Origin of the sequence: Weissella minor, assembly GCF_001437425.1 — a bacterium.
In the GTDB taxonomy this organism is placed as follows: Bacteria; Bacillota; Bacilli; order Lactobacillales; family Lactobacillaceae; genus Weissella; species Weissella minor.
Map to the genome: position 1 here is coordinate 1 of NZ_JQCD01000009.1, position 57428 is coordinate 57428.

A 57428-nucleotide genomic window follows, 5' to 3' on the forward strand; every position below is an offset into this window, starting at 1 on the left:
ATTGTGAAGGACGCGACTGATTTGAATAACCAGAAGCAACCAAACAATAATCAAGCATTGGAAGATGCCAAGCAATCAGCGAAGGACGCAATCGATAAGTTGCCGAACTTGAGCGATGCTGAAAAGAATGACTTCAAGCAACGCATTGATTCAGCGACATCAACGGATGCGATTAATCAAATTGTGAAGGACGCAACTGATTTGAATAATCAGAAGCAATCAAACAATAATCAAGCATTAGAAGATGCCAAGCGTTCAGCGAAGGAAACAATCGATAAGTTGCCAAACTTGAGCGATTTCCAAAAGAATAATCTCAAGAAGCAAATTGATGCAGCTTCATCAATTGATGAAGTTAATCATATTTTGTCACTTGCTGATCGTCTAAATAATGAAGCAGAGAAGAGTAATGTCCGTCAGCAAACTAATTCACAAGAGACTAAAACAACAAATGTGAATAGTAATGCAACAAAACATGAACAAGCCAAACTTCCAAATACTGGTTCAGATGCACAACAAAATGTTGGTGCAATTGGAACGGCAATGTTAGGAACGTTAGCATTATTTGGATTAGGTAAGCGTCAAAATAAGCGCGATAAGCATTAAAATATTTACTTTGTAAATGAAGATAAAGCTTGCGTAAAGTTAACCCCATTAGATGGAATATTTTCCAAACTAATAGGGTTTTTTGTGTTCAAAATAGTAAAAAGGTAGTAAGTCTTTTAAAAGTAAGTTATGATAAATTTATAAGGAAATTCTTAATTAAAACGCCTTTTGCCAAACAACAGAGGAGCTTGGGAATATGAGTAGGAGCAATTTGAATCAACAGTTAGAAGATGGGTACAGTAATACAAAAGTTCGGTATCGAATGGTTAAATCAGGTAAACAATGGTTGGTACTGGGAACGGCAACAATGAGTGCCATTACTGGTGGATTGGCTTTAGGAGAGATACATGCATTTGCCGATGAAGCTCATGCAGAAACTGTCGCAGTAAGCGCTAAATCAAATCAGGCACAAGCCGAATCAACAGTCGTTTTAAGTAAAAATGATACTGTTGAGTCAGACGATGTATCAGGTGTTAACGCCACAGAAAATGAGAAGGCTACATCAAGTAAACCAGCTGTAACGAATACAAATGAACAAGCGGGTAGTGTGGAGGCAACAGCCAACACGACTGATGAAGATTTTCTAAATCAAGCTAAGGTTGATGTTAAACTGGATATTGATGGCTTGACCTATTTAAGTGATTCAGAAAAGGAATATTTTAAGAGTCAAGTTGATGCAGCTAATTCGACAGATGATGTGTATAATATTCGGACACAAACAATTAAATTGGAAACACAACGTGAGAATGATGTGTGGGAAAGAAGAGTGCAAACTCGCGGTGAAATTGAAGCATTAGACTATCTTTCGGTAGGCGACATTCCGGATATAAATAGGGCGATTGATGCTGCAACGTCAGTAGAAGAAATTAATAAAATCATTGAACATGCAGTTGCTTTAGATAGTCAAAATAGAATTAGAGAAGCCGAACAACTGAAGGTGGCGCAACAAGAAGGAAAAGAAGCGGTCGATGCTTTCGTGAACTTAAGTGATGTTGACAAGCAGAATTTAAAACAAGCGATTGATTCAGCTGAATTTGCAGGTGATGTCTATAAGCTTCTTCGTGAAGCTGAAGAGAATGACAAACGAGCATTTGAATCTGCACAAGACATTGGTGAAGTATCACTTGGTGAACTGAAAAAACTAAGTGATACTGAAATAGATGGTTTTTTGACACGAATATGGAATACTAAGACAAAAGCGGAAGTTAGTTTAATTGTGCAAGAAGCCATTGAATTAAATAATCAGAGACTAGAAAATGATGGTCAAGCGCCAAGTGATGAAGCACCAAGTGACGAAGCACCAAGTGATCAAACACTAGATGCAATTAAGCAGGCGGCTAAGCAAACACTTGATAAGTTATCACCGCTAAGCAAGTCCGAATTAACTGGGTTTAAGCAAAGAGTTGATTCAGCAACCTCGCCAAAGGCTGTTTACCAAGTGGTTGAGGAGGCAACTGAATTAAGTGCTCAAAAGCTGACAAATAATAATCAGGATCTTGAAGATATGAAGGATTTCGGAAAGCAAACGACTGATACTTTACCAAATTTGACCGATCTTCAAAAGAACAATCTGAAGAAGCAGTTTGAGGCAGCTTCTTCAAACGATGAAATTCAACATGTTTTAATGCTTGCTGAACAGCTTAATGCAGGTGATCAACAAAAAATAAATCGTGTTGTAAATAAGCAAGTGAGTCCGACAAACAGCGGGCAAGCAGAGTTGCCAAATACTGGTTCAGATGCGCAACAAAATGTAGGTGCCGCGATTGGAACAGCAATGCTAGGAACATTAGCGTTATTTGGATTAGGTAAGCGTCAAAATAAGCGCGAAGTGAATTAAACATATTTATTTTATATAAATGTAAAAACACCCTTTACTAGCAAGGGTGTTTTTTTATTACAGGATTATTTCACAAAGATAACAGGAATATTTGAAATTGAGAAATGCGACTAAAATAACTGTGCTATAATGAATGTGTAAATTGTAAGCGGTATCATTAGCGCGTTGAGAACATTATCTTGTTGACTATTTCACAAGTGACCTAGTATAATGAATTTTGGTTATTAAAGATGTTTATTTTAATGTAGACACATGGAGGAATTATTATCATGAAGATTTTTGCTTACGGAATTCGTAAAGACGAAGAACCTGCTTTGCAACAATGGGTAGAAAAGCACCCAGAAGTTGAAGTAGATTTCACTGACAAGCTTTTGTCACCTGAAACTGCATCTCTTGCAGAAGGTGCTGATGCAGTTAACGTGTACCAACAATTGGACTACACACGTGAAACTTTGACAGCATTGCAAGAATTTGGCATCACTAAGATGTCATTGCGTAACGTTGGAATTGACAACATTGATTTAGATGCTGCTCGTGAATTTAGCTTTGACATTTCAAATGTGCCAGTTTACTCACCAAATGCAATTGCTGAACACTCAATGATTCAATTGTCACGTTTGCTACGTCGTACAAAGGAATTGGATCGTAAGATTGCTAACCATGACTTGCGTTGGGCACCAACAATTGGTCGTGAAATGCGTATGCAAACTGTTGGAATCATTGGAACTGGTCATATCGGCCGTGTTGCCATCAAGATTTTGCAAGGATTTGGTGCAAAGGTTATTGCTTATGATAAGTTCCAAAACGACGAAATCAAGGCTGAAGGTTTGTACGTTGATTCATTAGATGAACTTTACGCACAAGCAGATGCCATTTCATTGTATGTTCCTGGTGTTCCTGAAAACCACCATTTGATTGATGCTGATGCGATTTCAAAGATGAAGGATGGCGTGGTATTGGTTAACGTTGCCCGTGGTAACTTGATGGATATCGATGCTGTTATTGCTGGTTTGGATTCAGGTAAGATTTCAGACTTCGCAATGGACGTTTACGAAGAAGAAGTTGGATTGTTCAATGCTGACTGGTCAGATAAGGAATTCCCAGACGCAAAGATTGCTGACTTGATTGATCGCGAAAACGTTTTGGTAACACCTCACACAGCTTTCTATACAACTAAGGCTGTTTACGAGATGGTTACACAATCAATGGATGCTTCATTAGCTTTCATTAATGGCGAAACACCTGCAATCGCAGTTGAATACTAATTAGCTGAGCGGGAGTAGGTAAAAAGATAATGAATAACGCAGTTTTTGATGGAAATTACAAATTTACAGCAAAAGATTTTTTCTTTAAGATTTTAAGCGGTTCAGCACAAGGTATTTTAATTGGGGTGCTACCATCAGCCGTTTTGAAATATGTTTTGCTACCTTTCATTAAGGGTGGACAAGCTTGGGCGATGGACTTAAATGCCATTTTGGTATTGTTTAGTTCATTTATTCCAATTTTGATTGGTGTTGCGATTGCTTTGCAATTCAAAATGAAGTCACTTGATGTTGGTGTTATGGCGATTGCAACTGGAGCTGCTTCTGGTTCAATTAAGTGGGCGACAGCCCCTGCTGGATTTGTTAATCCAGTTTCTGGTGTGAAGGCACCAGCACCAACAACTGTCTACATGGCTCAAGGAGCCGGAGACGTGATTAACGCCATGGTTGTTGCAGCAATTGGTGTTCTTGTTATTTGGTTGGTAGCTAAGTACTTGAACGGATTTGGTGCCATTGCGGTTGTTTTGAGCCCACTAGTAATTGGTGGTGGTGTGGCCATGCTTGGTCACGCGATTGCACCATACGTTGGCGCAATTACAACAGCTATCGGTGATGCAGTTGCAACATTTACAAACTTGCAACCTGTTCCAATGGCAATCTTTATTGCGATGGCCTTTGCCTTTATCATCGTTACACCAGTTTCTACAGTTGGAATTGCTTTGGCCATTTCATTGGCTGGGGTTGGTTCTGGTGCGGCCGGTGTTGGAGTTGTTGCAACGACCGTTGTGTTGTTGATCAACTCAATCAAGGTTAACAAAACTGGAACAACAGTTGCGATTTTCTTGGGTGCAATGAAGGGTATGATGCCTTCAGTGTTCAAAAAGCCAATCATGATTGTTTCATTCTTGGCAACAGCTGCCATTAGTGCATTGCCAGTTGCCTTGTTTAATGTTCAAGGAACACCAACTTCAGCCGGATTCGGTTGGATTGGAATGGTTTCACCTATTCAATCAATGTTGGTTGATACCGCTGATAAGACATTTATCAGTAGTGCAGTTGGTATTATGCCTGGTTTGATTACTTGGTTCGTTGTACCGATTGTTGCTGGTTTTGCAATGGATTTCCTTTTCTCAAAGGTTTTGCACTTGTACTCACCAGAAGATTTCAAGCAAGATATGTAATTTAAAAAGCTATGACCTTAGTGGTCATAGCTTTTTTTGTATGTAAGTTAGGAAAGTCTCAAAATTACGGTCCTTTGAGCGGATTTATTGCGAAGGAAGCTAATTCATCATAAGTTGAAATTAGCGTCGCTACAGCGTGTTTCATGGCTCTAAATTGCGTGTGTTTAGCGAATCATAGGCAAAGAAAAAAGACTATTTGGAAATTAATCCAAATAGTCTTTGATAAGGAAGTAAGAATTACTTTGAAGTAACTTGCTTACCCTTGTATGAACCATCTGATGCTACGTGATGGTTACGAACATAAACACCGTTTTCGTTCAAGTGGATTGCAGGGGTCTTAAGACCACCTTGTCCACCGCGGCGCATGCGCTTCTTCATTTTTGATGTCTTACGTGCAGGAACTGCCATAGTTAAATCCTCCTTACACCGCCGTGCTTGAAAAGAAGGCAGTGTTATTTAATAATCGATTATTTTTTTCAACTGTTCTAAATTACCTGATTTTCAGACTTTTGTCAAGTTTAAGGCCAGAATAATTTAAACTAGTTCGGAATTAATGCAATCAATCAATTTTTTTGCGCATTTGATTTTTAGATTTACGTATTTACAATAGAAGCAAATAACGGCATAATTTAGTTGTAACAAAAATATTATTTAAATGGAGGATATTATAGTGGTTGAGGCAAAGCGTTTTAAGAATGTTTTAGTTGCAGTGGATGATTCAGATTTAGGACAACTTGCTCTGGTTAATGCAATTCATCAAGCTCAAGAGGATGAGGCGCAATTGTCAATTGTGTCATTCCTTGAACCTGACCAATTGAATACCTTCGAAGCATTAGACAAAGATAAAGTTGAAAGTGCGCAAAATAAAGTAAAAAATGATTTGAAACAATTTCAAGCACAAGCTGAACAAGCTGGTTTGAGTGCTGTTCAGCCAATCTATGCTGAAGGTGAGCCTGGTGAAATGCTCGTTAAGCATATCATTAGTGACAGTGGAGCTGATTTAGTTGTGATGGGGGCCCATTCAAAACAAGGTGTTCGTAAGTATTTCGGATCACAATCAAAGTACGTCGCAAATAATGCGGATGTAACGGTCATGATTGTTCGTTAGTTCAAATTGAATCGATAGGCGTTGAAAAACGCCTTTTTTTTATCATTTAAAAAGTGAGGCAGTAATGGAATTATTAAATGAATATATCGACGCATATCTTTCGACCTTGAAATATCTAGATGAAGTGATTTCGGAACCTGCAGATGAATATGGCTTGTCCTTTGAACAGTATTTAATTATGCACAATATTGCGCAAAAGGACGGATTAACATTGAGCGATATTGTCGATGATCGGAAGGTAACGAGAGCAGCGGTTTCGCGTCAAATTAAAACGTTATTGAAACGAGACTATGTTTATCAGGAACCGGATGAAGATGATCGACGCCGGATGTTATTGCATTTAACGGAAACTGGGACTGAAATTGAAAAAATCGTGACTGGTCGGGTAGAAAATCGCTTCGAAGGTTGGGTGGAAGTGTTTGGATCTGTTAAAGCACGTGAAATTTTAGACTTCATAAAAATGTTCGATGATAAGGTTGTCTCAAAAACAAAGGCTAGGGCCCGCGGGCGTGAATAGCTTGTCAACTTCTTATGCTTGTTGTATAATAAGAAAGTTGATTTTTGGGCATTAGCCAAGCGGTAAGGCAATGGTTTCTGGTACCATCATTCGCTGGTTCGAATCCAGCATGCCCAGTCAATAAATAGCGCTTCCATAATTTTGTGGAAGCGCTATTTTTTTTACCACTAATGCTTTAAAAAATGGTATAATTGAGTCATTGAAAAAGAAATGTTTCTAGGGAATATGGAGGAGTTTTATCATGGCACAACATCATCAAAAAGTCGTCTTGATCGGTGACGGAGCAGTTGGTTCATCATACGCATTCGCGCTTATGCACCAAGGTTTAGCTGAAGAATTGGTTATCGTTGACGTTGACAAGGAACGTACAGTTGGGGATGCATTAGATTTGGAAGATGCATCAGCTTGGACTTATAATAAGTTGGTTAAGTCAGGTGACTATTCTGACGCCAAGGATGCTGATCTTGTTGTGATTACTGCTGGAGCGCCTCAAAAGCCTGGTGAAACACGTCTTGACTTGGTTGATAAAAACTTGAAGATTATGCAATCAATCATCACACCATTGATGGAATCTGGTTTTGATGGCATTATCGTGGTTGCTGCTAACCCAGTTGACATTTTGACAACTGCTGCACAACGCTTCTCTGGTTTGCCAAAGAACCGCGTATTTGGTTCAGGTACATCATTGGACACAGCTCGTTTGCGTGTTAAGTTGGGACAAAAGTTTGGTGTTTCTCCTGAAAGTGTTAATGCCTATATTTTGGGTGAACATGGTGATTCAGAATTCGCTAACTTTGACGAAGCAACAATCGGTGGTCGTCCATTGAAGGATTGGGCTGCAGATCAAAATATCTCTGATGATGATTTGGAAGATATTTTGTATGGAACAGCTCACAAAGCATACGAAATCATTAACCGTAAGGGTGCAACATTCTACGGAATTGGAACATCATTGGCTCGTATCACACGTGCTATTTTCCGTGATGAAAAAGTTGTTTTGCCTGTTGGGGCCCACTTGGACGGACAATATGGTTTGAACGATATTTATATCGGAACACCTGCTGTTATCGGTGCTGACGGTGTTGAAAGTGTTATCGAAACAACACTTTCTGAAGCTGAATTAGAGCGTTTCCATGCATCTGCAAAGACTTTGAAGGAAGTCTCAGATGGTGGATTTGCTAAGCTTGAAGGTTAATTAAATTAAAAAAGAGGTTGAACCATATTTATTGGTTCAACCTCTTTTTTTAATGTCCACCTTCAGCGGATTGAATTTTTTGTTTCAAGTTCTCTAGAACTGGCGTGTGGTCACGGAAGTCTTCGTCGTCGATTGGCAAATGAATTTGGAAATCACTGAATGATTCTAATGTTCCTGAAAGGTCATCCGTTTGTGTTTCTAGTAAATGACCACCGAATTGATGGTCATCGCTAAGGAAGTGTAAATGCCAACCAGCAGCAACGGTTCCTTGATACAATTTCGGTGAAAAGTAGCCGACAATCGTACCGCTAATATTTTCTGCGGTGAAGGTTGGCTGTTTTTGTGCGACTTGTAAAAGACTTGGGTAAGGTGCTTCTGACTTAGGTGCAGCACGAACATATACATACTTAAAATCACCGTGTAAACGTAGACTTGCAAAGTTGTTCTTGAATGCATACTGATCTTGCAAATCTGAGAGACCGGCAAAGTCCGTGGGGGCTAGTGCTAGTTCATTTGCGGCATCTGAAGCGAAATGAACTGTCGCAAAAGGCGTTTTGGTTTCCATATCAGTAATATGGTTGATGTTACCAAATTCGTCGGCATGATAAACTTCTCCGTCAAGGATGATTAATTCACCGTCAACACCCTCTAGTGTACCGATTCCGGTATCACCATGCTCTAAAAGTTCGCCAATTGTTGTTGTTCCTTGCATTTGTTTGGCCATTAAAGCGGCCAAGGTACTGTGTTGATAAATTTTTGACATGTCGTATTCCTCCAAAAAAAGACTGCCAAAGGCAGTCTGATGTGTTTAGCCTTCTGATTCAACGAGTTCAGCTAGTTCAAAATTGTGTGAGTAATCAACTGGGATGTCGATAACAACAGGGCCTTCAGTTGCAAAAGCTTCATCGAGGACGGCATCTAATTGGTCAGGTGTTTCTACGCGTAGACCTTTAGCACCCATTGACTCTGCAAATTTGACAATATCAATATTAGCAAATTTGACTCCGGCTGATTGACCAGCGTATTTCTTTTCTTCTTGGAACTTAACCATGTCGTAGTTGGCATTATCGTTCCAAACCAAGCTAACAGTATTGAGTCCAAGTTGGACTGCGGTTGATAGTTCTTGGCCTGAGAAGAAGAACCCACCGTCACCTGATACTGAAACAGCTTTTGCATTTGGACGAATCATTGCTGCGGTCATGGCCCAAGGAAGACCGACACCAAGTGTTTGCATACCATTTGAAATCAAGAAATGACGTGGTACGAATGACTTGAAGTGACGAGCCATCCAGATGTAATGAGAACCAATATCTGTTGAAACGGTCATATCATCAGTTACATGTGCTTGTAATGCTTTAATGATGTTCAAAGGATGGTTCAAGTTGGCGGCAGCTGGTGTGTATTCAGGTTCGTCGGCTTCACGTAATTCTTGCTTATACGTTGCAAGTGTTTCTAATGAAGCATTTGGTAATTCATAACCATTAATACGTGATTGTAATTCATTTAACGTATCGGCTAGGACCCCAATCAATTGACGCTCTGGAGCAAAATTATTATCAATTTGTGCTGCAGCAGTATCAAGTGAAACGATACGTAAGTTCTTTTCAGCGTTCCAGTTACGTGGTTCATATTCGATCGCATCATAACCAACGGTAATGACAAGGTCTGAATCGGCTAAGAGACGGTCACCGACTTGGTTACGGAACAAGCCAATGCGTCCAAAGAAAGTTGAAGCTTCCAATTCTCGTGAAATGACACCGGCACCTTGGAATGTTTCAACAACAGGGATAGTTGTTTGTGTTAACAATTCGTGTAAGGCGGCAGTTGTTGCATCATCAGAACCGCGTTGACCAACAAGAATAACTGGTAATTTAGCATCCTTAATTTGTTCAGCTAACCAGCTAATATCCTCAGTTGAGGCAGCTCCCATTCGAGGTGCTTGAACCTTAGGGATGGCTTGTGTTTCAACGACAGCATCGTCAACGTCTTGTGGCAATGAAACGAAAGCGGCACCTGGCTTTGGACCGTTGGCTGCAACAATCGCGTTTGAGACAATTTCAGAAATATTTGCAGGATCCTGAATTTCAGCTGAATAGTTTGTGATTGGTTTGAAAATTTCAGTTGATGGGGTGCTCTGGTGGGTAAGACGATAAAGGTCTTTACGAGGAACTTGCCCCCCGATGGCAAGAATTGGATCTCCTTCCGCGCTGGCAGTCATTAAACCAGTTGCAAGGTTTCCAACTCCAGGACCAGAAGTTGCAATCACAACGCCGGGCTTTCCCGTGATACGTGCGAATGCTTGGGCCATGAAAATGGCATTTTGCTCATGACGAACAACAAGTAACTTAGGAGAAACCTCGTTATCCTTAGGGTGATCCAAACGTTCGAACAAACGATCGATTTTTGCACCTGGGATTCCGAAGACAAGATCAACGTCATTGTTATTTAATGTGTTAACAAGTAAGTCAGCACCGTATTCTTTATTTTCCGTCATTATATAAAATGCTCCTCTTTTCAAATGATAGCTTAGGAATAAATTTATGCTTTTATTGTACACCAAAAATTGCGTTCCGCGACGTATTATTTTAAAAGATTCAAAAACAACCCTTATATTGAAAAGATTTAAATTAAAATCCTTGAAAAATGGGTTTCTTTTAGCCGAGTTTTTAAAATAATTAAAAAGTATTCGATTTATTTACTGATGCAAGAAAGGGCGAATGTTACGTAAAGAATGGACGAAATGTGTACTAAATAGGCATTTTGAATTGAGTTAGGCTTCCAAATATGACAAATGTAACAAAAAGATTAAAAAACTTCTCAAAATAACTTGCACTCTCTAGTGGAGAGTGCTAAAATAAGATTTGTAAGTTAGAGATGGGTAAAAAATAACGGAACGGTTACCGAGTCTAACTTGTACAAAACACTAAATTTAAAACAAACAAATATAAAGGAGGCCGCATTTATGGCACAAGATATTTTTGGAGATTTTGACGATATTTTCCGTATGATGAACAATGATTCATCAAGAATGAACCGTGCACAAATGTCACGGTCACAACAAGAACAATTACAACAAATGCGTGAGCAACAAATGCGCGAACAACAACAGCAACAACGTCGTGGCCAACGTGCTGGACAACAAAATGAAGAAAAGAGTTTGCTGGATCAGTATGGTATCAATATGACTGAGCTTGCGCGTCGTGGAAAGTTTGACCCCGTAATTGGTCGTGATGATGAAATTGATCGTGTGATTGAGATTTTGAACCGACGTTCAAAGAATAATCCAGTTTTGATTGGAGAACCTGGAGTTGGTAAGACTGCAGTTGTAGAAGGTTTAGCACAAGCGATTGTAAACGCAAAAGTTCCTGCTAAGCTACAAGAAAAGGAAGTTATTCGACTTGATGTTGTATCACTTGTTCAAGGAACAGGTGTCCGTGGAGAGTTTGAAGAGCGGATGCAAAAGTTGATGGATGAGGTATCAAAGCGACAAGATGTGATCTTGTTCATTGATGAAATTCATGAAATTATGGGTGCCGGTGGAACTGGTGAGGGTTCAATGGATGCTGGTAATATTTTGAAGCCTGCACTAGCTCGTGGTGATTTCCAACTTGTTGGGGCAACCACATTAAACGAATACCGTGATATTGAAAAAGACGGTGCGATTGCTCGTCGTTTGCAAACAGTAATGGTCGATGAGCCATCTAATGATGAAGCAGTTCAGATTTTGAAAGGGATTCAACCAAGTTACGAAGACTACCACAAGGTGAAGTATTCAGATGGGGCAATCGATGCCGCGGTTGATCTTTCAAATCGCTATATTCAAGATCGCTACTTACCAGATAAGGCCATTGACCTAATGGATGAAGCTGGTTCAAAGAAGAATCTTTCATTGAAGATTGGTGATCCAAAGGAAATCCAAAAGAAGATTGATGCAGCTGAAGCAAACAAGAAGCAAGCTGCTGACGATGAAGATTTTGAAAAAGCAGGTTATTGGCGTGATCAGGTCAACCAATTAAGTCTTCAACTTGAAGCGGTTGAAAATCAAAAGCCACAAAATGAAGCAACAAAGACAGTGACTAAGCGTGATATTGAAAAGATTGTGGAAGAAAAGACGGGTATTCCTGTTGGTGAGCTAGCTGATTCAGAGCAAACACAATTGAAGAATTTGGATAAGAATTTGGCTGAACATGTGATTGGTCAAGATGATGCAACGCAAAAGGTTGCTAAGGCCATTCGTCGTAACCGTGTTGGCTTTAACAAGTCAGGACGTCCAATTGGAAGTTTCCTATTTGTAGGGCCAACTGGTGTTGGTAAAACCGAAACAGCTAAGCAATTAGCTAAGGAACTCTTCGGAACTGATGACAGTATGATTCGCTTCGACATGTCAGAGTACATGGAAAAGCAATCAGTTTCAAAGTTGATTGGTGCACCTGCGGGATATGTAGGCTACGAAGAGTCAGGTCAATTGACGGAAGCTGTACGTCGTCATCCATACTCAATTGTATTGTTGGATGAGGTTGAAAAAGCCCATCCTGATGTGATGAATATGTTCTTACAAATCTTGGATGATGGACGTTTGACGGATGCACAAGGTCATGTTGTCTCATTTAAAGACACCATTGTCATTATGACTTCTAATGCAGGGCAACAAGCAGATAGTGATACGCCATTAATGGACCGTTTGGCGCCATACTTTAAGCCTGAATTCTTGAATCGTTTTGACGCCATCGTTGAATTCGATGCACTAGGTAAGGATAATCTACACGAAATTGTTGATTTGATGTTGGATGATATGAACAAGACCATCTCAGCTAAGGGGCTTCATGTTCACGTAACTGATGCCGCTAAGGATCTATTAGTTGATTTGGGTTATGACCCAACAATGGGTGCACGTCCACTTCGTCGAGTTATTCAAAATCAGCTTGAAGATAAGATTGCTGACTTCTACTTGGATAATCCAACTGTTAAAGATTTGCGCGCAGAAGTTCATCATGATGAACTTGCGGTTGTGGCGGAATCTGATCCAGAACAAGAGATTGTTGATGAAAAAGAAGAAAAAGTTAATGAACAAGCAAACGCTGTGGATGAGGCAGAACAAAAAGCTGCTGATGAACAAAATGACTTAGAAGTATAAGTTGAACTAAAAAGGGCTATTGTGAATAGCTCTTTTTTTGTGTAGAAAAATGATGGCATAATAGGAAGGGATTTTTACGACAGAGAAATGTTATCTTGATGGTTATGGTTTTGACTGGGAAATGTTACACATTCGTAATTTAAGAATTTCTAAAGGTATGCTACAATAATGAATGTGAATTTGGTAACGTGACATGAGCAAATGAACCTTTAATGAAATTTAAATGTAATCTAAGAGTAATTAAATAGACATTGGATACTTATTCATTTGAAAAAATGACGGCGTATACTCAGGCATTGTTAGTTAATAATTCAAAATAAAATTTAAAAATTAAAACAGATTGATCTTGGAGGATGGAGACTATGAACACGACAGTTAAGAATACTTTGTTAGCAACAGCGGGAGCAGCCGCTGCATTTGGAGGGGCAACTGCTGTTGCATCAGCCGATTCAGTTACAATCAAGGCCGGAGATACATTGTACTCAATTGCCGTTGAAAATGGTGTTTCAGTTAACGATTTGGCAGAAATCAATAACGTTACAGATCCTAACTTGATCTTCGTTGGTGAAACTTTGGAACTTTCAGGCGCAGCTGCAGCATCAACTGATGCTTCAGAACCTGCTGCTCAAGCAGAAGTTGCAGAAACTTCAAACGAATCTACTGAAGCTGCTGCACCTGCACAAGTAGAAACTGTTGCAACTTCTACTGAAGCTGCCGCACCTGCACAAGGTTCACGCCAAGTTTCAGATGCTTCAAACTCATACCCTGCTGGACAATGCACATGGTTCGTAAAGAACGCTGCTCCTTGGGTTGGTAACAACTGGGGAAATGCTTCAGGTTGGGGTGCTAGCGCAGCCGCTGCTGGACGTTCTGTTAACGGAACACCAGCTGCTGGATCTGTTGTTGTATTCGCACCTGGTCAAGGTGGAGCTAGTGGATTTGGACACGTTGGTGTTGTTGATGCAGTTAACGCTGATGGTTCAATCTCTATCTCAGAAGGTAACTACGGTGGAATGGCATACCACACACGTACAATCTCAGCTGCTGGTCTTACATTCATTCACTAAGATTTGTAAAAATATAAGAAAACGGACTCGTCTTACGGGTCCGTTTTTTGTACAATCAAATAAAAAAGGAGGGATGAGTTATGCCATATAATTATGAACCGGGAAAAGTAACGCATGTGAACGATGCTGGTGTAGTGGATAGTGAAATTCAATTTCTACCGCCACAAGGAGAACGTGCTTTTCAGATTATTTCTGCATACTTCACTCCTGGAACGAATACACAAAAAATACAGAATACGATGATGCAAATGGTGATGGACAGCATGCGTGCGAGTTTGTGGAATGTTATTGACCAGGTGGATGGCAAACCATATCTTATGCAAGGCAACACGCCAGAGACTGGCTTTGATGTAGGTGGGTTAATTCAATACATCTATAATCACATTTACGGGGTCAGTTTTCCTATTAATGTTCAGAAACAATGGCAAACGGTGGATGCTGTTACGGTGGATACTGCTATGCCTGGCGATTTAGTTTTTTGGGGCACTGAGCTTTTAATTACCAATGCGGGTGTCTATCTTGGCGGTGGCCGTTATATTACCGTTGATTTACTAGGCGGTGGGGTCGTCATTCAACCGATTTCATCAACTTGGTTACCAGATTTTGTTGGTAGCCTACGCTAATAGTGAGGAGTGACTGTTATGCAAAATCAATTTGTACATGAACCAGGGCGTCTTTTTTTAGAAAATGATGCACATCAGGTTGTTGGTGAAATTCTTTACACCGAGCATGTGGATACAAAAGTGTGGGATGTTACGCATACTTTTGTTGATCCGGATTTCCGAGGACAAGGGATTGCGGCACAACTATTAGATGCTTTGGCTGAGCTTGCTCGGCAAGAAAATGTGAAATTGAAACCGTTGTGTGTGTATGTAAAAACAGCATTTATGCGGGAATCAAAATATGACGATGTGAAGACGCATTAAGAAACGAGCGGACATGATAATGTTCGCTTTTTTAATGCTTTCAAGTTAGGTATAATGGATTGTATGACTTTATAAGAAAAGAGAGCGCGAAATGGCACGAAAATTTGCAATTGTTACTAAATATCAAGATGAAAACCTAGCATTACCTAAGCGTGCAACGCAACAAGCTGCTGGCTATGATTTGCAAGCTGCAACTGATTTTACATTGCCTTCAATCTGGCGTTTACCTTTTTTACGTGTATTGAAGAAAATGCGCATTGGGGAAGCATTGACAACTGAAGAAATGTTAGCTGCTAAGGCTGATATAAAGCCATTATTAGTTCCAACTGGAACTAAAGTGTATATGGAGGAACAAGAGTATTTGATGATTGCTAATCGTTCTTCTAACCCACTGAAACGTGGTTTGGTATTACCGAATGGTGTGGGGATTATTGATGCAGATTATGTTGATAATGATCAAAATGAAGGTGAAATCTTTGTGCAAATGATCAATTGGGGCCTTACTGATCGTACGATTAAAAAGGGAGAACGCATTGCACAAGGGATTTTTATGCCGTTTTTGGTAACAGATGATGATGCATTGGACCAAAAAGCTGACCGAACAGGAGGCTTTGGAAGTTCTGGAGTTAAATAAGGAGATGTAATGGCGAAAGCAAAAACACAATTTGTTTGTTCAAATTGTGGCGCTGTATCACAACGCTATATGGGACGCTGTCCAACATGCGGAGCATGGGGGACTTTGGTTGAAGAAGTTCAACAAACAGAAAAGGTAGACCGTAAATCACGAGTTAATTTGGCGGGACAAATTGCAAAGGTTGAGCGGCTTAATGAAGTTGATATAGAAGAAACACCACGTATTTTAACGGAATCAAATGAATTTAATCGTGTTTTAGGCGGTGGGATTGTACCTGGTTCACTCGTTTTAATTGGTGGTGATCCCGGGATTGGTAAGTCGACATTACTTTTGCAAATTTCTGGTGATTTATCGAGTCATGGGCAACGCGTTTTGTATGTATCTGGGGAAGAAAGTGCTTCACAGATTAAATTACGGGCAGAACGTTTAGGCGTACAAGGGGATGCGGAATTTTATTTGTATCCAGAAACTGATATGTCGCACATTCGTAAGGCGATTGATGAAGCAAAGCCAGATTTTGTGGTTATTGATTCGATTCAAACCATGCAACAGCCTGATGTGCAATCTGCGATTGGGTCTGTTTCACAGATTCGAGAGACGACGGCTGAATTATTGCAAATTGCAAAAACAAATGGCATTACCATCTTTATTGTTGGACACGTTACTAAAGAAGGTGCGATTGCGGGTCCGAAAATTTTGGAACACATGGTTGATACGGTGCTGTATTTTGAAGGTGATAATCAACGAAGTTATCGTTTGTTACGTGCGGCCAAAAATCGTTTTGGCTCAACAAATGAGTTAGGCGTATTTGAAATGGTTCATGAGGGCTTAAGTGAAGTGACGAATCCTTCAGAAATGTTCTTAGAAGAACGCCTTGATCATGCCAGTGGTTCGGCTGTGGTTGTTGCATTAGAAGGTACACGTCCAGTGCTTGTCGAAGTTCAAGCATTGGTGACACCAACTGTATTTGGGAACGCCCAACGTACGGCATCTGGGATTGATCGTAATCGTGTATCAGTGTTGATGGCTGTGCTTGAAAAACGTGCTAACTTATTGATGCAAAATGAAGATGCTTATGTACGAGCAGCTGGTGGTGTTAAATTAGATGAGCCTGGGATTGACTTAGCATTAGCAATTGCGATTGCCTCGAGTTATCGTGACAAAGAGACACATGTGGGTGATGCTTTTGTTGGGGAAATTGGACTAACAGGTGAAATTCGTCGTGTACCGCGAATGCTTGATCGTGTCTTAGAAGCACAAAAACTTGGCTTTAAGCGTATTTTTGTCCCTAAGAAAGCGCTAGAAGATAAGAAAAACGATATTACAGATATTGAAGTGATTGGTGTTAAAACATTATCGGATGCTTTAGCCCAAGCATTGGATTAATGGAGGTGATTGAATATGCGTAAAAGAGTCATTCAAATCGCTTACATCATGATTGGTGGGGCCTTAGCAATAAACGTTCTGCCTATTTTATGGCACGTGATGGGCGTGCAAGATAATTTATGGTTAAATAATTATGTTGTGAGTTTTGTGTTAGGTGGATTGTTATTTTATTTGTTGAGTTTACCGACTTGGCAATATGTCGACGGTAGTATTCATGATCTGGAAAATTATTTGAATCAACAATCAACCTTGCTTTTGTTGGTTGGTTCGTTGGGAACTTTGATTGGTCTTGCAATTGCCGTTGTCTTAACGACGCCATTGCAACGAATGAATAATGGTGCGTTGTTAAGTACGGTTATCCCGGTTTTTATTATGGTATTATTCGGTTATTTGGGATTCCGTCTTGGTACAACACGCTTAGATGAATGGCGTAATATGATTCCTTATTTGAATAATAAGGCCCGTATTACGAAAATTAAGGGTAAGAAGAAGGTTGACGAGGAAGTTAGTACAGAAGCTAATTTCCATCATTATAAGATTCTAGATACGAATATCTTGATTGATGGGCGTATTTTAGATATCGTCAAAACTGGATTCATTGAAGGGACCCTGCTGGTTCCTAATTTTGTTTTATACGAATTGCAATATTTAGCTGATAAAGGCGAAGAAATTAAGCGCGTTCGTGGCCGTCGTGGTCTAGATGTGCTGAATGAATTGCGTGAGTTAGATATGATTTCCCTTGAAATGTGGGAAGGCGATTACGAAGATATTAAAGAAGTTGACGAAAAATTGATTCGTTTAGCTAAAGAATTAGATGCTGCCTTGGTAACAAATGATTTTAATTTAAATAAGGTAACCCAGTTCCAGAATGTTCAAGTTTTGAATTTGAATGCCTTAGTTGGGGCACTGCGTCCAAGTATTAAAGTGGGCGATGAACTATCAGTGTTACTCGTTAAGAATGGAACTGAACGGCAACAAGCGGTTGGTTATTTAGATGATGGAACGATGGTTGTGGTCGAAGATGGACGGGACCAATTGCAAAATAAGGTGCGTGCTGAAGTGACATCTGCTCTGCAAACAGATGCAGGACGCATGATTTTTGCGAAAATCGTTTAGGATGAAACGTTGAATCTATTGTGATTCGGCGGTATATTAGAAGATGACAAAACACATAAAAGGAGTCAGGTTTATTATGACTGAAACGACTGAAAAGAAGATTCGCGTGCGTTATGCGCCATCACCAACTGGCCATTTGCACATTGGAAATGCCCGAACAGCACTATTTAATTGGCTATTTGCCCGCCACTATAATGGTGAATTTATCGTTCGTATTGAAGATACTGACCAAACACGTAATATTGAAGATGGTGAACACTCACAATTAGACAATCTTGCATGGCTTGGTTTAGATTGGGATGAATCACCAGCTAATCCAGGTGAGTATGGACCATATCGTCAATCAGAACGTTTGGAAATTTATAAGCCATTGATTCAAGACTTATTGGATCGTGGTTTGGCTTATAAGTCATACAAAACATCAGAAAAATTACAAGCAGAACGTGAAGCGCAACAAGCAGCTAAGCAAGCACCACACTATGTGTATGAATATGCCGGAATGAACGATGAAGAAATTGTTCAAGCACAAGCTGATGCTGAAGCAAAGGGCTTGCCATACGTTGTGCGTTTGCATGTGCCAGAAGATAAGGTATATGCTTGGGATGACATGGTTAAGGGCCACGTTGAAATCAACTCAAATACAGTTGGTGGTGACTGGGTCATTCAAAAAGCTGATGGCATGCCAACTTACAACTTTGCGGTAGTTGTAGATGATCACATGATGGAGATTTCACACGTCCTTCGTGGGGATGATCATGTTTCAAATACACCTAAGCAATTGATGATTTATGAAGCATTTGACTGGGAAGCACCACTTTTCGGACACATGTCATTAATCATTAATGCTGATACAGGTAAGAAGCTATCAAAGCGTGATGAAACAATCTTGCAATTCATCGAACAATATCGTGAATTGGGTTATTTGCCTGAAGCAATGCTGAACTTTATTGCTTTGCTTGGTTGGTCACCTGTTGGTGAAAAAGAAATCTTCAACAAAAAGCAATTGGTTAAGCAATTTGATGAAGCGCGTCTATCAAAGTCACCAGCTAAATTTGATAATAAAAAGCTAGAATGGATTAACAATGAATGGATTAAGACTGGGGACCAAGATATGGTCTTTGATAAGTTGATGCAACAACTTGTTAAGTCTGAACTTGTTGATCCTGCTGCACTTACAGCTGAAAAGATGCAATGGTTGCGTTCAGTTATGAATGTCTATATGGACGGTGTGTCATACACAGCCCAAATTGTGCCATTAATTCAACCAGTCTTTTTCAATATGCCAAAGGCAGATGAAATCGATGATTCACAAAAAGAGTGGATGGCTGGGGAAGATGTCCCAATGCTATTGAACTTGTTTAGTGAAAAGTTGGCTGCTTTGCCAATCTTTGATGCAAGTAGTATCTTAGCAACGGTTCGTGAAATTCAAAATGAAACAGGTATTCGTGCCCGTAATCTTTGGAATCCACTTCGTATTGCAACAACCCGTCAAGAACAAGGACCTAACTTAGGTTCATTGCTCGAATTATTGGGTCGTGAACAAACATTAGCTAATATTAAAGATTTTCAATAACAGATAGATTAAAAAACACAATTCCCTGTTGAATTGTGTTTTTTATGTTGTGCGCGCATGGGTATGATAATATTGAAATTAATGTTAAAATAATAAGGTTATCGAACAAATTGCGAATGCTTGTGATGACATACTAAATGTAATTAAAAATTTAAAAAATTAGAAACAAAGGAAGATTCAGAATGGCGAATCCATTACGAAAAATAATTGAAAGTGATCGCGGTACACTAAAGCGATTATCTCGTACAGCTGATCAAGTGATGGCTTACGAAGATGAAATAGCGGCCTTGTCAGATGCCGACTTACAAGCTAAAACTCTTTATTTCCGTGAACAATTAGCAAACGGTAAAACTTTAGACGATATTTTGCCAGAAGCATTTGCTGTTGTGCGTGAAGCAGCCAAGCGTGTCTTAGGTTTGTTCCCATTTAAGGTGCAAATCATGGGATCATTGGTTTTGCATGGTGGAAATATTGCCGAAATGCGTACTGGTGAAGGTAAAACTTTGACGGCTACCATGGCGGTTTATTTGAATGCCCTTCCAGCTAAAGGTGTCCACGTTGTGACGGTTAATGAATACTTGTCAGAACGTGACGGTGAAGAAATGGGAGAACTCTACAAGTGGTTAGGACTAACTGTGGGGATTAATGTTTCTGAAATGGGACCAGAAGAAAAGCGTGAAGCCTATAATGCAGACATTACGTATTCAACTAACTCAGAAATCGGATTTGATTTCTTACGTGATAACATGGTTGCACGTAAGGAAGATCGTGTGCAACGGCCACTTAACTTTGCCTTGGTCGATGAAGTTGACTCAATTTTGATTGACGAAGCGCGTACACCGTTGATTATTTCGGGAGCACCTGCTCAAGAAAATAAGCAACTGTTCTACAAGGCTGATAAGTTTGTTAAGAAGCTGGTTGAAGAAGAAGACTACACGGTTGATTTGGAAACAAAGACGGTTAACTTAACTGATGAAGGAATTGATAAGGGTGAACAAGAGTTTAATTTGCCAAACTTGTATGAGCAAGGAAATTCAGCTTTGACCCACCATATTGACCAAGCCCTTCGTGCGAACTATACCATGTTGAATAACAAGGATTATGTTGTGCGTGATGGTGAAGTTGTGCTTGTTGATGCGTTCTCAGGACGTATTCAAGAAGGACGTCGTTTCTCTGACGGATTGCACCAAGCTTTGGAAGCAAAAGAAAAAGTTCAAGTTCAAGAAGATAATCGTGCGATGGCTTCGATTACTTACCAAAACTTGTTCCGTCGCTATAACAAATTGTCAGGTATGACAGGTACGGCGCAAACTGAAGCGGAAGAATTCCGTGAGATTTATAACATGGAAGTGATTACGATTCCAACGAACCGTCCAATCCAACGTGTTGACGATCCAGATTTGCTTTATCCCAACCTTCACTCAAAATTTGATGCTGTTGTTGAATTAGTTGACGAATTGCATCAAAAGGGACAGCCTATTTTGATTGGTACCGTTGCGGTTGAAACTTCAGAATACCTGGCTAACTTACTAAATCAACGTAATATTCCACACAATGTGTTGAATGCCAAGAATCACGCTAAAGAAGCTGAAATTATTGCGAATGCCGGTCAAAAGGGTGCTGTAACAATTGCCACCAACATGGCTGGTCGTGGAACCGACATCAAGCTTGGCCCTGGGGTCAAAGAAATTGGTGGATTAGCAGTTATTGGTACTGAGCGTCATGAATCACGTCGTATTGACAACCAATTGCGTGGACGTGCTGGTCGTCAAGGTGACCCAGGTTATTCACAATTCTTCCTATCTTTGGAAGATGATTTGATGCTTCGTTTCGGTGGTGAACGTTTGAAAAATATGATGGAACAAATGAACATCCAAGAAGAGGATGCAGTCATTAAAAATCGTTTGATTACACGTTCTGTCGAATCAGCGCAACGTCGTGTTGAAGGAAACAATTACGATTCACGTAAGAATGTTTTGCAGTATGATGATGTTATGTCACAACAACGTGAAACATTCTATGGTAATCGTAACCAATTGATTGATGAAGAAGATTCATTGGAAGATGTTATTTTGCCAATGGTTGAACGCACAATTGATCGCGTTGTTGAAAATAATACCATCGGTAAAGATAACGAATGGGACCTATACGCTTTGAACGACTTCGCACGCTCAGTCTTAGTACCACAAGATACGGTGCAGGTATCTGATTTGCGTGATAAGAACCGTGATGAATTGAAAGATTATCTATACGGTCGTGCCAAGGACGTTTACCAAGAAAAGCATGATCAATTAAGCGATAATGAGCAATTCTTGCAATTTACGCGAGTTGTTGTGCTACGTGTGGTGGATAATTATTGGACGGAACATATGGAAAATATGAACCAATTACGTGATTCAATTCAATTGCGTGGTTATGGTCAATTGAACCCATTGATTGAGTATCAAGAAGAAGGTTATCGTATGTTTGAAGAAATGATTGCTTCGATTGAATACGATTCAACCCGCTTGTTCATGAAATCAGAAATTCGTCAAAATCTACGGTCTGAATAAAAACGAAAAAGAGCCGGGATTTTATCCCGACTTTTTTCTTTAGAAAGATAAGAGGACAGAAATGGAAATTGCTGAAGCGCGGCGCCAATTAAGCGAAATGGCTCAAGAAGTTGAAAAATTTGGGCAGTCTTTGGATTTAGATGCCATGAATGATGAAATTGCCGCTAATGAAGATGAGATGAGTCATCCTGATTTCTGGAATAATCATGAAACGGCGCAAAAAGTGATTGATCAAAATAATGATTTAAAAAATCGTCGTGACAATTACTTAAAGTTACAGGATGAAGTTGAAGAAACGACAGCTGCCTTAGAATTACTGATTGAGGATCCTGAAGATCCAGATATGCAAGCTGAAATTACGGATAATTTGGCTGCATTGAGTCAAGATTTAGAAGCTTATCGTTTGGAACAATTGCTGAATGAACCATACGATAAGAACAACGCAATTTTAGAAGTACATCCAGGTTCTGGTGGTACCGAGTCTGCCGACTGGGGTGCCAACATGCAAAGAATGTATACGCGTTGGGCTGAACAACATGGATTCAAAGTTGAGATTATGGACTACCATGCTGGGGATGTTGCCGGAATCGATTCGGTAACATTGAAAATTAATGGTCGAAATGCATATGGTTATCTACGCTCTGAACGTGGTGTGCATCGTTTTGTCCGTATTTCACCGTTTGATTCAGCTGGACGGCGTCATACGTCATTCGTATCCATTGATGTCATGCCTGAATTGGATGATTCAGTTGAAGTTGATATTAATCCCGCAGATATTAAGATGGATGTGTACCGTGCATCTGGGGCTGGGGGACAGCATATTAATAAGACGTCATCAGCGGTGCGTTTGACTCACGAACCGACGGGGATTGTTGTGGCGTCGCAACAAGAGCGTTCACAATTTCAAAATCGTGATGTTGCCTATAATATGTTGCGTGCAAAATTGTATCAATTAGAGATGGACAAAAAGGAAGCCGAACGTGCAAAAATTGCGGGTGAACAACTTGAAAATGGTTGGGGCTCACAAATCCGTTCATATGTTTTCCAACCGTATCGAATGGTCAAGGATCATCGAACTAATTACGAATCAGGGAATCCGCAAGCCGTCATGGATGGTGCGTTGGATCAATTTATGGATGCTTACTTACGTTGGAAGTTGGCATCAGAAAATCCAGAATAATGAAAAAAACGGCTTGAGTTTGCTCAAACCGTTTTTTTATATATAAATTTGATGTATACTGATTGGTGTAAAGACACCCTATTGTTAAAAAGTCTTTGACTACCATTATGTCGTTAAAGAATGGGAAGCATTTCGCGGTTCCATTTGGCTTCTAAAATAACAAACGTGCTTGCGTTTTAAGTATATTCGGCAAGTGAAAACAAATACTGACAGGTTGCCGTAACGCTGTCTAATAACATGCGGAGGAATGATGATGATGTCTGTTGCCCAAAAGCTTAATAAGAGTGTCTATTTTGATATTCTAGGAGTTGTGATTGTTTTTATTTCAGCTTATTTTTCTGGTTTTTTATTTAATGATTTAACAACGACGATTATTGGAAATCAATGGTGGGCGAAGTATGTTCCATTCGGTTTGATTTCGGCGCTTTCAAGCTCACTATCATTGATGTCAACGCGTTTAGTTGGTAAAAATAAAAATAGTGGGAATGTGATTGGCGTTATTAGTACAGTGGTCTCTGGGACCATTGACTATCTATTAGGGAATATGGGGGCTATTTTCACCTATCCAATCTCTTTTGTTGTGAATTGGCTTTCAGTTCATCAATGGAAAAATTATCAAGGAAAAATTAATCACTTAGTTAATAAATGGTTACTTGCTATTTTGGTAGTAGGTGCCTTTGTCGTCGGATTTGGCTTGAACTATCTCGCCTTTCGCGGACAAGTAAATGCAATTTTTTACTTAGCGAGTTTGACATTTTCACTATCATTGACGGCTAACGTTTTGAATGTGTTAAAAATCAAAGAAGAGTGGGGCTTTTGGATTATTTATAATTTTGCACAATTAGCGAAAGCGATTGTACAAGGAAATTTTGCGAACGTGGGAAAGTATATCTATTATCTCTTTAATGGGGGATTTGCTTTCGTGGTGTGGCAAGATCAAGAACAATAATAAAAATAAAACCCTTACTTCAATTGAAAGTAGGGGTTTTATTTTGGTCAAAATTAACTTAATACAATCACAGCTCCAGCGATAACACCAAGAACGATGATCGCGACGAGTAGCACGACGATTAGCTTAACACTGAGTGGATAATGCTTTTCTTGTGGCTTAGCTTCTTCTAGCAAATGATCTTCATATTTCTTGAGGTTTTCTTCAGAATATTGATTCTCATTTTGAGGCTGTTGATTGGGGACGTTCACATTTTTATTGCTCATGGCGGGATACTCCGTTCCTAATTTGACTGTATAGATAAAGCATAGTGAAAAAACTTGAAAAAAGCAAATAAATGACTTGAATTTTATTAATGAGTAGGTATAATAGTTTAAGTAAGCTAATTTGTTAGCGAGCATATGTCTCCGTAGCTCAGTTGGTAGAGCAAGGGACTTTTAATCCTTGGGTCCACGGTTCGAGTCCGTGCGGGGACATATTAAAAAAGCACATGATTCTGTCATGTGCTTTTTTTGTGCTTAAATTTGTATATAAAAAAACGTCTCTCAGATAGAGACGTTTTTATGATTTACATGGCCATTGCCGGTACTTTGCGTGCCACCAGTTGATGTGCAACATCAGTGAAGACACCGTCAACGCCTAATGTTGTTAAGTAATTAACTGTTTCAATATCATTAACGGTATAAACGTTAACTTGGAAACCACGTGCATGAATGGCGTTGATGTTTTCGGGTGTTGCATCAACTTGGTCTAAATGAATATATTGTGCGTCACATGCATCTGCGATTAATTGCCAGTCATCAAGGAATTGGTGCTCATCGTAGAGTACCGCATATGCTAATTCAGGTGCGGCGGCATGTAGCTTTAATAGCATGATTGGACTAAAGCTAGAGATAATTAGATTGACTTGGCTATTAATGTTTCTTAGATAAGGAACAAGCTTAGCAACTAATTGATCAGCAAGCGCGCTGCAGTTAGGTCCAGTAATACCTTTTAATTCGAGATTTAAATTCATTCCGGTTTGAGAAACGAACTGTGTTAGGTCATCCATTGTAAGTAGGCTAGCTTGTGCAAATTCAGGGCCAAACCAACTTCCAGCGTCAGCATCAATGATGTCATCGAATAATTGAGCTGATATTTCACCATTGTGATCGGTTGTTCGGTCAAGTCGGTCATCATGTAGGAGTACTAATTCACCATCAGCAGTGATTGAAACGTCGGTTTCAAACCAGTCTAAGTCATAATCAACCATTGGATTGAAACTATAGAATGTGTTTTCTGGAGCAATAGCAGATAAACCACGATGGGCGATAATTTTTGTCATTTGTAAATCTTCTTTTCTTTGTTGAATGTGATAAGTTGTTTACGCTTTATATATTAAACGATAGATGTAAATTTACAGTACATAAAAGCAAGAATCAAGTAAAGATTTCTTTACAGAGATGACAATTTAAATAAAAAAGACAAACTAATGAATTAGTTTGTCTCGCTTACATTTTTACGGTGCATAATTTTTTTAAATCGGTCCGTTGCGGGAGAAAAGAATTCCGCAATTGCTTGATAATTATCAACCATATCAACAAGGATACTTTCTCGATAATGTGGCAAGGCAGAAGTGCTGCCCCACATATGTTTTAGAATAATATCCTGTTCTTTGGGTGATAACGTGGTAATCTTTTCTGCATTGCGCAATGCGACTCTTGGATGAATATAGGCATGGGTACCTAATTCAAATTTAGTGGTGCGCCAATCATAAAAGAATAAGTCATGGAGCAAACCAGCTCGCGCAACGGCTGTTGCATCTAAATGCCAACGTTTAGCTAGACGGTAGCTTTCATACGAAACATTGATGGAGTGTGTTAAACGATCTGAATGATGATGTTGCACATATTGACCTAATCGCTGTACTTTTTCAGTCCGCAATAAATCCGCAACAATATCAACATATTCAGAATCTTCACGCCAGTTTTTCATATGAAATTACCTCCGTTCTTTAATAATAGGTGTTGAAGCTTAACGTTGCTTTAAAGCAAACATAGCGACACCAGCAGCGACAGCGACATTCAAAGACTCTGCTTCACCTGTTAATGGAATGAAGAGATTTTGTGAAGTGGCTGCTGCTAATTCTGGGCGCATACCTTGACCTTCGTTGCCCATTACGAGTGCAAAATCAGCTTGAGGCGCAACTGTAAATAAGTCAGCCGCTTCAGGATCTAATTGCGTTCCATAAACGTTAAGTTCGTTGTCACGGAATGTTTGGGTCCAGTTAATTAAATCACCAGTCGTGATGGTGAGGTGGAACTGACTTCCTTGCATGGCGCGGACAGCCTTTGGTGAATAAGGGTCGACAGATCCTTCACCAAAAACAACACCAGTGAATCCAGCAGCATCAGCAGTGCGGACCATTGTCCCCACATTACCTGGATCTTGGATACCATCCAAGAATAACCAGGCCCCTTGATGCACATACTGCGGTTCACGGGTTGCAGTAGGTAATGAGACCTCTGCAAAAATGCCTTGTGGCGTTACTAAGTCAGATAATTTTTTGGCAATTTCAGATGTTATTTCAAAAACAGGCACACCAAGTGGTAATTCTTCTTGATGCTCTGCTAGTTGAGCTGATGTACCCATAATGGCATGTAGATGTCCATCATGGTGAATAGCTTCTTGTACAAGATGCCATCCGTCCAATAAATAAGTCTGGCTCGTTTGACGGCCTTTTTTACTTTGCAACTTTTGCCATGCTTTGACACGGCTGTTCTGATTAGATGTTATATTTTCCATAAAGACCATTATACGCTTATTCGTTCAACATTGCTTATGTTATAATGAATGCAATATAATTGAAACAAATGTATAAAAGGAGATTTAATAATGCCAGTACTAGATTTAAATGACCAAAAGGCGGTTGAACGTTATAACGAATTCATGCGTCAATCACCATATGGTCATATTACTCAAGATTTAAACTGGGCAAAAGTTAAAAATAATTGGGAGCCATTAGATGTTTATTTAGAAGATGAACAGGGAGAAATCAAAGCTGCCATGTCAATCCTTTTGACAGATACGAAAACTGGTAAAAAGTTTGCCTATGCCTCAAAGGGTCCGGTTGTGGATTTTGAAGACTTAGATACTTTTGACGCCTTGGTAGCAGAGGCAGTCGAGGCATTAGATGGTCGCGCTTATGTTTTGCGAATGGATCCAGAAATTGATTACAGCGATGAATTCAATGACGTATTACAAGCTCGTGGATATGTAACACGTAATCGTAATGTGGCGGACGAAGGGATGCATGCAACGATTCAACCACGCTTAAACATGGTGTTAGACTTGAAGCAGTTCCCTGATGCCAAAGAAACGTTGGACATCTACCCATCAAAAAAGAAGAACAAACTCCGCCGTCCTTTCCGTGATGGCGTTGAAGTAACGTCAGGTAATACGGAAGTTGAATTAGAGAAGTTCTTTAAGACTTATGAAACAATGGCACATCGTCATGAAATTACATACCGTCCAATGGAATATTTCCAACGGATGCAAGCAGCATTTGATGCTGAAACAATGCAAATTTTCGTTGCTGAACGTGAGGGAGACTTATTGGCGACTGGAATTGCCATGAAGTACGGTAAGAAAATTTGGTATATGTATGCCGGTTCAATGGATGGCAATGTTTATTATGCGCCCTATGCAATTCAATGTAAGATGATTCAATGGGCACTTGATTCAGATATCGAATTGTATGATATGGGTGGAATCGAGCAAGCCTCAAATGAAGATAGTTTGTATAAATTCAAGCGTGAATTTGTGCGAGCAGATCCATTTGAATATATTGGAGAAATTGATAAAGTATTGGATCAAGCAGCATACGATGAGTTAGTGACTGATTAATAAATAAGATAAGAATGCCACAGCTGGTCTGTGGTTTTTTATTTTAAAACTGATAAGTGACTATTATGAAAATATGCATCTTGATATTGTATTTATTTATTGTTAGTAATAAAATACAAGTAAGCTAAGATAAAAATAAAATAAATAATCTGTAGATTTAGGGGGATATGTAAATGGCAGAAAATGAAACAATTGAAGTAGAAAATGTAAAGCTTTGTGATAAGTTCGTCGCAACCTTTGAAATTTTAGGACGCAAATGGAACGGGCTCATCATTGAAGCATTGCTAAACAACGGTGCAATGCGTTTTAAAGATTTATCACAAACAGTTGTGAAATGCTCAGATCGTGTTTTGGTTGAACGTTTGAAGGAATTGGAAGCAAATGACCTTGTGGAGCGTCGCACGTATGATGAATCAGCATTGATTGAGTATGCATTGACGAAAAAAGGGGAATCAATGCGTGAGATGATGCAAGTCGTTCATGATTGGTCAGATGAGTGGAATACAGATTGCGAGTCGCAAGAAGCCTAAATGGCTTGCGATTCTGGCAATATCTTTGTACAATAAAACTATCAACAATGAATGGTCAGAAGATTGGTCTTAATATACAGCGAATTGGGAATAGTGTGAGCCTGATTAGAGAGCCAATTTAGATTCAACCAGGAGTTAAGGCGCTGATAAGGCGCTTTCGTGTTGTTCACGTTATCGAACACAATGAGGATGTCGTTTGTATAACTGCATCAAATCAGGGTGGTACCACGTTAATCAGCGTCCCTTTGGTGAACATTTTGTTTACCAAAGGGACTCTTTTTATGGAAAAAAGGAGTTACGAATGAGTTTACAAGACGATTTAAAAGCATTACGTCAGCAGGCTTTACTTCGTATTAGCGCAGCTAAAACGTTGAAAGAGCTTAATGAAGAACGTGTTAAAGAGTTAGGGAAAAAGGGTTCTTTAACCGAAGTTTTGCGCGGTATGAAGGATTTATCAGCTGATGAGCGTCCAGAAGTTGGGGCATTGGCAAATGAAATTCGGAATGCATTAACTGATAGAATTGCTGAACGTCAAGCATTGCTAGAAAAAGAAGTCCTAGATGCCCAATTAGCTGAAGAACAGATTGATGTAACATTGCCTGGACAACCTGCAATTCAAGGGCAACCACATGTGTTGCAGCAAATTATTGAAGGTCTTGAAGATCAATTTATGGGCATGGGTTATCAAATTATTGAAGGTCCAGAAGTTGAACAAGATAAGTATAATTTTGAAATGATGAATTTGCCTAAGGATCATCCAGCACGTGATATGCAAGATACCTTCTACATTTCAGATGAATTGTTGATGCGTACGCAAACATCACCCGTGCAAGCTCGTACGCTTGAACAACATGATTTTTCAAAGGGACCTTTGAAGATGATTTCCCCTGGTCGTGTGTACCGTCGTGATACAGATGATGCCACGCATTCACATCAATTCCACCAAGTGGAAGGGTTAGTTGTTGATAAGCATATTACAATGGGTGATTTAAAAGGAACATTGTTAGCAGTTGCGCATCAATTATTTGGTGAAGATCACGATATTCGTTTGCGTCCATCATATTTCCCATTTACGGAACCTTCAGTTGAAGTCGATGTTTCTTGGGGACCTGTTACTCCGGATACTAAGCCAGAAGAGATTGAATGGATTGAAGTATTAGGGGCCGGAATGGTACATCCAAATGTGTTAGAAAAAGCGGGTGTTGATTCAAGCGTATATGGTGGATTTGCCTTTGGTCTTGGACCTGATCGTTTTGCAATGTTGAAGTATGGGGTTGAAGATATTCGTAATTTCTATCTCAATGATGTACGTTTCTTGACGCAATTTGATCAGAAAGGATAATAAATAAAATGAAAGTATCAGTAAATTGGCTTCGTGAGTATATGCCGATTGCTTTGCCAGCAAATGAGTTGGCTGAGAAAATCTCACGTACTGCAGTTGAAGTTGAAGGACAATCACGCCCACAAGGTGACATGAAAAAGGTTGTCATTGCCAAGGTGCTATCAGTCGTACCACATCCAGATTCTGATCATTTGGTGATTACACAATTGGATGCTGGTGAAGATGAGCCTATTCAAGTTGTGACAGGTGCTCCTAATATTGCTGAAGAACAAACAGTGGTTTTGGCTAAGCATGGTTCTTTGATTGGTGATGGTGTCAAGATTCGTCGCGGCAAGTTACGTGGCGAAAAATCAAACGGTATGTTAACTGCTTTGCAAGAATTAGGGATGGACAACAGTGTTGCTCCTAAGGAATTGGAGGCAGGAATTTGGGTCTTTGACGAAGCGGATGCTGCTGATTTAAAGCCTGGTCAAGATGCCTTTGAAGTGCTTGGATTTGATGATGATATTTTGGAATTAGGCATTACACCTAATCGTGCAGATATGTTATCAATGAATGGAACAGCTTATGAAGTCGCAGCTATTTTGGATGAAAAGGCGCAATTACCCGAATTTAGCTTAGCAGAATCAGATGAGACAACAGAAAGCTTGATTTCTGTCACAGCACCAGAAGATTTGGCTAAGAAGTATGCGGTACGTGTGATTAAAGATGTGCATGTACAAGACTCACCCCTTTGGGTGCAACGTCGTTTGTGGAACATGGGAATTCGTCCAATTTCAAATGTTGTTGATATTACGAATCTTATGTTGTTGACTTATGGACAACCATTACATGCTTTTGACTATGATCAATTGCCTGCCCATGAATTGTCTGTACGTACAGCCACTGAAGGTGAAGTGATTAAGACGCTTGATGGTGTTGAACGTAAGGCGCAAGCAGGTAACATTGTGATTGATTCTGCTGGTGAAGCGCTCATGTTTGCTGGTGTAATGGGTGGTGAGTCAACCGAAGTTACGGATCAGACGACTAATGTTGTGCTTGAGGCTGCTATTTTTGAGCCTAAGGCCATTCGTCATGCTGCGCGTGACCAAAACCTACACTCAGAAGCATCACAGCGTTTTGAACGTGGTGTTGATGTCGAGGCAACCTTCCGTGCTTTGGACCATGCTGCAGCCCTAATTGCAGAACTTGGTGCAGGGACTGTCACTAAGGGACGTGTTGTGGCACAAGACTTTGCATATGAAGCACCGGTTGTTAAAGTTTCTACCCAACACATTAACGATGTTTTGGGAACTGACATTCAAACAGCTGAAATCGCGGCCATGTTTGAACGTCTTGGATTTGGTTTTGAGGAGTTAGACGGTGAATTTGCAGTTATGATTCCATCACATCGTTGGGATATTTCAATTCCTGCTGATTTGATTGAAGAAGTTGCACGTCTATATGGTTATGATAATTTACCAGCTACCTTGCCAACTGGTGAAACAACACCAGGTAAGCTAACAACCAAGCAACAATTAATTCGTGATTCACGTCATACCTTAGAAGGTTTGGGTCTGAACCAAGCAATTTCATATGTGTTAACGACACCAGAAAAAGCAAGTCAATTTATGATGGCGGATGCCACTGAAGCAGTTGAAGTAAATTATCCGATGTCACAAGAACGTCGTGTAACACGTGGTAGTTTGTTAACATCATTGCTTGATGATGTGGCTTATAATGTGGCGCGTAAGCAAGATGACGTTTCATTGTATGAACAAGGGCGTGTCTTTGTTTCAAATGGGGCGACTGCTTTACCAGAAGAAATTGAACATATTGCGGGAGTTGTCACTGGAAACGTGCGTGACCGCGATTGGGATCAGGCGGCACAACCAGCAGATTTCTTCTATCTAAAGGGGATTGTTGAACAATTGTTGGCTGATTATGGGTTTGTTGATAATGTCCGTTTTGAGACAAATACTAACCGTCCTGAGATGCATCCGGGCCAAACAGCTGACATTTATGTTGGGGCAACGTTTGTCGGATTTATTGGACAAATTCATCCATTAACCACGAAAATGTATAAAGTGGGTCAAGTCTTTGGCTTTGAATTAAATCTTACGACAATCTTAGAATTACCACGTGTCAAGTCAACGTACGAGCCAGTTTCAAAGTATCCATCTATTTCTCGAGATCTTGCAATTTTGGTTGATCGGCAGGTTGAATCAGCTGATTTGGTTGCACGGATTAAGGAAAATGGTGGGGCTGATTTGCATGATGTGACAGTCTTTGATGTCTATACGGGTAGCAATGTTGCAGATGATAAAAAGTCAGTGGCTTATTCACTTCGTTTTGTGAATTATGACCATACGTTGGTTGATGATGAAATTAATGCAGCCATCGATAATATTACGAAAGCATTGCAGACAGAGTTTGATGCCGAAATTCGTTAAGACGTTTCTTGCCATAGTATATATGGTGCTGATATACTTGAATTTAGTTCAAAATTAAGTTAATTCATGACGAAGGAGCAACATTCATGTCTGAAAATGAATATCAGTCACGACAAGCACAACAAGCATCAGCAAATGCAAACAAAAAATGGTATCAAAAGATATCATTTATGCAGTGGCTACTTATCATTGTTGCAGCTTTAATTATTGGTGGGGTTGGACATCATTTCTATGTTCAACATGACCAAAAGAATTATAGTGCGCTCGATAAAAATACAAAAAAGAATAAAGAAGTACGTATTAAGGATGGGTCATCAGTTCAAATGATGGCAGCAACATTGAAAGATGCTGGCATTATCCGTTCAAAGCGTGCCTTTAACTATTACGTTTCTTCAAATAATTACTCGGATTTAAAGGCCGGTTATTATGAGTTGAATCCAAGCATGACCGTACCACAGGTTGTTAATGCATTACGTATGGGCGGTTCTGCTGTGCCAACCAACAGTAAAAATGTCGTGATTGTTCGTGAAGGTGAGAACATTGATGACATTGCTAAAGAAGTTGGTGAAAAGACGAAGTTTAGTGCTGACTCATTTAAGAAAGCAACAAATGACAAAAAGTTTTTCGACACTTTGAAAGAGCAATATCCAGGTTTGTTGGATTCAGCTGGCAAGTCTAAAGATATCCGTTATCGTTTAGAGGGTTATCTATATCCAGCGACATATACTTGGAAGGATGCCAAGACTGTTGAAGATTTGGTAGAAATGATGGTAAAGCAAGAATATATTGTGATGCAACCACGTTTCCAACAAATTAAGAAGTCGGGGATGACCATTCAAGAATTGCTTACAGTTGCTTCATTGGTTGAACGTGAAGGTGTTGATAATGACAGTCGTCGTACGATTTCAGGTGTCTTCTTGAATCGTTTGGATCAAGATATGCCATTGCAATCCGACGTTGCCACAAAATATGCCCTTCAAACTAAGAAGACTAATTTAACTAATAAGGATGTCCAATCTGATAATCCTTATAACTTATACAAGTTTTCTGGTTATGGACCAGGTCCATTTAATAACCCAAGTGTGGAATCAATTGACGCTGTTTTGAATCCTAAGGATCGTGATAAAGGTTACCTTTATTTCGTTGCTGATTTAAAGACAGGAAAGAATTATTACTCACAAAGTTATGATGAGCATCTAGGTAATCAAGCTGGAGTTGAATCAAATAATCAATCAGTTGGTAATGCTGCTGATAAGAAGAACTCAAATAATTAAGAAAAAAGACTGTTTCAATTGAAACAGTCTTTTTTGTATTTACGTACAAAAAAAGCACCCTGTATAGGGTGCTTTTTATTAGCCGGCAAGTGGTTCGACGGATAGAATCTTAACTTCCATGGTTGCATCGTTTGGAAGCGGAACTTCCACGACATCGCCAACACGATGACCAATCAATGCTTCAGCAATTGGAGATTCATTTGAAATCTTACCTTCAAATGGATCAGCTTCAGCGCCACCAACGATTGAATACGTTTCAGGTTCTTCATCTGGAAGTTCTTGGAAAGTAAATGTTTTACCTGCAGCAACTTCATCTTCAGATACTTCAGAAGAATCAATGATGACAGCATTGTCCAACATGTTGCGAACAGTATTAATACGACCTTCAGTAAAGGCTTGTTCATCCTTTGCTGATTGATATTCTGAATTTTCAGAAAGGTCTCCAAATCCACGCGCAATTTGAATACGTTCTGTGATTTCGGCACGTGTTTCAGTTACAAGTGTGTTTAATTCTTCTTCTAACTGACGCTTTCCTTCTTCAGTCATTGGGAACTTTTTTTCTTCAGCCATAATTGGCCTCCTATAATTAAATAATAGTTTTAAGCCTCAAAGAGGTTTCAAAAAATACATTACCATGCCCCATTGCCCTTGTAAAGTTCTGAAGATTGATTATTGTAAATCTTAACGATTCAAGCTGTGTTTACGTTTTGAGCTCTCTGACCAAGCCAAACCAAACATAAATAATAAACTACCGAAAGAAATGATTAATGCTGTTTTCAACATTGGAGTGACATATTTAAAGGTAACGGTATGTTCACCCGCCTTAAGTGCAACACCGATAAAGAAGTTATTAACTGTTTGTGTATCGGTTTTCTTGCCATCAACATAGACTTCCCAGCCTGGCGTATTTGGAATACTTGTCATCAATAGTGGACGACTTTCCGTCAAATTAATCTTTCCAGAAATATTAGTTGCGGAATTTTTAGTGAGATGGATGCCATTTTCTTGCATTGATGAGGCTTGTTCTTGGAAAAGCTCTAAATTAGTTTGATACAAGGTAACATTTTGTAGCCAAAGATCATCCTTTTTGAGGATAAAGGTAATTTCTTGTTTTTCACCTTTACGATGGTTCGTTATCGGTAGAATGATGGTATGACGATGCGAAGGCAACTTTTTGATGACTTCATTATTAACGTGAATTTCCACATTATCGTCGTTCATTTCATTACCGAGGGTCAAATAGTAAGGATTATCACTATCCGGCGTAAATTCTAATGTGATGCTAGCGTTGCCTTTGTCTGTTTTTTTCAAGAAGGCACCTGTAATTTTTTTAGGTGCTTCGGTATTATACGCTTTGACATTTTCAAAATTTGCAGCAGTAAAAATAGGATCACTTTGATAACCGTTCATGTTTTGCCACATTCGATTTTGATTTTCCATTGGATTATCAGTTTCAAATTTTGTATTTAAAGCATTTTGACTCGCGCCAAAAGCAACCGGCAAAACATGTGGATTCTTTGTTAACAAGGTTAACGGATTTGTTTTTTCAATCGTATAAATACCTTGCGTATCTGGACGTGAAAAAATGGTTGTATTTGCTGGAGTACCTGGGCGACCAGGTTCTTGATTATTGCTTTCAAGCATGTACTTCATACTGAGCATACTATCGGAAACTAAAGTACCGCCATTATAGTCAATGTAGTTATCACCTTCTGGCTGGCCAATTAAGGCCATGTAACGACTTTGTTGATATTCAAGAGCAGAGCTAAAGGTTGATGCACCATTGTACTGACCTTGGAATGGATCGCCTTTAGTTCGCGCAAACGCTTGACCAACTCGGAAAAAGTTGTGCTTTTGAGGTTGTTTTAACGGCTCCGTAATATCATTTAAGTTGCGAATATAGGTTTGATATTCGGTATTAGATAAATAACTAAAGTTGTTTAATGTCAGGATGGTTCCGCAGGTTACTTCAGCGATAACAGTAATGCCTAGCAGTATTTGCCAATAGCGATTATGATTTTCAAGCGTCATCATTAATAATAGGAGCAAGAAGAAACAGCTACCAATAATTAATTGATTTTGATCTAAGAAGTTTAGTTTGGGTAGTCGATAGTAAAGATATCCAACACTGGCACCAGCAATTAGCAACAGTGATAGTGACTGTAACCATGAGAGGGTCAGGTTTGGATGCCAGACAGAGGCACCAAGCCATAAAATCCAAAAACAAAAGACGAATGAGAAGCGATAAGGGTACCAAACGGGGAACTGGAATCCATGCCACATCAGATTTAATGGGCCATACATCATTGATACGATCAAAAAGCTTGTAATCAAAACAGTCACGACTTGCACTTGCCAACGCACTGAACGTGATGTGATGAAAAACCAGAGTAAAATGATTGGTAAGCTACCTAAGAAGATATTAGGTAAACCAGTTGGCATTTGATCAAAATTAAAAGTACCACCAAAAAGTTTTCCAAGCATATCAGGTGCAAAGTAGTCAAACTTCCAGTGGAGGTCATCTAGCATGTATTGGCTTTTACTATTCATTAAGGTATAGGCTGTAGGTAGCCAAGTGAAACAAGATAGGCCAACACTGATGACGGCACCAAAAGCAAATTTAGCTAGCATTTTTAATCGAAGACGCCAACCGTAGGGTTCCCAAGTAATCCGCCACAACATGTAGCAGACTAAAAAGAGGCCAACCATGTACGCCATGTAATAATTAATAATCATCATGGCAGTCAAAGGTAGCACAAAACGCCAAGGTGACTTATTCAAAAGCATTTGTTCTAAGCCTAAAATAATCAAGGGGAGGAGAATTGCGGCATCAAGCCATAATAAATTGAATTGATTTGCAACAAACCAGCCCATGAAAGCATAGGTTGTCCCGAATACGGGTAAAGCCCAACCACGTTGCCAATGCATTTTATGAAGGGCAAAGGCAAACGACCAACCGGTCAAACCGTATTTTAAAACGGTTAAAAGTAAGATTCCAGCCGGGAGATGGACATTATCAAAAGCTAATAAAATGATGTTTAAAGGACTAAATAAATAATAAGCCCAGTCACCGAAGGTTTCACCACCTAAGCCTTTAGAAAAACTATAAAAAAGTTGATTGGGGTCTTGGGTAACAATGGTCTTAAAGGCGGAGAAAAAATCGATATATTGTTGCCCTAAATCAACCGTTAAGAGGGTACTATTACCAAAGGGCGCCATGTGACGACTAGCAAAATAAGCCGTCATAATTAGTGCTGGAAGCAAAAATGACATCCAGAGTGTTCGGGTGTTTTGTTTCCATTTAAAAGGATTAAAAAGTTTAGACATGCGTTCGCTCCAAAAAAAATAAGTTACTACTATTAAAACACATTTAGAATTCACATACCTAAACATATTTTTTTTGATAGGTATGCTACAATAGAAAAAGTTATTCAAGTAAAAAGGGGTCAAATTATGCAAGCACCAAAACGGCGAAGTGGACGTGACAATACATCATCAATGTCACGAATTCCGGCACGATTAAATGTGCTATTAGGTATTGTCGTTATTATGCTCGGAGCATTGGGATGGCGTTTAGGGTCATTGCAATTAGTCCAAGGTGATAAATTTAAAGCAGAAATCAATAGTGCTGAATCAAGTACTGAACAGATTAACGTACAACGTGGAATTATTTATGATAGTGCTGGTAAGGCATTGGTTACTAACAGTGGATCGCAAGCGATTACGTATACAAAACCACGTAATACGAGTGAACAGAGCATGTATAAGACGGCTAACGAAGTTGGGGACTTTGTTAAAATTGATACAAAACAACTATCTAATGCGAATAAGATTAAGTATTATATTCAAGATGAAGATCGTGCAGCCGAGTTAGCTAAGGCGGGGAATATTAGTAGTGCGCCAGGCACTGATGCTTATGTCAAAGCATTGACAGATTATGCCAATGAGAATTCTGATGAAATTAACCTTTCAGCAGGACAAAAGAATAAAGCAATGATTTTCCAAAAAATGGAAAATGCCTATGCGCTCTCAACGGTTTATCTTAAAGAAAAAGATGTTACCCAAACTGAAATTGCCAGTGTTGGTGAGCGCCAATCAAAAATGCCAGGTGTCAATGTGGGTATTTATTACCAGCGTAAGGGTTCATCAAATACAGATGAGTCATTAGAAGGTTTGGTTGGTGGTGTATCCAAGTCTGGTCTACCAGAAGATCAGGTGAATTCATTAATTGAAAAAGGATATTCACGAGATGATGCGGTTGGAACATCAGGATTAGAAAAGCAATATGAAGATATCTTGAAGGGAACGAAGCGTCGTGTTGAAGTAACCGTGGATAAGGATGGTAAGACGAGTGAGAAAGTCGTTTACCCAGGTAAAGCTGGTAGTAACCTTCACTTGACGATTAACGCGAATTATCAAGAGAATGTCCAGAAAATTCTAAGAAATAATATTCCAGGTGGTCTAACACAAGGTGCTTACGCCGTTGTGATGAATCCGAAAACTGGTGGTGTTTACGCCATGGCTGGTGTTAACCGAAGTGAGACGGGTAACCTTCAAGATGATGCGATGGCAACAATTAATCGTGCTGAGGTTGTTGGTTCTGTTGTTAAGCCAGCGATGATTGTGACTGGCTTGATGAATAATGCGATTTCAACGACAGATAATACGATTGTGGACCAACCAATTTCAGTATCTGGAACACCCGTTAAGGCGTCGTACTTTAACAAAAATGGATCAAACTCAATTCCGTTGACAGCACCAATGGCCTTAGAAGTTTCTTCCAATTCATATGTGATGCAAGTGATGCTTAAGTTAGCTGGACAACCATATGCACCAGGCATGTCATTGCAAGGTGTTGATACTAGCATTTTCCAAACGATGCGAGAAGGATTCAATCGCTTTGGACTTGGCGTTAAAACTGGGATTGATTTACCTGGTGAAACAGCTGGGCTACGTGGTGATAGTGATCGTGCTCATATTGGTAATGCATTGGATGAATCATTCGGACAGTATGATACTTATACCACGATGCAATTGGCGCAATATGCGTCAACTATCGCCAATGGCGGTTATCGTATGAAAGCCCATGTGGTTGAATCAATTGATGAACGTTCAGAAAACGGTAAGAATGATTTAACGCAACAGACGGTTGCGCCACAATCATTAGGTTCAGTTGGTTGGACTCCAGGGCAACGTCAACTCATTTGGCAAGGTATGGATCAAGTGGTTAACGGAACAAGTCCGTTCGTTACTGGATCGCAGCTTAAGACTTTAAAGCCAGGTATTTATGCTAAGACTGGTACCGCTGAAACATTTACAAATGGACAAGAAACCGTAACATCTTCATTGATTGCCTTTTCACCAGAACACGATGTTGCTTTGGCAGTCGTTGTCCCAGGTGTTTCACAGGATGTTGAATTAGTGAATATGAATATTGCAAAAGAAGTTTATAATGCCTATTGGAAAGACATTGAAGCGAAAAAATAAATAATTAAGTATGTTAAAATGAGTCATGGATATGACTCATTTTTTTTAAGGAAAAAAATATGATAGATAAAAAAATATGGCGTGACAATGCGTTGCAACATTTAAAAAATTTAACAGATCAGCAAAGAATTGCGTATCAACAAGCGTTGACCACACAAATCATGCAGACGCCAACATTTCAAGCTGCCGATGTCGTTGCATTAACATTATCGCAGGATGTTGAACTTTCAACGCAATTGTTAATTCAAAATGCATTGATTCAACAGAAGCAAGTTTTGTTGCCGCGGATTAAACCAGCGCGTCAAATGGACTTTATTAAAATCAATGAAATGACCACCTATGAACGACACAAATTTGGTATGTTAGAGCCCGTTGGTGAGTCATTTGAACAATTAACGGCGATTGACTTTGTGTTGGTCCCTGGATTAGCATTCTCAGCTGCAGGTGACCGTCTTGGCTTTGGCGGCGGATATTATGACCGTTGGTTACCCAAGCTACCACAAGCGCATACAGTGGGCGTGACACTACAAGAAAATTTTTATGAGCAGACGCCTTGGCCGATTGAAGAGACCGATCAACGTGTAAAACAAGTAATTAGCTTAGAAAGTGAATGAATAGATGGAAAATATGAAGCATTGGCAAAATGACTTTAAAAAGACCCCCGTAACCTATATTTTGACAATTGCGATGATTGGTGTATATGTTATTGAAGTCGCATTAGCGCATAACTTCGTTATCAATGTGGATGTACTTTATCGCATGGGCGCGATGTTTGCACCTAGTATTATTGGGCAAGGCGAATGGTGGCGATTACTGACAGCAGGTTTTTTGCATGGCTCACTCATACACCTATTGAGTAATTTAGTTGTCTTATATTGGTTTGGTAAAATATTGGAAAGCTATTTAGGTAAGTTGGGTTTTGGCTTACTATTTTTAACTAGTGTTTTGGGTGGAAATGTCGTTTCATTGTGGCTAGATGCATGGCAAACGGTTAGTGTCGGGGCTTCAGGCGGTGTCTTTGGTATGTTTGGTGCCATTGTTGTCTTGGGGACGCTAGCCAAACAACCCAACATGTGGCGAGATCAGGTTAAAAGCATGTTGGTGTTAGTTGGCTTATCCGTTATTTACAGTTTAATTTCACCTGGGATTAGCGTTACCGGACATATAGGTGGTTTTGTAAATGGATTGTTATTAACGACTGGTTTGATGTGGCGTAAGCCATTACAGAACCAATTTAAAGTGAAGCCATTGTGGAATGGATTAAGTTGGTTGGTGACAATGTGTGCTTACGTGGCCATAATTAGTCTCATTATGAGTCAATATGGGGGATTACGATGAAGACCTTTTTAGATGTATTAGATTTATTAAAAAATTTTGATATTTATATTCATGTAGGTAAGCGATTGTGGGATATCGAACTAGCTGCAATTGAAGTTGATAATCTCTATCGCGCTGGGATTTTAAAGCCTAAAGAGTATGCGCAAATTAAACTTGTCTTGCGACACGAACATGAAGCAGAAGAGCGACGTGAGCAAGAGCGTGAAAATTAAATGAGAATATAAAAAAATGGTTTTTTTGTCTGACAAATTACGCTATAATGGAATCTGAAAGTGGAAACGAAAACGTTTTCAGAAAACTTTCAGAAAACTACAAATTAAATAATTTTCGGAGATAACTATCATGGAAAAAGACAAATTAATCGGCGTTGATTTAGGCGGAACAACAATTAAATTTGCTATTTTAACTAAAGAAGGCGATATCCAACAAAAGTGGTCAATTCGAACAAATATTCTAGATGAAGGGGCACACATCGTGCCTGATATTATTGATTCAATTAATCATCACTTGGAATTATTCCAATTGGATCGTGAACGAGTTATCGGAATTGGAATGGGAACTCCTGGAACAATTGATTTTGATAAGGGAACTGTTCGTGCCGCTTACAATCTTAACTGGAGTGCTGAACAAAATGTTCGAACACAATTGGAAATTGGAACTGGATTACCAGTAACTTTGGACAATGATGCGAACTGTGCGGCGCTTGGAGAACAATGGCGTGGTGCTGGAGACAATGAACCAAATGTGGACTTCATCACACTTGGAACAGGTGTTGGTGGTGGACTTGTCCTTGATGGTAAGTTGGTCCACGGTGCCGCTGGTTCTGCTGGTGAAATCGGACACGTTATTGTTGAACCAGATGGTTTCCAATGTACTTGTGGAAACAAGGGATGTTTGGAACAATATGCTTCAGCAACTGGTGTTGTACACTTGGCACAAACAGAAGCTGAATCATATGTTGGAAATGCCCGTTTGAAGGAAATGATCGACAATGGTGATGAAGTGACATCAAAGATTGTTTTTGATCTTGCAAAGCAAGGTGATTACTTAGCTAATCAAGTTGTTGACAAGGTTGGACATTACCTTGGACTAGCATGTGCGAACTTGGCAAACACACTTAACCCAACTAAAATTATCATTGGTGGTGGTGTTTCAGCTGCTGGTCGTTTCTTGTTGGACCGTGTAGAAGAAAACTTCCAAAAGTATGCTTTCCAACCAACACGTGATGTAACGGAGTTGAAGTTGGCTGAACTTGGAAACGATGCAGGAGCCTATGGTGCTGCATCAATTGCTTTGCAAAGTGATCGTGAAGTAATGTAAATAAAAAAAGCCTGTAAGGGCTTTTTTTTATTGAAATCTAAAATTTTTTAAAAATTGAAAGGGATTTCAGCGTTACGGTATAAAAACTGGTAAAATTAGTAAGTATTAGATATTACGAATCGAATAAATTTAACTGAAAGGAGGAACAAACAATGAATATGTTTTGGGTGTTATTATTAACAATTCTACTTGTTTGGGTTGGTTGGACCGCCGCAATGTGGTTCTGGACACGTTATATAGCTAAGCAAAGCTCAACGGTGCTTGATGATACTGACTTTGAACAACAAAGTCGAGGACATCAAATTTTTGATTTACGTGATGGTGATTCATTTAAATCAAAGCATGTATTTGGAGCTCGCAATGTACCATATAGCATGTTAAAAGAAAATCATACGGCAATTCGTAAAGATCAACCGGTATTCCTTTATGACACAAATATGCAATTTGCGTCACGTCTTGCTCGGACGTTGAAAAAAGAAGGATATGATAATATTTATATCTTAAAGAATGGTTTTGCGACTTATGAAGGTCGAACAAAATCAAATGAAACGGTATAGAAAAAAGAGATGTGATGAAACTATTCATCACATCTCTTTATTTATATTATTATAATGTTTAGTAGCGTGAACCGTGTGAATGAGCGGCCTTGCGAGCTGACTTGAATTCAGTCTCATCAAACTTAGCTTGCTCTTCTTCCAATGGCTCGATTTCAATCTTGTGATAAGTAAAACCAGCAGCAGCTGCGGCAGCAATTGTACCAGCAACACCAGTAAGTAAACCAATTCCGAACTTCTTCATAATGGTTAATCCTCCAATTTATTGTTATCATTATTTTAACATACTAAACGCAAATTAAAAGAATTTATAGATGATAGGACTAAAAATGCAAAAATTAATTGTAATCGTTGGGCCAACGGCTGTTGGGAAAACAGCCTTATCATTGGCTTTAGCGCAAGTTGTTGCGGGTGAAATTGTTTCCGGTGATTCAATGCAAGTATATCGCCACCTGAATATCGGAACAGCTAAAGCCACAGCAGCGGAACAAGCTATTGCACCGCATCATATGTTGGACTTAGTGGAACCAACTGAAAATTATTCCGTTGCTAAATTTATTGAGCGGGCGCGTAAAGAAATTGATGAAATTACCGAACGTGGTCATACACCAATTTTAGTAGGTGGAACTGGATTTTATGTTCAAGCCTTGTTGGGCGATCGACCTTTAGCAAATATCGATGAAAAACCTGATGCTGAATTTGAAGACAAATGGGATGAGATTGTTCAAACGCAAGGGGAAGAACCATTGAGGTCGGCCTTGGCGCAAGTCGATCCAATTAGTGCCAATCGCATTTTGCCAGGGCAAATTCGACGCTTAAAGCGAGCCTTATTAATTTCGGAGCAAATGGGACAACCTTTCTCTAGTTTGCAACCAGAACCGAAGCGTTTATATGATGCTAAGATAATTGGTCTAAATACAGAACGCAGTGTTCTATATGACAGAATCAATCAAAGAGTGGATATGATGGTGGAAGAAGGCTTGCTGGAAGAGGTTGCATTGGTGCAAACATTACCCGATGTAGCAACTGCTAAGATGGCTATTGGTTATAAAGAACTTTTCAATTACATGGATGGATTAGAAAGCTTGGAAAGTGGTAAAGACCAATTAAAACAGGCTTCTAGAAGGTATGCTAAGCGTCAATTGACTTGGTTTAACAATCAGATTCCAGATATTGAATGGTTTGATTTAGTCCAATATCCTGAGCAATTAGATATCGTAAAGCAGAATGTTAAAGAGTTTATGTTAGGTTAGCTAACATTTGATTTTTAATATAGAACTCAATATGGTATAGTAAGTGCATAGGAGGTTTGATAGATGTCTGAACGAGAATTAAAACGTGATTTGGCAATTTTACCAATTAGCGTTGTTCGGGAGTTAACAGGTCTATCTGACCGCCAAATTCGTTATTATGATCAACAAAACTTGGTAAATCCTGAACGTGGAAATGGCAAACAACGTCGCTATTCATTAGAGGATATTGATCGCCTCATTGAAATTGCGGATTTTATGGATGCTGGCTATTCGGTTGCTGACATTCATGATATGGATGCAAAAAGAAAGCGACAAGCATTACAAGAACAGGGGACAGATTTACGTCAAGTCTTTGCAGATGAATTATTGCGGATTGGTCGTTTTGATAATCAGTTGCACTAATAGGATTACGATAGAGGAGAATTAATTCATGCATAAGCACTACACTAAAGATGATATTCGACAACTCATTCAAGAAGAAAATGTAGAATTTTTACGTCTACAATTTTCAGATATGTTTGGAACAATTAAAAATGTTGAAGTACCAATTTCACAGCTTGAAAAAGTTTTAGATAACAAGGCAATGTTTGATGGATCATCAATTGAAGGGTTTGTGCGAATTGAAGAATCAGACATGTATCTATTCCCTGATTTAGATACATTTATGATTTTCCCTTGGGCAACAGATTCACATGGTGGTAAAGTTGCACGTTTGATTTGTGATATTCACAATGTTGATGGTGAGCCATTTGTGGGTGACCCACGTAGTAACTTGAAGCGTGTCTTGAAGGACATGGAAGCCATGGGTTATTCAAACTTTAATTTGGGAACTGAACCAGAATTCTTCTTGTTCAAATTAGACGAGAATGGTAACCCAACAACCAATTTGAATGACAAAGGTGGCTACTTTGACTTAGCACCATTGGACCTAGGTGAAAATACACGTCGTGAAATTGTTTTGGAGATGGAAAAGATGGGCTTTGAAGTTGAAGCAGCCCACCACGAAGTAGCTCCAGGACAACACGAAGTGGACTTTAAGTATGCAGATGCTTTGGAAGCAGCTGATAACATTCAAACATTTAAGTTGATTGTTAAGACAATTGCTCGTAAGCACGGGCTTTATGCAACATTTATGCCTAAGCCAGTTGCTGGTATCAACGGTAACGGTATGCACGTGAATATGTCATTATTCACTGAGGGTAAGAATGTCTTCTTTGACGAAAATGGAGAAGAAAAGCTTTCTGAAACAGCCTATAAGTTCTTGGGTGGTATTTTGGAACACGCCCAAAACTATACTGCAATCACAAATCCAACAGTTAACTCATACAAGCGTTTGACACCAGGATATGAAGCACCAGTCTATGTTGCTTGGTCAGGTTCAAATCGTTCACCAATGGTGCGTGTGCCAGCTTCACGTGGACAAAGCACACGTCTTGAATTGCGTTCTGTTGATCCAACTGCAAATCCATACTTAGCTTTTGCAGCTATCCTTGAATCAGGACTTGATGGTATCCGTCGTGAATTGACACCAACTGATTCAGTAGATCAAAACATCTATCTAATGGATGAGAAGGAACGTCGTAAGGCGGGAATTCGCGATTTGCCAGATACGCTACTAGATGCGATTGATCATTTGGAAGAAGATGAAATTGTGAAGGGGGCAATGGGTCCTACAATGTCACGTACATTTGTGGATGCCAAGCGTCTTGAATATCGTTCATTCCGTCAACAAGTTTCACAATGGGAATTGGATAATTACCTAGAACAATATTAAAAATAAAAGTTTTCTAAATGTTTTAAAAAAGTGCTTCATCTTAGCTAAGATGGAGCACTTTTTGCCTATATAGCGGTATGATAAAGAGGTATAAATGTAATTAAACACACAATAACCAATTTGGAGGGATGAACCATGGAAAGTACGCCCTATATTCAGACTGAAGTTCCGAATAATGAAAAAGTTTTAAACAATAAATTGAATGCAAAGGTGGCCTATGTAGAGAATGTCACTGAAGCCCTAAATAAACATAATGACCGCCGTGTATATGAATTAATTAATAGCAAAAAGTATAATGAATTAATTCGTGAAGTGAAGCATGCTGATGACAATCGCACTTTGGCAACGTTGGTTTCTGATTTACAACCTGATTTAAGCCATCATCTGTCAGAACAACTGATTGCACATTTATCTGAGGTATTCCCATTTTTCTATTACCAAGAGAGTGCCCTGGGCGTCTTTGATGTTTATTTTGGTAATTGGTGGGATCGTGCCTATTTCGGTCGCCTAGACCCAATCAACGTGCAATTTAAATTTAAGGCTGAAGAATATGATAAGTTGGTTGCTTCAGTTAAATTAAATGGTGAAGCCAAGCGTTTTCACACGGATGATATTGATGGATTAACGAAAGATAATGAATCATTACAAGCATTGGTTGAAAATCAAAATGCACGTAATGAACAGCGTAAAGAATTGGAAACACGTTTGGATCAGTTGGATGAACGTGGTGGTTTCTTCAATCGTCCTTCTGGTGAAGAACGTGATGAAATCAAAGGCAAGTTACAGGAGCTTGATGCGCAAGATGAAAAAGCTGCTAGCGTACCAGAGCAAATTGAAGCTAATAATAATAAAATCTTAGCTTATTCAAAGGAAGATACGATTTTAATTTATGAACAACGTGCAATCAATGAAACATTTGGTACTTTTGAAGCTTTTGAAGCTAAAGTAAAGTCATTGTATGTTGACTATGTTAAGCAACTTGCCGCTAAAGAGGGAGGTCAAGTGAATGCCTAATCAATTACAAAATCGTGTAGGAAATTATGTTGGCTTGCTCAACAAGGATATTCAAGTAATTCAAAAGAACTTGAATGATACAAATACCTTGATTGAAAGTACCGATCCAGAGACCATTCATGGTGTTGCTGAAGCCTTAATTCATTCTAATTTAGGCACAAACTGGGTCCAAGTACCACGTCAATATAGTTATGAAGACTATTACTTGATTGCAATGGATCGCTTTATGGAATTAAGTGGTGTGGCTGGATACAGCATTTTATTGCCAATTGAGTCAGAAAAAGTTACGTTGGTGATGACTGATTTAAACGTGCCTGCTGCCTTTGCTTTCGAGACAAATCAGGACCAAAATGGTGGGGCTTATTTTGTTGAGTTGACAAGTGGCGAACGTTTGTTCTACTGGTCAATGGAACGCAAGCAAATTCAATTTAATGCTCGTGCAATTGTTGATTTGCTCGTCGCTAATTTTGCCAATGAGGGTGTGACGATTGAACAAAATCAAATCATCGCCAATCTGCTTACGGAATTTGGACGTTATATGGAGCGTGTCTTTGGTTATGCTGTTGACTTCAATATCTTAGAAACACGTGATGATTATATCTATAATTTGATTCAACATGCACAACCACAAGATATGTTGGATAAATTGTTTGTGTTGTCAGCTGATACAAGCTATTTCTTACAAGGAATTCCAAATGGTGCTGCAATTTCATTGAACGATCATTCAGAAATTCGAATTTTCTTTGTGAATGATGCGAATGCTTTGGGCGCACAACGTTGGCACTTCCAAGTAATTGATGGTCGTGATCAATATTCATGGCTTGATATTCTATTGTCTTATGATTTCATTGCAAAATGGTATTTGTCAGAGAATAAGACGCTAGAAATTGCATATGATCAGCTTGTATTTGCGGTGCAACAATCTGAAAAGCAGGATATTCAACCCATTTTTGCTGAGCAACAAGGCTTAACGCCAATGTTGCCAAGTGAAATTGAGGCGCTTCAAAAGCAGGTACGTGAACAAAAAGCAGCGGAACAAAAAGCGGCAGAACAAAAAGCGGCAGAACAAAAGGCCGCTGCAGAAGCTGAAGCAGCAAAACAAGCTAAGGCAGAAAGTGCTGCTGCAACTGGAAATGCTTCGGAGAATGCCACGTCTGTTGGTGCTGACGTAACCTCAGCTGAGACCAGTCAATCCGAAGCGTCAGTTTCTGAGTCAGTTTCAGTAACGCAGTTAACACCTAAGAAGTCGTTTGACGATGAAATTGGTGAAGCTGTCCATTCATCATCAAATCCTGCGGAAAAATAACATGTTGTTAGATTTTGCGGCTTATTTACGTGATGCGAGAACGATGTTCGGAGCTGTTAGTGGTGATTGGGAACGTCCGATTAAACGTGACGATATGATTTTAAATGATTATCTAAATCTAGATATCACGTTAAGTCAATTGATGGTTCAAACGCAAACAGTGAATGCGGACACACCCTATGGGGTTCAGATGGATACGCATCAAGATTTGGTTGATGTCTATGCGCAGGCATTGACGCAATTTTTATTGATTAGTTTGAAGCAGCAGTGGACGCATTTAATGGTTCTTGAGGATGCAGATTTAGTTGCCTTTAGTCGCTTTCCACAGCGAAACTTGATGCATCAATTTGATGGCATTAAAACAATGCTATTAAATAGTTATCATCAAAAGCGACAAGATGATTTTTCGCATGCTTGGCGTTCATTTTTAAAGCTAGGTTTGAATGAGCTAGCACTTGAACCAGAAAAGCTTGATGCTGCGGTAAAAAGAGTATTGTTAGTCGAAAATTAACTTGTACAAGTACGGTTTTCGACTTATAATAATAAGATAGTTGCCTTCGGCAAGCTATCTAGCTGGATCTATAGCATAACTGGATAATGCACTCGGTTTCTACCCGAGCGATTGTGGGTTCGAACCCCACTGGATCCATATTTGAAAAAGTTGATAAACCGTATTAAATCTCTGCATTTGAAAATTGTTTTAGTTTTATGTATAGGAAAAGCCTGCCAATCTGGCAGGCTTTTATTTTTTATTTGTAAGCGGCATGAATCGCATCATGCAGAAATTGTGCACCATTTGGTACAATTTTGTCGTAGTATGCCTTAAAGTCTGGTGAATCAATATAGAGATCTGCTAGCCCTAAGTAAGCTTCTGGACTAAAGCTATGCCAAGTCATACGAATCCATTGTTCGTGATTTTTGACAAGAGTTACGGCATCTGGTGAGCTTGGATCATTGCTTTTTATGGCTTGAATAAGTAAATCCTTTATATCCTCTTCCAACTTTTTAAAGCTTTGATATTGTGCTTCATTCATACTTAAAAATTTCTGATTACTTTTCTTGATCATATCAGCGTCATAATCTTCTCGCATTTTTTCACCATATAGTTCTTCATTTTGTTGAATGGCAGTAGCTTTGAGGTGCTCAAAGCGTTCAGTATTAGTCATTTTTTCTTCTCCTTTATACGTCTTAATCGTCTTTTCAATTGTTTGAATCATGTTGTCCATGTGTTTACGTTCATCAATTAAGCTTTGGCAGTGTTTTTGCAAGATGAGTAAGCGAGTAGGTTCATCATTTTCGAGTAGTAATTTAATTTCAGAAAGATTGATATTCATTTCGCGGTAAAATAATATCTCCTGTAATTTATTAACTTCTACTTGTGTATAGATACGAAACCCAGATGCATTTTGATAATTCGGATTTAATAAATCGATTTGATCATAGTAACGTAAAGTTCGAGTGGTAACATTTGAGAGTTTTGCTAACTCACTGATTGTGTATTCAGACATGTCGGCCTCCTTTCATAAATGATTTTAAAGGTTGACGTGACGTTAAGGGCAAGAAAAAATTTGTTTTTATGATGAATCATTTGTATTTTACGATATTCTTTTTTTATTTACTATGCCGACTAAATCGATAAGCGTATAATAAAAAAACAAAGTTTGTGAAAGAGGGTGATGAAGTTGGCAACTCATCAAGCGGCTAGTGTCTTTTATTGTGAATAATCACCATGGAAATAAAGGATGAAAAAATGCTTAAACCAAATGAATATGTAGATATTAAAATAAAAATTCAAAATTTAATCAGTGCCTATAAATCGGTAAATGATAAAAATGTCGTCAATGTACTTAAGCAAGATACATTTGCGTTAGGGACACAGTATGGAATTGACGAAACAAATGAGTGGAAACAACTTGTTCAGATTGTGGACTCAGTTTCATGTTCTCATCAAAATGCAGAAAAAACGTTGTTAGATTTGGAGTCATTAGTTAATGCTTTTGAAATACCTAGTCATAAGCAAATTGAAAAACTTTTTAAGAAAATTAAAAAGGTGCCAGATTTTGAATCAGAAACGGTTAACTTATATGAAGCATCATATTTAGGAATTAATGATACAGGAAACGCAAAAAAATTCTTAATTTTACCAGACCGCAATGGCAAATTACATGGCGTGACCGGAGACTTTGATATTCAAATCGTTAATGGACTGTGCGCAGTATGTCAAAACATTGGAAATGTATCCTTATTTTCGACGAAGGTTAAGCAACGAGGCGCAGATGGTAATTACGTAAAACGTGGTAATTATATTTGCCGTCATACAGATGAATGTAACCGTCAATTGATAGAATTAGAACACTTATATGATTTTACAGACTCTGTGACTAAAGTATAAATACAATTGCATAAAAAAGGGGCGTACGCAGTTAATAAGCGTACGACCCTTTTTTATTATTTAACTTGTGTTAAGTGTCCATCAACGAGTTTGTAAATATGATCAGCAAAACGTTCTAAACGTGTATCATGTGTGACCGTTACAACTGCTTTATTTTGTATATGAGCCATATCTTGGAGAAGCTGTCCAACAGTAATGACGCGTTCACTGTCTAAGGCGGCGGTTGGCTCATCTGCTAAAATAATGTCTGGATTAGGATAGAGCGCACGTGCTAATGCGATACGTTGCGTTTGTCCACCAGAGAGTTCAGATGGGTACTTTTGTAATAAATTTTGAATTCCTAGTTTATCGATAATCGTTGAAAATGATTTTTCGGATAAATTATCATTTTTTACAGTATTAACCAGTTCAAACTGTTCCTGCACTTTTAGATATGGAACAAGATTATAAGCCTGCAAAATAAAACCAATTTGGTTCAAACGAAGTTGTTCTTGTTGTTTGGCGGACAAATGATTAACGTTCACATCGTTAATTAAAACTTCTCCGTTAGTAGAACTTTGGAGCCCCCCTAGAATCGTTAATAAAGTACTTTTTCCAGAACCAGAGGGACCAAGAATCAGCGTTAATGTTCCTTTTTCGGATGTAAAATTAACGTCTTGAAGCGCCGTGACCTGACTTAAACCAGATCCAAATATTTTATTGACATGTTTTAGTGCTAATGTTGTCATGGTTTACCCTCCAATAACAGATACGGGATCAATTTTTGAAATAATCCGGATGGGAATTAACGATCCAATGAGGCCGGTTACTAGGATACCGACTGCAACACCAAGACTCAGCTTTAGACTAAAGTACATCGGAACGGTTTCAGGAATGAATAATGCGACGAGTATTGTAAACATAGCACCAATCATAATTGCGGAGCTCATAATGATAAATGTTTCACCAAGAGTATTACGTAGTAAATAAGTATTAGGGATGCCTTGGGCACGTAATACAGCTAAGTTTGGCCGCTTTTGAATCGTTAAAATATACAAGAAAATGGTTACGACAATCAATGAAATTAAAATTAAGAAAATAATCATGAAGGCAAAGGTTGAATTCTGCGCGGCATAGCCGGGAAGCTTATCGAGGTAAGCTGATTTACCTAGCACTTTAAAATTATCGTTGACTGCGTTTAGTGATTGGTCTTTTTTTGAAATAACGCCACTACCTAAGTATTGTGGATTAACGCCTTTAATGGTAGACCAATTTGATAGGGCGCCATAAACAACTGGTGCCATATTATATTTGGCATGTTTAACGGTTCCTGAAATTGTGTATTTACGTGAATCGAGACCTAACTGAATTTTATCGCCAATTTGATAATGAGTTAGTTTATCTGATATCAGAACTTCATTTTTTTGCGTGGGCTTTTTTCCTGAATTTAGTTGCAATTCTTTAGCGATATATTCATCAGGTTTTAGACCAATAAATTGAATCGATTCATTATGATTTTTATCTTTCAATGTCGTGGGGGTAATCCCGACAATGGCTTGATGCTTGTCATTTGTATAGGGGTCAAGTTCTTCGGGGGTCATTAGCGATTGACCCATATTGCCATTTGAATCTTTAGTTAGTAAAACACTTTTAGTCTGCCAACTATTAATGGCATCAGTATTTTCGTTGGCCAAGCCCAAGGCCAACGCACTAATGATAAAAATAAGAAAGGTAATGAGACTAATAACGGCAATGATGAGACTATAGCGTAATTTTTCATATTTTATTTCATGTAGGGCTAAAAACATAGTAGATACTTCCTTTATTTGAATTAAATGACACGGTGTCAATTACAAATAGTAGCATATACCTAAAATGACACGGTGTCAATTATTTTTAAAAAAGAAAAAACGATATGAAATCTGATGTAGCTAGTTAACCTGACAGAAAGTTTTATCGCGCATTTTTGTTTTTTTATATCAACCAGAAGTGTGCATATTGACGATTCTTATAATAATTTTACCGTAATTCGCTGGCTATTAGTGTTAGGAATGTGTATAACGAATGTAGATAGTGAGGTATGAAGAAGCTATGAAAATACAAGATATTAAGATTACGAATCATAAAAGTTTGTGGTTAATCCCATTTTTATTCATTGTTGGCTATTTCATTGCGTCATTTATGGATAATTGGCCTTTAACATGGTTAGCAACATGGGCCTTTGGATTAAGTGGCTTATACGCCGTATATGGATGGCCGCAAACAAAACAGTTATTTCAACCAATGCACAAACCATACTTAAAAAAATTAGTCTGCTTGTATTTACTCATGATGATAGCAGTAGGCGTTGTAACCAGTTTTATGTCTAGTGGATTGGGTATGAAAGCGGAACAACATGTTTTGCTAGAAAGTGATCCTGAAAGCTTTAGTTTTGCAACGTTCGCTGGTTTAATCACCTATCTGGAAAATCTCGTGAGCGCAACGGGTGAAGAAGCATTAATGGCAAGTGTGCTTTTACCAATTTATAGTGGCTTAAAATCTAAAAAATTAGGGCTTGCGGTGACTTTGTTAGTTGGCTCTGTCCTTTTTGGATTGATGCATGTTTTTGTGTATGATTTTAATCTGGTCAGTTGCATCACAGTTGCAATCATGCGCATATTTTTAACATTAGCATGGTTTAAAACGGATTCCTTAAGAGGTGGCATCTATTTACACTTGTTCCAGGACGGACTAGTGATTGGATTGACAATGTTATTAAATACATTTATATAAGGGGAGACAGATGATTAAAAATGGAATTAAGCAATTTATGATCAATCTTATTGGTATCGCGGTTGCCTTTGGTTTGGTTAATTTTATGAGAAATGGTGGTAAATTTGATTTTACATGGCATGATTGGCCCGTTTTACTAGGCTTATTAATTGTTTTCGCTGGTGTTTCAACAATGATTGAATTGAATAACAAAAAGTCATAAAAAAGAGCAACCATGCTGGTTGCTCTTTTTTATTGTTGATAGGGATGATAAGTTTCATATTTACAGGCATATTCGATAACTTCATTCATTTTATTTTGATTAAATGAAATCATGGAAATGCCATCAAATAAGTCAGTAGACCGGTCAGTTGTGGCATGAAAGGTCCAAGTCACAACGATATTTGATTGATCCGTCGTTTCAATATTATGAATGTCCCATGCTAGGACGGTTTGTGTCTGAGAAGTGTCAGTGATCCACTGTTTAATTTGATTCAAATTATCATAAACGGGGCCATAACACTCACGATAAGTACAATTGTCTGTAAAGTAATCATCAATATGACTGAAATCATGTGATATCCAAGCCTTGAAGTAGCTATGAATGATTTCATAGCGTGGGTTTAAAAGCATCCTTTAATCCTTTCAAGAAAACCCATATCTATACAACATAGACATGGGTTTATTAATCAATTATTTTGTTTGGTAAAGCTCAATGAATTCACCAACTAAATCTTTGTAAGTAATGGCGTTCATTAAATGATCTTGCGCATGAACCATGTATAAATTAACTTCGGTATGCTCACCTTGAGCTTCTTTGGTCAATAGGTCGGTTTGCACATTGTGCGCATCTGCGAGTGCATCGTTTGCTTGCTTCATATAGTCACTAGCAGCGTCAAAATCACCCTGTTTAGCGGCGTCTAGTGCTTGATGAGCTAAACCTTTTGAGTTTCCGGCGTGCATGATTATACTCATGACAACCTGCATATATGCTTCATCCATGAGCTAGTTCTCCATCAAATTCTCGGCAAATTTAAGAATGTTTTCACCGTTCATCATGCCATAGTCCATCATGGGCATAACGTCCATTGGAATACCCTTAGCATCAGTCTTTGCTTTAATTTCATTCTTAAGATATGAAACTTGAGGACCAAGTAACACAACATCAGGGATGCGTTCTGCGTTTAGCTCACGTTCAACATCAGCCGTTGACTTAGCAAATACTTCATAGTCTTTACCAGCTGCTTGAGCGGCCTCTTCAATTTTTTGAACCATGAGTGAAGTTGACATACCTGCGGCGCAGGCAAGCATAATTTTTTTATCAGCCATAATAATTCTCCTATTTTTGCGTTAATTTAAATGTCTGCCAAGGCTTGATGGTCTCTAGCACGGGCAGGTTACTTGCTGCAATATGTCCAACCCGGTTGTAATGACCATCATTTTCCCAAGGTTGTAGGGCGATTTGTAGTTCACCTTTGTATTGACCAAATGAATCATTACCGATGACAATATCGCCAACTTGAATATCATCCAAATGTTGGGCCGGAATCGTTTCCTTGGCGTATTTGACACGTGGTTGACTCGAGCGAATCATATATCCAGAGAAGTCCCCACGGAAGAGGTGGATTTCATCAAGAATAATTTGTTTTTCAACAAGGGTTAAGTCATCCGCTAACGCTACTTCCAAAACGGGATAAGGCGTGTCGTAAGCCAAACGAATTTGTTCTAATTCAGCCGCACTCAAAAGTGAACTACTGATATATAGATTATCGATTGTATTGAGCTGCTTCATTAATTGAACTTGACTAGCGGCTGACATGCGACGTTGGGCTTCCATTGAAACCATTTTATCTGAAACGGGCCAAGGCCCTACTGTGCCGGTTTCTCCGTCAATGAATGCAGAAGTTTCAAGATTATATTGCTTATAACGCGCTGTGGCATTTAAGAAATAGTCTTGCTGTAACCCAGTTCTGATTTGTGGATAAAAATTGTGTGAACCGACTAAGTTTCGAGGATTCGGACCAAAGTCCCAAATCATATCAATGTAATGTTGGCCACGAGAGATATTCGTTTCAATTTTGAGATTATAGGGGTTATAAGTCATTTTGGCTTCTTCGTACCCAGTAAATCCTTCATCCAAACGAACGGATGTAACACCTAATTGATCAAAGAAACTTAAGTCATCATAAGTGATGCCTAATTGTTGAAATAGTTTTGGATTAATATCAATGGTTGTGGCCATGCCTAGGCTATTTCCATAGTCAATAATCGCTTGAAAACGGCTGATGACATCGTCAGCATCTCCGGTGACTTCCAATAATGAAGTGAAAATTTTAGTGTAGCCAAAGCGATGGGCATCATCTAAGAAATTTTTCATTTCATCAAATTCAGATTTTGACGGATAAATTGAAACACCTAGTTCATGCATATTCGTGTACCTCGTTTTTATGCGACTTCTTTTTGAGCAATTTTTTGTTCTTCGGCCAATTCAATCCGGTCAATCGTCTTCATGAATGGTAGATAAAGGAGCGTGTCGAGGACAAGTAGTCCAATTTGTAAGACAGCACCTGAAATATGTGAGCCTGTTGCTAAGAAACCAGAAATAATTGGTGGTGTGACCCAAGGGACAACGACACCGACTGTTGCGTGAACAAGGCCAGTTGACATCGCAACATAGGCGATGATGGCATTGATAACTGGGACAAAGACGAATGGAATAATTAAGCTAACATTCAAAACGACTGGAACACCAAACATCGTTGGTTCATTGATATTAAAGAGACCAGGGGGCGTAATAAGCTTTTCTAATGTCTTGTAACGGGTTGATTTTGCAGCAATCCACATGGCACAGACTAGGCCAAGTGTGGCACCACCACCACCAAGATAGACGAAGAAGTCCATGAATGGTTGTGTAACGATATGGGGCATAACTGCGCCAGGGTTGCTTTGATAAACTTTTAAGTTTTCAGCCATCAAAGCCAACCAAATTGGACTCATGATGGCACCGGTAATGTTACCACCGTGAATTCCAATGAACCAAAGCAATGACGTTAGAATTGTCACGACAATGGCACCGATTAGTGAACCACCGAAGGCACCTAGTGGCTTACCTAGAAGCACTTGCAAAACTTGATGAATATTTTCGAATGGTGTCATTTGTAGACCGGCATAAACAAGTCCCCAGAAGATAAGAATGACAAAGCCTGGAATAAGGGCAGCGAATGAATTTGAAACTGCAGGTGGGACCCCTGCAGGCATCTTAATGCGAATGTTATGCTTAACAAACCAATTAAAGATTGCTGTACTAATAAGGGCAACCAGAATTGCAGCGAAAAGACCACCAGCGCCTAAGAAACTGTAAGCAATTCCAGTTTGTGGCTCTTTACCAGCACTGAGTAGGTCAGGTGTTACCAAGAAGAAGCTTGCTAATGACAAGATTCCAGCGGATAAAGCATCTGTACCATGTGATTCAGCATAACGATAGGCGATTCCAAATGAGGCCACCAAACCAATTAAACCGAAACTCGAATTGACAATCTTAACGAGCCAATCAAAGATACCTGTATCGATTAACCAATTTTTAAAAGGTTCGATTGAAAAACCATTGGCAATCAATAAGGCCATTGATCCAACAATAACAAGGGGCATACTCAATGCAATTCCATCACGGATTGCATTTAGAGGTTTATTTGCTGCTAATTTGACCCCGATGGGTTGCAAATACTTCTCCAGAAAGTGTGTAACTTTATCATTCATAATGTTTCCTCCAAAAACCTAATGTATTGTCTGTCTGATTGACAATACCTCCTGTACAATTACTAATGTAACCGCTTTCAATGCGAAAAGCTAGCCTTTTATAAAAAATTTAATGTGCCCCAATCTATACCATGGGTTTAGGCGCAATCGGTTTCATAGGGCTGATATATTTAAGGGATAGTGCACTTTTTAAACAAATTAGTCTATACCAATTTAGAGGGCTTTTTTTGATTTCTGTTCGCTAAGGTTATGAAATAAAACATGGTAGAAAAAATATTGAAAAAATTTGTCTTGATTGCCATTAGCTTACTGTATTAAGTTTTTTGCACAGAGAATTATGATTCGGCTTATAATGGAAATAAGAAAAGCATAAGAGGATGAAATGATGGATATTGGGATATTAATTATATTGTATGTCATTGCCTTGCTTTGTTTGATGTTTGGCGTACAGGGTAAAGGGTCTGCAAAGCAGAAGGGAATCTTGACTTTAGTTGGGTTGGTTTTCCTGATTGGTGCAATTATTTATATGGCGTGGTAAACGTGAAAAGAGAGTAGAGTTATGCAAAATAAAGTAAGAATTATGTTGTATGTTAGTGATGTGATGCAACATGCAATGTTTTGGCAGGAGAATTTTCAAGCGGATATTGTTGAAGAAATTGATTTGCAAGAAGGGTACAAAAATATTGTGTTGGGGCTAGCGCCAACAATTGAGTTGTCTTTGTTTGATAAAGCATTTATTACAAAATATTCACCAGAAGTCGCAGATAATGTGCCTTCACTGATGTTGTATCGGACTGATTTTTTTGAATTACACGAACGTA

The 57428-nt window shown here is 39.0% G+C and carries 58 protein-coding genes and 3 tRNA genes (1 of these 61 running past the window's edge); 43 read left to right on the forward strand and 18 right to left on the reverse strand.

The annotated features are described in order from the left end of the window. The 4 genes from IV67_RS00490 to IV67_RS00505 form a co-directional block, all read left to right on the forward strand. Positions 1 to 603 (forward strand): LPXTG cell wall anchor domain-containing protein (locus IV67_RS00490; protein WP_157050257.1); only part of this gene is annotated, 603 nt, incomplete at its 5' end. Positions 604 to 799: 196 nt separating this feature from the next. Next, positions 800 to 2440: an LPXTG cell wall anchor domain-containing protein gene (locus IV67_RS00495; protein ID WP_057786054.1), complete on the forward strand. Its 1641-nt coding sequence runs from the start codon at positions 800 to 802 to the stop codon at positions 2438 to 2440. A 269-nt stretch (positions 2441 to 2709) separates the two neighbouring features. Next, positions 2710 to 3705: a D-2-hydroxyacid dehydrogenase gene (locus IV67_RS00500; RefSeq protein WP_057786057.1), complete on the forward strand. Its 996-nt coding sequence runs from the start codon at positions 2710 to 2712 to the stop codon at positions 3703 to 3705. A 29-nt stretch (positions 3706 to 3734) separates the two neighbouring features. Then, positions 3735 to 4883: a PTS sugar transporter subunit IIC gene (locus IV67_RS00505; protein ID WP_057786059.1), complete on the forward strand. Its 1149-nt coding sequence runs from the start codon at positions 3735 to 3737 to the stop codon at positions 4881 to 4883. A 237-nt stretch (positions 4884 to 5120) separates the two neighbouring features. Here the strand turns inward: IV67_RS00505 and rpmF are convergent, their stop codons facing one another. Further along, positions 5121 to 5291, reverse strand: a complete 171-nt coding sequence (rpmF, locus tag IV67_RS00510; RefSeq protein ID WP_057786061.1) for a 50S ribosomal protein L32 — start codon at positions 5289 to 5291, stop codon at positions 5121 to 5123. Positions 5292 to 5538: 247 nt separating this feature from the next. On the opposite strand from rpmF, the gene IV67_RS00515 reads away from it, so the two are divergent. The 4 genes from IV67_RS00515 to IV67_RS00530 all read left to right on the forward strand — a co-directional run bounded on the left by IV67_RS00515 (position 5539) and on the right by IV67_RS00530 (position 7703). Next, complete coding sequence (locus tag IV67_RS00515; protein ID WP_236698221.1) at positions 5539 to 5991, forward strand: universal stress protein; 453 nt, start codon at positions 5539 to 5541, stop codon at positions 5989 to 5991. 64 nt (positions 5992 to 6055) lie between these two features. Then, the gene (locus IV67_RS00520; RefSeq protein ID WP_057786065.1) at positions 6056 to 6508 is read left to right on the forward strand and encodes a MarR family winged helix-turn-helix transcriptional regulator; all 453 of its coding nucleotides are present in this window, start codon (positions 6056 to 6058) and stop codon (positions 6506 to 6508) included. A 45-nt stretch (positions 6509 to 6553) separates the two neighbouring features. After that, a tRNA-Gln gene (locus tag IV67_RS00525) sits at positions 6554 to 6625 on the forward strand. Between the two features lie 124 nt (positions 6626 to 6749). Continuing rightward, positions 6750 to 7703: an L-lactate dehydrogenase gene (locus IV67_RS00530; protein ID WP_057786067.1), complete on the forward strand. Its 954-nt coding sequence runs from the start codon at positions 6750 to 6752 to the stop codon at positions 7701 to 7703. A gap of 49 nt (positions 7704 to 7752) precedes the next feature. Here IV67_RS00530 and budA read toward each other — a convergent pair whose 3' ends face one another. Together budA and alsS are read right to left on the reverse strand one after the other, a co-directional pair. Continuing rightward, a complete protein-coding gene (gene budA / locus IV67_RS00535) occupies positions 7753 to 8466 on the reverse strand; it encodes an acetolactate decarboxylase (protein ID WP_057786068.1) in 714 nt (237 codons plus the stop codon). A gap of 45 nt (positions 8467 to 8511) precedes the next feature. Then, positions 8512 to 10197, reverse strand: coding sequence for an acetolactate synthase AlsS (alsS, locus tag IV67_RS00540; protein WP_057786070.1), 1686 nt, complete (start codon positions 10195 to 10197; stop codon positions 8512 to 8514). A gap of 468 nt (positions 10198 to 10665) precedes the next feature. Between alsS and IV67_RS00545 the strand changes: the two genes are divergently transcribed. The 11 genes from IV67_RS00545 (at position 10666) to IV67_RS00595 (ending at position 24220) form a co-directional block, all read left to right on the forward strand. Beyond that, positions 10666 to 12837 carry an ATP-dependent Clp protease ATP-binding subunit gene (locus IV67_RS00545; protein WP_157050258.1) on the forward strand — a complete coding sequence of 724 codons (2172 nt, stop codon included), beginning with the start codon at positions 10666 to 10668 and terminating at the stop codon, positions 12835 to 12837. Between the two features lie 362 nt (positions 12838 to 13199). Further along, positions 13200 to 13904 carry a COG3942 and LysM peptidoglycan-binding domain-containing protein gene (locus IV67_RS00550; RefSeq protein ID WP_057786072.1) on the forward strand — a complete coding sequence of 235 codons (705 nt, stop codon included), beginning with the start codon at positions 13200 to 13202 and terminating at the stop codon, positions 13902 to 13904. Between the two features lie 80 nt (positions 13905 to 13984). After that, entirely contained in the window at positions 13985 to 14527 is a 543-nt protein-coding gene (locus tag IV67_RS00555) for a C40 family peptidase (RefSeq protein ID WP_057786074.1), read from the forward strand. Positions 14528 to 14545: 18 nt separating this feature from the next. Continuing rightward, the gene (locus IV67_RS00560; RefSeq protein WP_057786076.1) at positions 14546 to 14830 is read left to right on the forward strand and encodes a GNAT family N-acetyltransferase; all 285 of its coding nucleotides are present in this window, start codon (positions 14546 to 14548) and stop codon (positions 14828 to 14830) included. A gap of 91 nt (positions 14831 to 14921) precedes the next feature. Next, positions 14922 to 15464 carry a dCTP deaminase/dUTPase family protein gene (locus tag IV67_RS00565; RefSeq protein WP_057786079.1) on the forward strand — a complete coding sequence of 181 codons (543 nt, stop codon included), beginning with the start codon at positions 14922 to 14924 and terminating at the stop codon, positions 15462 to 15464. Positions 15465 to 15473: 9 nt separating this feature from the next. Beyond that, a complete protein-coding gene (gene radA, locus IV67_RS00570; protein WP_057786081.1) occupies positions 15474 to 16850 on the forward strand; it encodes a DNA repair protein RadA in 1377 nt (458 codons plus the stop codon). A 15-nt stretch (positions 16851 to 16865) separates the two neighbouring features. Continuing rightward, a complete protein-coding gene (locus tag IV67_RS00575) occupies positions 16866 to 17966 on the forward strand; it encodes a PIN/TRAM domain-containing protein (protein ID WP_057786083.1) in 1101 nt (366 codons plus the stop codon). 76 nt (positions 17967 to 18042) lie between these two features. Continuing rightward, positions 18043 to 19539, forward strand: coding sequence for a glutamate--tRNA ligase (gene gltX / locus IV67_RS00580; RefSeq protein ID WP_057786085.1), 1497 nt, complete (start codon positions 18043 to 18045; stop codon positions 19537 to 19539). Between the two features lie 182 nt (positions 19540 to 19721). Then, positions 19722 to 22091 (forward strand): preprotein translocase subunit SecA, encoded by a 2370-nt coding sequence (secA, locus tag IV67_RS00585; RefSeq protein WP_057786086.1) that lies wholly within the window; start codon positions 19722 to 19724, stop codon positions 22089 to 22091. Between the two features lie 61 nt (positions 22092 to 22152). After that, positions 22153 to 23271, forward strand: a complete 1119-nt coding sequence (prfB, locus tag IV67_RS00590) for a peptide chain release factor 2 (protein WP_057786088.1) — start codon at positions 22153 to 22155, stop codon at positions 23269 to 23271. 253 nt (positions 23272 to 23524) lie between these two features. Next, on the forward strand, positions 23525 to 24220 hold the full coding sequence (locus tag IV67_RS00595; protein WP_057786090.1) for a nicotinamide mononucleotide transporter family protein: 696 nt from the start codon (positions 23525 to 23527) through the stop codon (positions 24218 to 24220). Between the two features lie 53 nt (positions 24221 to 24273). On the opposite strand, the gene IV67_RS09100 is transcribed toward IV67_RS00595, so the two are convergent. Then, on the reverse strand, positions 24274 to 24486 hold the full coding sequence (locus tag IV67_RS09100; protein WP_083486630.1) for a hypothetical protein: 213 nt from the start codon (positions 24484 to 24486) through the stop codon (positions 24274 to 24276). A gap of 137 nt (positions 24487 to 24623) precedes the next feature. Between IV67_RS09100 and IV67_RS00600 the strand changes: the two genes are divergently transcribed. After that, a tRNA-Lys gene (locus tag IV67_RS00600) sits at positions 24624 to 24696 on the forward strand. Between the two features lie 92 nt (positions 24697 to 24788). On the opposite strand, the gene IV67_RS00605 is transcribed toward IV67_RS00600, so the two are convergent. From IV67_RS00605 to IV67_RS00615, 3 genes are all read right to left on the reverse strand, one after another. Then, positions 24789 to 25544: a glycerophosphodiester phosphodiesterase family protein gene (locus IV67_RS00605; protein WP_057786092.1), complete on the reverse strand. Its 756-nt coding sequence runs from the start codon at positions 25542 to 25544 to the stop codon at positions 24789 to 24791. A gap of 152 nt (positions 25545 to 25696) precedes the next feature. Then, the gene (locus tag IV67_RS00610; protein WP_057786093.1) at positions 25697 to 26194 is read right to left on the reverse strand and encodes an HD domain-containing protein; all 498 of its coding nucleotides are present in this window, start codon (positions 26192 to 26194) and stop codon (positions 25697 to 25699) included. Between the two features lie 39 nt (positions 26195 to 26233). Further along, entirely contained in the window at positions 26234 to 27004 is a 771-nt protein-coding gene (locus IV67_RS00615) for a TrmH family RNA methyltransferase (protein WP_057786247.1), read from the reverse strand. 90 nt (positions 27005 to 27094) lie between these two features. On the opposite strand from IV67_RS00615, the gene femX reads away from it, so the two are divergent. The 5 genes from femX (at position 27095) to mltG (ending at position 33683) form a co-directional block, all read left to right on the forward strand. Continuing rightward, a complete protein-coding gene (femX, locus tag IV67_RS00620; RefSeq protein WP_057786096.1) occupies positions 27095 to 28105 on the forward strand; it encodes a UDP-N-acetylmuramoylpentapeptide-lysine N(6)-alanyltransferase in 1011 nt (336 codons plus the stop codon). 173 nt (positions 28106 to 28278) lie between these two features. After that, positions 28279 to 28635, forward strand: coding sequence for a winged helix-turn-helix transcriptional regulator (locus IV67_RS00625; protein ID WP_057786098.1), 357 nt, complete (start codon positions 28279 to 28281; stop codon positions 28633 to 28635). A 301-nt stretch (positions 28636 to 28936) separates the two neighbouring features. Continuing rightward, on the forward strand, positions 28937 to 29977 hold the full coding sequence (pheS, locus tag IV67_RS00630) for a phenylalanine--tRNA ligase subunit alpha (protein ID WP_057786100.1): 1041 nt from the start codon (positions 28937 to 28939) through the stop codon (positions 29975 to 29977). An 8-nt stretch (positions 29978 to 29985) separates the two neighbouring features. Further along, on the forward strand, positions 29986 to 32409 hold the full coding sequence (gene pheT, locus IV67_RS00635) for a phenylalanine--tRNA ligase subunit beta (RefSeq protein WP_057786102.1): 2424 nt from the start codon (positions 29986 to 29988) through the stop codon (positions 32407 to 32409). 86 nt (positions 32410 to 32495) lie between these two features. Further along, positions 32496 to 33683, forward strand: coding sequence for an endolytic transglycosylase MltG (gene mltG, locus IV67_RS00640; protein ID WP_083486631.1), 1188 nt, complete (start codon positions 32496 to 32498; stop codon positions 33681 to 33683). A gap of 78 nt (positions 33684 to 33761) precedes the next feature. Here mltG and greA read toward each other — a convergent pair whose 3' ends face one another. Both greA and IV67_RS00650 read right to left on the reverse strand, forming a co-directional pair. Continuing rightward, the gene (greA, locus tag IV67_RS00645) at positions 33762 to 34253 is read right to left on the reverse strand and encodes a transcription elongation factor GreA (protein WP_057786104.1); all 492 of its coding nucleotides are present in this window, start codon (positions 34251 to 34253) and stop codon (positions 33762 to 33764) included. 111 nt (positions 34254 to 34364) lie between these two features. Next, positions 34365 to 37010 carry a YfhO family protein gene (locus IV67_RS00650; RefSeq protein ID WP_057786106.1) on the reverse strand — a complete coding sequence of 882 codons (2646 nt, stop codon included), beginning with the start codon at positions 37008 to 37010 and terminating at the stop codon, positions 34365 to 34367. A gap of 126 nt (positions 37011 to 37136) precedes the next feature. Between IV67_RS00650 and IV67_RS00655 the strand changes: the two genes are divergently transcribed. The 6 genes from IV67_RS00655 to IV67_RS00680 all read left to right on the forward strand — a co-directional run bounded on the left by IV67_RS00655 (position 37137) and on the right by IV67_RS00680 (position 42385). Continuing rightward, positions 37137 to 39170, forward strand: coding sequence for a peptidoglycan D,D-transpeptidase FtsI family protein (locus IV67_RS00655; RefSeq protein ID WP_057786108.1), 2034 nt, complete (start codon positions 37137 to 37139; stop codon positions 39168 to 39170). Positions 39171 to 39229: 59 nt separating this feature from the next. Continuing rightward, complete coding sequence (locus tag IV67_RS00660) at positions 39230 to 39784, forward strand: 5-formyltetrahydrofolate cyclo-ligase (RefSeq protein WP_157050259.1); 555 nt, start codon at positions 39230 to 39232, stop codon at positions 39782 to 39784. A 4-nt stretch (positions 39785 to 39788) separates the two neighbouring features. Next, positions 39789 to 40508 carry a rhomboid family intramembrane serine protease gene (locus tag IV67_RS00665; protein ID WP_057786110.1) on the forward strand — a complete coding sequence of 240 codons (720 nt, stop codon included), beginning with the start codon at positions 39789 to 39791 and terminating at the stop codon, positions 40506 to 40508. Further along, a complete protein-coding gene (locus IV67_RS00670; protein ID WP_057786112.1) occupies positions 40505 to 40720 on the forward strand; it encodes a YqgQ family protein in 216 nt (71 codons plus the stop codon). Before IV67_RS00665 ends, IV67_RS00670 begins: the two co-directional genes overlap by 4 nt. Before the next feature lie 130 nt (positions 40721 to 40850). Continuing rightward, positions 40851 to 41828, forward strand: coding sequence for an ROK family glucokinase (locus IV67_RS00675; protein ID WP_057786114.1), 978 nt, complete (start codon positions 40851 to 40853; stop codon positions 41826 to 41828). Positions 41829 to 41980: 152 nt separating this feature from the next. Then, on the forward strand, positions 41981 to 42385 hold the full coding sequence (locus IV67_RS00680; protein WP_236698222.1) for a rhodanese-like domain-containing protein: 405 nt from the start codon (positions 41981 to 41983) through the stop codon (positions 42383 to 42385). Between the two features lie 58 nt (positions 42386 to 42443). Here IV67_RS00680 and IV67_RS00685 read toward each other — a convergent pair whose 3' ends face one another. Further along, positions 42444 to 42626 carry a DUF3042 family protein gene (locus tag IV67_RS00685; RefSeq protein ID WP_057786116.1) on the reverse strand — a complete coding sequence of 61 codons (183 nt, stop codon included), beginning with the start codon at positions 42624 to 42626 and terminating at the stop codon, positions 42444 to 42446. A gap of 85 nt (positions 42627 to 42711) precedes the next feature. On the opposite strand from IV67_RS00685, the gene miaA reads away from it, so the two are divergent. From miaA to IV67_RS00720, 7 genes are all read left to right on the forward strand, one after another. Continuing rightward, the gene (gene miaA, locus IV67_RS00690; RefSeq protein ID WP_057786255.1) at positions 42712 to 43635 is read left to right on the forward strand and encodes a tRNA (adenosine(37)-N6)-dimethylallyltransferase MiaA; all 924 of its coding nucleotides are present in this window, start codon (positions 42712 to 42714) and stop codon (positions 43633 to 43635) included. 63 nt (positions 43636 to 43698) lie between these two features. Then, positions 43699 to 44037, forward strand: coding sequence for a MerR family transcriptional regulator (locus IV67_RS00695; RefSeq protein ID WP_057786118.1), 339 nt, complete (start codon positions 43699 to 43701; stop codon positions 44035 to 44037). 28 nt (positions 44038 to 44065) lie between these two features. Continuing rightward, complete coding sequence (gene glnA, locus IV67_RS00700) at positions 44066 to 45409, forward strand: type I glutamate--ammonia ligase (RefSeq protein WP_057786120.1); 1344 nt, start codon at positions 44066 to 44068, stop codon at positions 45407 to 45409. Between the two features lie 135 nt (positions 45410 to 45544). Continuing rightward, complete coding sequence (locus IV67_RS00705) at positions 45545 to 46423, forward strand: hypothetical protein (RefSeq protein ID WP_057786122.1); 879 nt, start codon at positions 45545 to 45547, stop codon at positions 46421 to 46423. Further along, the gene (locus IV67_RS00710) at positions 46416 to 47729 is read left to right on the forward strand and encodes a hypothetical protein (protein ID WP_057786124.1); all 1314 of its coding nucleotides are present in this window, start codon (positions 46416 to 46418) and stop codon (positions 47727 to 47729) included. Before IV67_RS00705 ends, IV67_RS00710 begins: the two co-directional genes overlap by 8 nt. Before the next feature lies 1 nt (position 47730). Further along, complete coding sequence (locus IV67_RS00715) at positions 47731 to 48240, forward strand: hypothetical protein (RefSeq protein WP_057786126.1); 510 nt, start codon at positions 47731 to 47733, stop codon at positions 48238 to 48240. 64 nt (positions 48241 to 48304) lie between these two features. Next, positions 48305 to 48378, forward strand: a tRNA-Arg gene (locus tag IV67_RS00720). 100 nt (positions 48379 to 48478) lie between these two features. Here the strand turns inward: IV67_RS00720 and IV67_RS00725 are convergent. After that, positions 48479 to 49237 carry a MerR family transcriptional regulator gene (locus IV67_RS00725; RefSeq protein WP_057786128.1) on the reverse strand — a complete coding sequence of 253 codons (759 nt, stop codon included), beginning with the start codon at positions 49235 to 49237 and terminating at the stop codon, positions 48479 to 48481. Between the two features lie 242 nt (positions 49238 to 49479). Here IV67_RS00725 and IV67_RS00730 point away from each other — a divergent pair, with 242 nt between their 5' ends. Then, positions 49480 to 50121 (forward strand): FusB/FusC family EF-G-binding protein, encoded by a 642-nt coding sequence (locus tag IV67_RS00730; protein WP_057786130.1) that lies wholly within the window; start codon positions 49480 to 49482, stop codon positions 50119 to 50121. Between the two features lie 56 nt (positions 50122 to 50177). Here IV67_RS00730 and IV67_RS00735 read toward each other — a convergent pair whose 3' ends face one another. After that, positions 50178 to 50849 (reverse strand): ABC transporter ATP-binding protein, encoded by a 672-nt coding sequence (locus IV67_RS00735; RefSeq protein ID WP_057786132.1) that lies wholly within the window; start codon positions 50847 to 50849, stop codon positions 50178 to 50180. Between the two features lie 3 nt (positions 50850 to 50852). Further along, a complete protein-coding gene (locus tag IV67_RS00740; RefSeq protein ID WP_057786134.1) occupies positions 50853 to 51908 on the reverse strand; it encodes an ABC transporter permease in 1056 nt (351 codons plus the stop codon). Between the two features lie 283 nt (positions 51909 to 52191). Here IV67_RS00740 and IV67_RS00745 point away from each other — a divergent pair, with 283 nt between their 5' ends. After that, on the forward strand, positions 52192 to 52872 hold the full coding sequence (locus IV67_RS00745; RefSeq protein WP_057786136.1) for a CPBP family intramembrane glutamic endopeptidase: 681 nt from the start codon (positions 52192 to 52194) through the stop codon (positions 52870 to 52872). A 10-nt stretch (positions 52873 to 52882) separates the two neighbouring features. Next, the gene (locus IV67_RS00750) at positions 52883 to 53074 is read left to right on the forward strand and encodes a hypothetical protein (protein ID WP_057786138.1); all 192 of its coding nucleotides are present in this window, start codon (positions 52883 to 52885) and stop codon (positions 53072 to 53074) included. A gap of 29 nt (positions 53075 to 53103) precedes the next feature. Here the strand turns inward: IV67_RS00750 and IV67_RS00755 are convergent, their stop codons facing one another. Genes IV67_RS00755 through IV67_RS00775 form a run of 5 tightly spaced genes read right to left on the reverse strand, consistent with a single transcriptional unit; the run spans position 53104 to position 56607 of the window. After that, positions 53104 to 53484 carry a nuclear transport factor 2 family protein gene (locus IV67_RS00755; RefSeq protein ID WP_057786139.1) on the reverse strand — a complete coding sequence of 127 codons (381 nt, stop codon included), beginning with the start codon at positions 53482 to 53484 and terminating at the stop codon, positions 53104 to 53106. 60 nt (positions 53485 to 53544) lie between these two features. Then, a complete protein-coding gene (locus tag IV67_RS00760) occupies positions 53545 to 53853 on the reverse strand; it encodes a PTS lactose/cellobiose transporter subunit IIA (RefSeq protein WP_057786141.1) in 309 nt (102 codons plus the stop codon). Positions 53854 to 53856: 3 nt separating this feature from the next. Beyond that, positions 53857 to 54180 (reverse strand): PTS sugar transporter subunit IIB, encoded by a 324-nt coding sequence (locus IV67_RS00765; protein WP_057786143.1) that lies wholly within the window; start codon positions 54178 to 54180, stop codon positions 53857 to 53859. A gap of 10 nt (positions 54181 to 54190) precedes the next feature. Then, on the reverse strand, positions 54191 to 55279 hold the full coding sequence (locus IV67_RS00770; protein WP_057786145.1) for a DUF871 domain-containing protein: 1089 nt from the start codon (positions 55277 to 55279) through the stop codon (positions 54191 to 54193). A gap of 17 nt (positions 55280 to 55296) precedes the next feature. Then, on the reverse strand, positions 55297 to 56607 hold the full coding sequence (locus tag IV67_RS00775; protein ID WP_057786147.1) for a PTS sugar transporter subunit IIC: 1311 nt from the start codon (positions 56605 to 56607) through the stop codon (positions 55297 to 55299). Between the two features lie 385 nt (positions 56608 to 56992). On the opposite strand from IV67_RS00775, the gene IV67_RS09170 reads away from it, so the two are divergent. Together IV67_RS09170 and IV67_RS00780 are read left to right on the forward strand one after the other, a co-directional pair. After that, positions 56993 to 57145: a hypothetical protein gene (locus tag IV67_RS09170; RefSeq protein WP_157050260.1), complete on the forward strand. Its 153-nt coding sequence runs from the start codon at positions 56993 to 56995 to the stop codon at positions 57143 to 57145. Between the two features lie 21 nt (positions 57146 to 57166). Next, positions 57167 to 57428, forward strand: the 5' portion of a protein-coding gene (locus IV67_RS00780; protein WP_057786149.1) for a VOC family protein. 95 nt of this gene lie beyond the right edge of the window; 262 of the gene's 357 nt are visible here — the first part of the coding sequence; it begins with the start codon at positions 57167 to 57169; its stop codon lies beyond the right edge, outside the window.

Excerpts from the sequence above, each read along its gene's own strand:
- IV67_RS00775 (WP_057786147.1), bottom strand. The coding sequence starts at position 56,607 with ATGAATGATAAAGTTACACACTTTCTGGAGAAGTATTTGCAACCCATC.
- IV67_RS00565 (WP_057786079.1), top strand. The coding sequence starts at position 14,922 with ATGGCACGAAAATTTGCAATTGTTACTAAATATCAAGATGAAAACCTA.
- secA (WP_057786086.1), top strand. The coding sequence starts at position 19,722 with ATGGCGAATCCATTACGAAAAATAATTGAAAGTGATCGCGGTACACTA.
- IV67_RS00655 (WP_057786108.1), top strand. The coding sequence starts at position 37,137 with ATGCAAGCACCAAAACGGCGAAGTGGACGTGACAATACATCATCAATG.
- IV67_RS00705 (WP_057786122.1), top strand. The coding sequence starts at position 45,545 with ATGGAAAGTACGCCCTATATTCAGACTGAAGTTCCGAATAATGAAAAA.
- IV67_RS00555 (WP_057786074.1), top strand. The coding sequence starts at position 13,985 with ATGCCATATAATTATGAACCGGGAAAAGTAACGCATGTGAACGATGCT.
- IV67_RS00750 (WP_057786138.1), top strand. The coding sequence starts at position 52,883 with ATGATTAAAAATGGAATTAAGCAATTTATGATCAATCTTATTGGTATC.
- IV67_RS00695 (WP_057786118.1), top strand. The coding sequence starts at position 43,699 with ATGTCTGAACGAGAATTAAAACGTGATTTGGCAATTTTACCAATTAGC.
- IV67_RS00550 (WP_057786072.1), top strand. The coding sequence starts at position 13,200 with ATGAACACGACAGTTAAGAATACTTTGTTAGCAACAGCGGGAGCAGCC.
- IV67_RS00560 (WP_057786076.1), top strand. The coding sequence starts at position 14,546 with ATGCAAAATCAATTTGTACATGAACCAGGGCGTCTTTTTTTAGAAAAT.
- pheT (WP_057786102.1), top strand. The coding sequence starts at position 29,986 with ATGAAAGTATCAGTAAATTGGCTTCGTGAGTATATGCCGATTGCTTTG.
- alsS (WP_057786070.1), bottom strand. The coding sequence starts at position 10,197 with ATGACGGAAAATAAAGAATACGGTGCTGACTTACTTGTTAACACATTA.
- IV67_RS00730 (WP_057786130.1), top strand. The coding sequence starts at position 49,480 with ATGCTTAAACCAAATGAATATGTAGATATTAAAATAAAAATTCAAAAT.
- IV67_RS00665 (WP_057786110.1), top strand. The coding sequence starts at position 39,789 with ATGGAAAATATGAAGCATTGGCAAAATGACTTTAAAAAGACCCCCGTA.
- IV67_RS00755 (WP_057786139.1), bottom strand. The coding sequence starts at position 53,484 with ATGCTTTTAAACCCACGCTATGAAATCATTCATAGCTACTTCAAGGCT.
- IV67_RS00530 (WP_057786067.1), top strand. The coding sequence starts at position 6,750 with ATGGCACAACATCATCAAAAAGTCGTCTTGATCGGTGACGGAGCAGTT.
- IV67_RS00575 (WP_057786083.1), top strand. The coding sequence starts at position 16,866 with ATGCGTAAAAGAGTCATTCAAATCGCTTACATCATGATTGGTGGGGCC.
- pheS (WP_057786100.1), top strand. The coding sequence starts at position 28,937 with ATGAGTTTACAAGACGATTTAAAAGCATTACGTCAGCAGGCTTTACTT.
- IV67_RS09170 (WP_157050260.1), top strand. The coding sequence starts at position 56,993 with ATGGATATTGGGATATTAATTATATTGTATGTCATTGCCTTGCTTTGT.
- IV67_RS00685 (WP_057786116.1), bottom strand. The coding sequence starts at position 42,626 with ATGAAGAAGTTCGGAATTGGTTTACTTACTGGTGTTGCTGGTACAATT.
- IV67_RS00545 (WP_157050258.1), top strand. The coding sequence starts at position 10,666 with ATGGCACAAGATATTTTTGGAGATTTTGACGATATTTTCCGTATGATG.
- femX (WP_057786096.1), top strand. The coding sequence starts at position 27,095 with ATGCCAGTACTAGATTTAAATGACCAAAAGGCGGTTGAACGTTATAAC.
- IV67_RS00520 (WP_057786065.1), top strand. The coding sequence starts at position 6,056 with ATGGAATTATTAAATGAATATATCGACGCATATCTTTCGACCTTGAAA.
- IV67_RS00605 (WP_057786092.1), bottom strand. The coding sequence starts at position 25,544 with ATGACAAAAATTATCGCCCATCGTGGTTTATCTGCTATTGCTCCAGAA.
- radA (WP_057786081.1), top strand. The coding sequence starts at position 15,474 with ATGGCGAAAGCAAAAACACAATTTGTTTGTTCAAATTGTGGCGCTGTA.
- miaA (WP_057786255.1), top strand. The coding sequence starts at position 42,712 with ATGCAAAAATTAATTGTAATCGTTGGGCCAACGGCTGTTGGGAAAACA.
- IV67_RS00595 (WP_057786090.1), top strand. The coding sequence starts at position 23,525 with ATGATGTCTGTTGCCCAAAAGCTTAATAAGAGTGTCTATTTTGATATT.
- IV67_RS00680 (WP_236698222.1), top strand. The coding sequence starts at position 41,981 with ATGAATATGTTTTGGGTGTTATTATTAACAATTCTACTTGTTTGGGTT.
- IV67_RS00735 (WP_057786132.1), bottom strand. The coding sequence starts at position 50,849 with ATGACAACATTAGCACTAAAACATGTCAATAAAATATTTGGATCTGGT.
- IV67_RS00650 (WP_057786106.1), bottom strand. The coding sequence starts at position 37,010 with ATGTCTAAACTTTTTAATCCTTTTAAATGGAAACAAAACACCCGAACA.
- IV67_RS00505 (WP_057786059.1), top strand. The coding sequence starts at position 3,735 with ATGAATAACGCAGTTTTTGATGGAAATTACAAATTTACAGCAAAAGAT.
- IV67_RS00760 (WP_057786141.1), bottom strand. The coding sequence starts at position 53,853 with ATGGATGAAGCATATATGCAGGTTGTCATGAGTATAATCATGCACGCC.
- IV67_RS00670 (WP_057786112.1), top strand. The coding sequence starts at position 40,505 with ATGAAGACCTTTTTAGATGTATTAGATTTATTAAAAAATTTTGATATT.
- IV67_RS00765 (WP_057786143.1), bottom strand. The coding sequence starts at position 54,180 with ATGGCTGATAAAAAAATTATGCTTGCCTGCGCCGCAGGTATGTCAACT.
- IV67_RS00495 (WP_057786054.1), top strand. The coding sequence starts at position 800 with ATGAGTAGGAGCAATTTGAATCAACAGTTAGAAGATGGGTACAGTAAT.
- mltG (WP_083486631.1), top strand. The coding sequence starts at position 32,496 with ATGTCTGAAAATGAATATCAGTCACGACAAGCACAACAAGCATCAGCA.
- prfB (WP_057786088.1), top strand. The coding sequence starts at position 22,153 with ATGGAAATTGCTGAAGCGCGGCGCCAATTAAGCGAAATGGCTCAAGAA.
- IV67_RS00615 (WP_057786247.1), bottom strand. The coding sequence starts at position 27,004 with ATGGAAAATATAACATCTAATCAGAACAGCCGTGTCAAAGCATGGCAA.
- IV67_RS00710 (WP_057786124.1), top strand. The coding sequence starts at position 46,416 with ATGCCTAATCAATTACAAAATCGTGTAGGAAATTATGTTGGCTTGCTC.
- IV67_RS00660 (WP_157050259.1), top strand. The coding sequence starts at position 39,230 with ATGATAGATAAAAAAATATGGCGTGACAATGCGTTGCAACATTTAAAA.
- glnA (WP_057786120.1), top strand. The coding sequence starts at position 44,066 with ATGCATAAGCACTACACTAAAGATGATATTCGACAACTCATTCAAGAA.
- IV67_RS00515 (WP_236698221.1), top strand. The coding sequence starts at position 5,539 with ATGGAGGATATTATAGTGGTTGAGGCAAAGCGTTTTAAGAATGTTTTA.
- greA (WP_057786104.1), bottom strand. The coding sequence starts at position 34,253 with ATGGCTGAAGAAAAAAAGTTCCCAATGACTGAAGAAGGAAAGCGTCAG.
- IV67_RS00675 (WP_057786114.1), top strand. The coding sequence starts at position 40,851 with ATGGAAAAAGACAAATTAATCGGCGTTGATTTAGGCGGAACAACAATT.
- gltX (WP_057786085.1), top strand. The coding sequence starts at position 18,043 with ATGACTGAAACGACTGAAAAGAAGATTCGCGTGCGTTATGCGCCATCA.
- IV67_RS09100 (WP_083486630.1), bottom strand. The coding sequence starts at position 24,486 with ATGAGCAATAAAAATGTGAACGTCCCCAATCAACAGCCTCAAAATGAG.
- IV67_RS00745 (WP_057786136.1), top strand. The coding sequence starts at position 52,192 with ATGAAAATACAAGATATTAAGATTACGAATCATAAAAGTTTGTGGTTA.
- rpmF (WP_057786061.1), bottom strand. The coding sequence starts at position 5,291 with ATGGCAGTTCCTGCACGTAAGACATCAAAAATGAAGAAGCGCATGCGC.
- IV67_RS00625 (WP_057786098.1), top strand. The coding sequence starts at position 28,279 with ATGGCAGAAAATGAAACAATTGAAGTAGAAAATGTAAAGCTTTGTGAT.
- IV67_RS00715 (WP_057786126.1), top strand. The coding sequence starts at position 47,731 with ATGTTGTTAGATTTTGCGGCTTATTTACGTGATGCGAGAACGATGTTC.
- IV67_RS00725 (WP_057786128.1), bottom strand. The coding sequence starts at position 49,237 with ATGTCTGAATACACAATCAGTGAGTTAGCAAAACTCTCAAATGTTACC.
- IV67_RS00610 (WP_057786093.1), bottom strand. The coding sequence starts at position 26,194 with ATGAAAAACTGGCGTGAAGATTCTGAATATGTTGATATTGTTGCGGAT.
- budA (WP_057786068.1), bottom strand. The coding sequence starts at position 8,466 with ATGTCAAAAATTTATCAACACAGTACCTTGGCCGCTTTAATGGCCAAA.
- IV67_RS00740 (WP_057786134.1), bottom strand. The coding sequence starts at position 51,908 with ATGTTTTTAGCCCTACATGAAATAAAATATGAAAAATTACGCTATAGT.
- IV67_RS00770 (WP_057786145.1), bottom strand. The coding sequence starts at position 55,279 with ATGCATGAACTAGGTGTTTCAATTTATCCGTCAAAATCTGAATTTGAT.
- IV67_RS00500 (WP_057786057.1), top strand. The coding sequence starts at position 2,710 with ATGAAGATTTTTGCTTACGGAATTCGTAAAGACGAAGAACCTGCTTTG.